Source organism: Natrinema hispanicum, from assembly GCF_900111485.1.
GTDB classification, from domain to species: Archaea; Halobacteriota; Halobacteria; order Halobacteriales; family Natrialbaceae; genus Natrinema; species Natrinema hispanicum_A.
This window is the reverse complement of record NZ_FOIC01000002.1, coordinates 1-54,873: the sequence shown is the minus strand read 5'-3', so window position 1 is coordinate 54,873 and position 54,873 is coordinate 1. Positions and strand designations below refer to the sequence as shown.

General features: G+C 62.0%; 59 protein-coding genes and 1 tRNA gene (1 of these 60 only partly in view). 30 read left to right on the top strand and 30 right to left on the bottom strand.

Annotated features, from left to right (window positions below):
* The 6 genes from BSG09_RS02020 to BSG09_RS01995 form a co-directional block, all read left to right on the top strand.
* Nucleotides 1-441, top strand: partial view of an HTTM domain-containing protein gene (locus BSG09_RS02020; protein WP_092929588.1) — the end only. The gene continues 993 nt to the left of window position 1, outside the view; only the last 441 of its 1,434 coding nucleotides appear in the window; its start codon lies off the left edge, out of view; its stop codon occupies nt 439-441.
* 366 nt (nt 442-807) lie between these two features.
* On the top strand, nt 808-3,714 hold the full coding sequence (locus tag BSG09_RS02015; protein WP_092929586.1) for a YegP family protein: 2,907 nt from the start codon (nt 808-810) through the stop codon (nt 3,712-3,714).
* A 46-nt stretch (nt 3,715-3,760) separates the two neighbouring features.
* Nucleotides 3,761-4,540 (top strand): 4-phosphopantoate--beta-alanine ligase, encoded by a 780-nt coding sequence (locus BSG09_RS02010; protein WP_092929584.1) that lies wholly within the window; start codon nt 3,761-3,763, stop codon nt 4,538-4,540.
* Between the two features lie 148 nt (nt 4,541-4,688).
* Nucleotides 4,689-5,006, top strand: a complete 318-nt coding sequence (locus BSG09_RS02005) for an RPA12/RPB9/RPC11 RNA polymerase family protein (protein ID WP_092929582.1) — start codon at nt 4,689-4,691, stop codon at nt 5,004-5,006.
* Between the two features lie 145 nt (nt 5,007-5,151).
* The gene (locus BSG09_RS02000; RefSeq protein ID WP_092929580.1) at nt 5,152-6,132 is read left to right on the top strand and encodes a tyrosine--tRNA ligase; all 981 of its coding nucleotides are present in this window, start codon (nt 5,152-5,154) and stop codon (nt 6,130-6,132) included.
* 104 nt (nt 6,133-6,236) lie between these two features.
* Nucleotides 6,237-7,175 carry a biotin--[acetyl-CoA-carboxylase] ligase gene (locus tag BSG09_RS01995; RefSeq protein WP_092929578.1) on the top strand — a complete coding sequence of 313 codons (939 nt, stop codon included), beginning with the start codon at nt 6,237-6,239 and terminating at the stop codon, nt 7,173-7,175.
* A gap of 119 nt (nt 7,176-7,294) precedes the next feature.
* Here the strand turns inward: BSG09_RS01995 and BSG09_RS01990 are convergent, their stop codons facing one another.
* Nucleotides 7,295-7,777, bottom strand: a complete 483-nt coding sequence (locus BSG09_RS01990; protein ID WP_092929576.1) for a universal stress protein — start codon at nt 7,775-7,777, stop codon at nt 7,295-7,297.
* A gap of 138 nt (nt 7,778-7,915) precedes the next feature.
* On the opposite strand from BSG09_RS01990, the gene BSG09_RS01985 reads away from it, so the two are divergent.
* Nucleotides 7,916-8,383 carry a DUF5799 family protein gene (locus BSG09_RS01985; RefSeq protein WP_092929574.1) on the top strand — a complete coding sequence of 156 codons (468 nt, stop codon included), beginning with the start codon at nt 7,916-7,918 and terminating at the stop codon, nt 8,381-8,383.
* Nucleotides 8,384-8,395: 12 nt separating this feature from the next.
* Here BSG09_RS01985 and BSG09_RS20600 read toward each other — a convergent pair whose 3' ends face one another.
* Nucleotides 8,396-8,539: a DUF7557 family protein gene (locus BSG09_RS20600; protein WP_175542123.1), complete on the bottom strand. Its 144-nt coding sequence runs from the start codon at nt 8,537-8,539 to the stop codon at nt 8,396-8,398.
* A gap of 121 nt (nt 8,540-8,660) precedes the next feature.
* Here BSG09_RS20600 and BSG09_RS01980 point away from each other — a divergent pair, with 121 nt between their 5' ends.
* Nucleotides 8,661-8,951 (top strand): DUF7545 family protein, encoded by a 291-nt coding sequence (locus BSG09_RS01980; protein WP_008011628.1) that lies wholly within the window; start codon nt 8,661-8,663, stop codon nt 8,949-8,951.
* A gap of 35 nt (nt 8,952-8,986) precedes the next feature.
* Here the strand turns inward: BSG09_RS01980 and BSG09_RS01975 are convergent, their stop codons facing one another.
* Nucleotides 8,987-14,038, bottom strand: a complete 5,052-nt coding sequence (locus BSG09_RS01975; RefSeq protein WP_149782225.1) for a DUF7282 domain-containing protein — start codon at nt 14,036-14,038, stop codon at nt 8,987-8,989.
* A gap of 400 nt (nt 14,039-14,438) precedes the next feature.
* On the opposite strand from BSG09_RS01975, the gene BSG09_RS01970 reads away from it, so the two are divergent.
* From BSG09_RS01970 to BSG09_RS01950, 6 genes are all read left to right on the top strand, one after another.
* Entirely contained in the window at nt 14,439-15,020 is a 582-nt protein-coding gene (locus BSG09_RS01970; protein WP_092929572.1) for a biotin transporter BioY, read from the top strand.
* 25 nt (nt 15,021-15,045) lie between these two features.
* Nucleotides 15,046-15,759, top strand: a complete 714-nt coding sequence (locus tag BSG09_RS01965) for an energy-coupling factor ABC transporter ATP-binding protein (protein ID WP_092929570.1) — start codon at nt 15,046-15,048, stop codon at nt 15,757-15,759.
* The gene (locus BSG09_RS01960; protein WP_092929568.1) at nt 15,753-16,457 is read left to right on the top strand and encodes an energy-coupling factor transporter transmembrane component T family protein; all 705 of its coding nucleotides are present in this window, start codon (nt 15,753-15,755) and stop codon (nt 16,455-16,457) included. The genes BSG09_RS01965 and BSG09_RS01960 overlap by 7 nt, the downstream gene beginning before the upstream one ends.
* Before the next feature lie 74 nt (nt 16,458-16,531).
* Entirely contained in the window at nt 16,532-16,678 is a 147-nt protein-coding gene (locus BSG09_RS20595; RefSeq protein ID WP_175542122.1) for a hypothetical protein, read from the top strand.
* Entirely contained in the window at nt 16,668-18,356 is a 1,689-nt protein-coding gene (locus BSG09_RS01955; protein ID WP_092929566.1) for a sodium/proline symporter, read from the top strand. Before BSG09_RS20595 ends, BSG09_RS01955 begins: the two co-directional genes overlap by 11 nt.
* Nucleotides 18,357-18,869 (top strand): hypothetical protein, encoded by a 513-nt coding sequence (locus tag BSG09_RS01950; protein ID WP_092929564.1) that lies wholly within the window; start codon nt 18,357-18,359, stop codon nt 18,867-18,869.
* Between the two features lie 529 nt (nt 18,870-19,398).
* Here the strand turns inward: BSG09_RS01950 and BSG09_RS01945 are convergent.
* Nucleotides 19,399-19,472 (bottom strand) — tRNA-Thr (locus BSG09_RS01945).
* Nucleotides 19,473-19,564: 92 nt separating this feature from the next.
* Nucleotides 19,565-20,554, bottom strand: coding sequence for a class I SAM-dependent methyltransferase (locus BSG09_RS01940; RefSeq protein WP_092929562.1), 990 nt, complete (start codon nt 20,552-20,554; stop codon nt 19,565-19,567).
* Between the two features lie 224 nt (nt 20,555-20,778).
* Between BSG09_RS01940 and dph5 the strand changes: the two genes are divergently transcribed.
* The gene (gene dph5, locus BSG09_RS01935) at nt 20,779-21,552 is read left to right on the top strand and encodes a diphthine synthase (RefSeq protein WP_092929559.1); all 774 of its coding nucleotides are present in this window, start codon (nt 20,779-20,781) and stop codon (nt 21,550-21,552) included.
* A 1-nt stretch (nt 21,553) separates the two neighbouring features.
* Here dph5 and BSG09_RS01930 read toward each other — a convergent pair whose 3' ends face one another.
* The 10 genes from BSG09_RS01930 to BSG09_RS01885 form a co-directional block, all read right to left on the bottom strand.
* A complete protein-coding gene (locus tag BSG09_RS01930) occupies nt 21,554-22,642 on the bottom strand; it encodes an alpha/beta hydrolase (protein WP_092929557.1) in 1,089 nt (362 codons plus the stop codon).
* Between the two features lie 105 nt (nt 22,643-22,747).
* On the bottom strand, nt 22,748-23,731 hold the full coding sequence (gene leuB / locus BSG09_RS01925) for a 3-isopropylmalate dehydrogenase (protein ID WP_092929555.1): 984 nt from the start codon (nt 23,729-23,731) through the stop codon (nt 22,748-22,750).
* 57 nt (nt 23,732-23,788) lie between these two features.
* On the bottom strand, nt 23,789-24,703 hold the full coding sequence (locus BSG09_RS01920; protein WP_092929552.1) for a DMT family transporter: 915 nt from the start codon (nt 24,701-24,703) through the stop codon (nt 23,789-23,791).
* 155 nt (nt 24,704-24,858) lie between these two features.
* Complete coding sequence (gene leuD, locus BSG09_RS01915; RefSeq protein ID WP_092929550.1) at nt 24,859-25,500, bottom strand: 3-isopropylmalate dehydratase small subunit; 642 nt, start codon at nt 25,498-25,500, stop codon at nt 24,859-24,861.
* On the bottom strand, nt 25,497-26,918 hold the full coding sequence (leuC, locus tag BSG09_RS01910; protein WP_092929548.1) for a 3-isopropylmalate dehydratase large subunit: 1,422 nt from the start codon (nt 26,916-26,918) through the stop codon (nt 25,497-25,499). The genes leuD and leuC overlap by 4 nt, the downstream gene beginning before the upstream one ends.
* Entirely contained in the window at nt 26,915-27,205 is a 291-nt protein-coding gene (locus tag BSG09_RS01905; protein ID WP_092929545.1) for a hypothetical protein, read from the bottom strand. The genes leuC and BSG09_RS01905 overlap by 4 nt, the downstream gene beginning before the upstream one ends.
* A gap of 23 nt (nt 27,206-27,228) precedes the next feature.
* Complete coding sequence (gene ilvC, locus BSG09_RS01900) at nt 27,229-28,278, bottom strand: ketol-acid reductoisomerase (protein WP_092929543.1); 1,050 nt, start codon at nt 28,276-28,278, stop codon at nt 27,229-27,231.
* Nucleotides 28,271-28,933, bottom strand: coding sequence for an acetolactate synthase small subunit (ilvN, locus tag BSG09_RS01895; protein ID WP_092929541.1), 663 nt, complete (start codon nt 28,931-28,933; stop codon nt 28,271-28,273). Before ilvN ends, ilvC begins: the two co-directional genes overlap by 8 nt.
* The gene (gene ilvB, locus BSG09_RS01890; protein ID WP_092929538.1) at nt 28,930-30,753 is read right to left on the bottom strand and encodes a biosynthetic-type acetolactate synthase large subunit; all 1,824 of its coding nucleotides are present in this window, start codon (nt 30,751-30,753) and stop codon (nt 28,930-28,932) included. The genes ilvN and ilvB overlap by 4 nt, the downstream gene beginning before the upstream one ends.
* 323 nt (nt 30,754-31,076) lie before the next feature.
* Nucleotides 31,077-32,285, bottom strand: a complete 1,209-nt coding sequence (locus BSG09_RS01885; RefSeq protein WP_223174672.1) for a LeuA family protein — start codon at nt 32,283-32,285, stop codon at nt 31,077-31,079.
* Between the two features lie 466 nt (nt 32,286-32,751).
* Between BSG09_RS01885 and BSG09_RS01880 the strand changes: the two genes are divergently transcribed.
* On the top strand, nt 32,752-33,207 hold the full coding sequence (locus BSG09_RS01880) for a ferritin-like domain-containing protein (protein WP_092929534.1): 456 nt from the start codon (nt 32,752-32,754) through the stop codon (nt 33,205-33,207).
* 127 nt (nt 33,208-33,334) lie between these two features.
* Nucleotides 33,335-33,625: a DUF5779 family protein gene (locus BSG09_RS01875; RefSeq protein WP_092930120.1), complete on the top strand. Its 291-nt coding sequence runs from the start codon at nt 33,335-33,337 to the stop codon at nt 33,623-33,625.
* 10 nt (nt 33,626-33,635) lie between these two features.
* Here BSG09_RS01875 and BSG09_RS01870 read toward each other — a convergent pair whose 3' ends face one another.
* From BSG09_RS01870 to BSG09_RS01860, 3 genes are read right to left on the bottom strand one after another with little or no spacing between them, the layout of a single operon-like run.
* Nucleotides 33,636-34,082, bottom strand: a complete 447-nt coding sequence (locus tag BSG09_RS01870; protein WP_092929532.1) for an arsenate-mycothiol transferase ArsC — start codon at nt 34,080-34,082, stop codon at nt 33,636-33,638.
* A 6-nt stretch (nt 34,083-34,088) separates the two neighbouring features.
* Nucleotides 34,089-35,255 carry an ACR3 family arsenite efflux transporter gene (arsB, locus tag BSG09_RS01865; protein ID WP_092929529.1) on the bottom strand — a complete coding sequence of 389 codons (1,167 nt, stop codon included), beginning with the start codon at nt 35,253-35,255 and terminating at the stop codon, nt 34,089-34,091.
* Nucleotides 35,248-35,646 (bottom strand): ArsR/SmtB family transcription factor, encoded by a 399-nt coding sequence (locus tag BSG09_RS01860; protein WP_092929527.1) that lies wholly within the window; start codon nt 35,644-35,646, stop codon nt 35,248-35,250. The genes arsB and BSG09_RS01860 overlap by 8 nt, the downstream gene beginning before the upstream one ends.
* A gap of 142 nt (nt 35,647-35,788) precedes the next feature.
* Here BSG09_RS01860 and BSG09_RS01855 point away from each other — a divergent pair, with 142 nt between their 5' ends.
* From BSG09_RS01855 to BSG09_RS01840, 4 genes are all read left to right on the top strand, one after another.
* Nucleotides 35,789-36,211: a RidA family protein gene (locus BSG09_RS01855; protein ID WP_092929525.1), complete on the top strand. Its 423-nt coding sequence runs from the start codon at nt 35,789-35,791 to the stop codon at nt 36,209-36,211.
* Between the two features lie 455 nt (nt 36,212-36,666).
* Nucleotides 36,667-36,909: a thioredoxin family protein gene (locus BSG09_RS01850; RefSeq protein ID WP_092929523.1), complete on the top strand. Its 243-nt coding sequence runs from the start codon at nt 36,667-36,669 to the stop codon at nt 36,907-36,909.
* Nucleotides 36,910-36,915: 6 nt separating this feature from the next.
* The gene (locus tag BSG09_RS01845; protein WP_092929521.1) at nt 36,916-37,845 is read left to right on the top strand and encodes a permease; all 930 of its coding nucleotides are present in this window, start codon (nt 36,916-36,918) and stop codon (nt 37,843-37,845) included.
* 325 nt (nt 37,846-38,170) lie between these two features.
* Nucleotides 38,171-38,548 carry an ArsR/SmtB family transcription factor gene (locus BSG09_RS01840; protein WP_092929519.1) on the top strand — a complete coding sequence of 126 codons (378 nt, stop codon included), beginning with the start codon at nt 38,171-38,173 and terminating at the stop codon, nt 38,546-38,548.
* 74 nt (nt 38,549-38,622) lie between these two features.
* On the opposite strand, the gene BSG09_RS01835 is transcribed toward BSG09_RS01840, so the two are convergent.
* Together BSG09_RS01835 and BSG09_RS01830 are read right to left on the bottom strand one after the other, a co-directional pair.
* Nucleotides 38,623-39,996, bottom strand: a complete 1,374-nt coding sequence (locus tag BSG09_RS01835) for an arylsulfotransferase family protein (RefSeq protein ID WP_092929517.1) — start codon at nt 39,994-39,996, stop codon at nt 38,623-38,625.
* A gap of 57 nt (nt 39,997-40,053) precedes the next feature.
* On the bottom strand, nt 40,054-40,740 hold the full coding sequence (locus BSG09_RS01830) for a VOC family protein (RefSeq protein WP_092929515.1): 687 nt from the start codon (nt 40,738-40,740) through the stop codon (nt 40,054-40,056).
* Between the two features lie 146 nt (nt 40,741-40,886).
* On the opposite strand from BSG09_RS01830, the gene BSG09_RS01825 reads away from it, so the two are divergent.
* From BSG09_RS01825 to BSG09_RS01810, 4 genes are read left to right on the top strand one after another with little or no spacing between them, the layout of a single operon-like run.
* Nucleotides 40,887-41,171, top strand: a complete 285-nt coding sequence (locus BSG09_RS01825) for a hypothetical protein (RefSeq protein WP_092929513.1) — start codon at nt 40,887-40,889, stop codon at nt 41,169-41,171.
* Nucleotides 41,172-41,173: 2 nt separating this feature from the next.
* Complete coding sequence (locus BSG09_RS01820; RefSeq protein WP_092929511.1) at nt 41,174-42,043, top strand: FAD:protein FMN transferase; 870 nt, start codon at nt 41,174-41,176, stop codon at nt 42,041-42,043.
* On the top strand, nt 42,027-42,314 hold the full coding sequence (locus tag BSG09_RS01815; protein ID WP_092929509.1) for a thrombospondin type 3 repeat-containing protein: 288 nt from the start codon (nt 42,027-42,029) through the stop codon (nt 42,312-42,314). The genes BSG09_RS01820 and BSG09_RS01815 overlap by 17 nt, the downstream gene beginning before the upstream one ends.
* The gene (locus BSG09_RS01810; RefSeq protein WP_092929507.1) at nt 42,314-42,859 is read left to right on the top strand and encodes a hypothetical protein; all 546 of its coding nucleotides are present in this window, start codon (nt 42,314-42,316) and stop codon (nt 42,857-42,859) included. The genes BSG09_RS01815 and BSG09_RS01810 overlap by 1 nt, the downstream gene beginning before the upstream one ends.
* Nucleotide 42,860: 1 nt before the next feature.
* Here BSG09_RS01810 and BSG09_RS01805 read toward each other — a convergent pair whose 3' ends face one another.
* Together BSG09_RS01805 and BSG09_RS01800 are read right to left on the bottom strand one after the other, a co-directional pair.
* Nucleotides 42,861-43,400 (bottom strand): winged helix-turn-helix transcriptional regulator, encoded by a 540-nt coding sequence (locus BSG09_RS01805; RefSeq protein ID WP_092929505.1) that lies wholly within the window; start codon nt 43,398-43,400, stop codon nt 42,861-42,863.
* 2 nt (nt 43,401-43,402) lie between these two features.
* Nucleotides 43,403-43,732: a hypothetical protein gene (locus tag BSG09_RS01800; protein WP_092929503.1), complete on the bottom strand. Its 330-nt coding sequence runs from the start codon at nt 43,730-43,732 to the stop codon at nt 43,403-43,405.
* Nucleotides 43,733-43,898: 166 nt separating this feature from the next.
* On the opposite strand from BSG09_RS01800, the gene BSG09_RS01795 reads away from it, so the two are divergent.
* Together BSG09_RS01795 and BSG09_RS01790 are read left to right on the top strand one after the other, a co-directional pair.
* On the top strand, nt 43,899-44,582 hold the full coding sequence (locus BSG09_RS01795; RefSeq protein ID WP_092929501.1) for a hypothetical protein: 684 nt from the start codon (nt 43,899-43,901) through the stop codon (nt 44,580-44,582).
* A gap of 69 nt (nt 44,583-44,651) precedes the next feature.
* Nucleotides 44,652-45,074 (top strand): MPN domain-containing protein, encoded by a 423-nt coding sequence (locus BSG09_RS01790; RefSeq protein ID WP_092929499.1) that lies wholly within the window; start codon nt 44,652-44,654, stop codon nt 45,072-45,074.
* Between the two features lie 371 nt (nt 45,075-45,445).
* Here the strand turns inward: BSG09_RS01790 and BSG09_RS01785 are convergent, their stop codons facing one another.
* Nucleotides 45,446-45,655 (bottom strand): ribbon-helix-helix domain-containing protein, encoded by a 210-nt coding sequence (locus BSG09_RS01785; protein ID WP_092929497.1) that lies wholly within the window; start codon nt 45,653-45,655, stop codon nt 45,446-45,448.
* A 174-nt stretch (nt 45,656-45,829) separates the two neighbouring features.
* Here BSG09_RS01785 and BSG09_RS01780 point away from each other — a divergent pair, with 174 nt between their 5' ends.
* Nucleotides 45,830-46,159, top strand: coding sequence for a DUF5789 family protein (locus BSG09_RS01780; RefSeq protein ID WP_092929495.1), 330 nt, complete (start codon nt 45,830-45,832; stop codon nt 46,157-46,159).
* Nucleotides 46,160-46,233: 74 nt separating this feature from the next.
* Here BSG09_RS01780 and aglJ read toward each other — a convergent pair whose 3' ends face one another.
* The 6 genes from aglJ to aglF form a co-directional block, all read right to left on the bottom strand.
* A complete protein-coding gene (aglJ, locus tag BSG09_RS01775; protein WP_092929493.1) occupies nt 46,234-47,241 on the bottom strand; it encodes an S-layer glycoprotein N-glycosyltransferase AglJ in 1,008 nt (335 codons plus the stop codon).
* A gap of 102 nt (nt 47,242-47,343) precedes the next feature.
* Nucleotides 47,344-47,793, bottom strand: a complete 450-nt coding sequence (locus BSG09_RS21235) for a polysaccharide biosynthesis C-terminal domain-containing protein (RefSeq protein ID WP_223174670.1) — start codon at nt 47,791-47,793, stop codon at nt 47,344-47,346.
* Nucleotides 47,771-48,799, bottom strand: a complete 1,029-nt coding sequence (locus tag BSG09_RS01770; protein WP_223174671.1) for an oligosaccharide flippase family protein — start codon at nt 48,797-48,799, stop codon at nt 47,771-47,773. Before BSG09_RS01770 ends, BSG09_RS21235 begins: the two co-directional genes overlap by 23 nt.
* A 209-nt stretch (nt 48,800-49,008) precedes the next feature.
* On the bottom strand, nt 49,009-50,298 hold the full coding sequence (gene aglM, locus BSG09_RS01765; RefSeq protein ID WP_092929491.1) for a UDP-glucose 6-dehydrogenase AglM: 1,290 nt from the start codon (nt 50,296-50,298) through the stop codon (nt 49,009-49,011).
* A gap of 65 nt (nt 50,299-50,363) precedes the next feature.
* A complete protein-coding gene (locus BSG09_RS21230) occupies nt 50,364-50,549 on the bottom strand; it encodes an HVO_A0556 family zinc finger protein (protein WP_092929489.1) in 186 nt (61 codons plus the stop codon).
* A gap of 46 nt (nt 50,550-50,595) precedes the next feature.
* Nucleotides 50,596-51,327: a UTP--glucose-1-phosphate uridylyltransferase AglF gene (gene aglF, locus BSG09_RS01755; RefSeq protein ID WP_092929487.1), complete on the bottom strand. Its 732-nt coding sequence runs from the start codon at nt 51,325-51,327 to the stop codon at nt 50,596-50,598.
* 319 nt (nt 51,328-51,646) lie between these two features.
* On the opposite strand from aglF, the gene BSG09_RS01750 reads away from it, so the two are divergent.
* Entirely contained in the window at nt 51,647-53,101 is a 1,455-nt protein-coding gene (locus BSG09_RS01750) for a lipopolysaccharide biosynthesis protein (protein ID WP_092929486.1), read from the top strand.
* On the opposite strand, the gene BSG09_RS01745 is transcribed toward BSG09_RS01750, so the two are convergent.
* Nucleotides 53,092-54,234 carry a glycosyltransferase family 4 protein gene (locus BSG09_RS01745; protein WP_092929484.1) on the bottom strand — a complete coding sequence of 381 codons (1,143 nt, stop codon included), beginning with the start codon at nt 54,232-54,234 and terminating at the stop codon, nt 53,092-53,094. The genes BSG09_RS01750 and BSG09_RS01745 overlap by 10 nt on opposite strands.
* Nucleotides 54,235-54,596: 362 nt before the next feature.
* On the opposite strand from BSG09_RS01745, the gene BSG09_RS01740 reads away from it, so the two are divergent.
* The coding region (locus BSG09_RS01740; RefSeq protein WP_139246178.1) for a helix-turn-helix domain-containing protein at nt 54,597-54,873 on the top strand (277 nt) is incomplete at its 3' end.

Sequence of the window (54,873 nt, the reverse complement as noted above, 5' to 3'; positions counted from 1 at the left end):
GTCTGTCTGTTCGTCGTGCTGGTTGGCTGGCAACTCGTCGCGGCGGGCCTCGTCGAGACGCCCTCGTCGGGGGCCGGTAGCACGCTCGAGAGCGCGAGTTGGGCGTTTTTCGCGCCGAACCCGCCGGATTCGTACAGCTGGTACGTCGTGGAAGCCGAGTACGAGTCCGGGAAAGCAATCGATCTCGTCGACGGGGAGACAGTGGATTTCGATCGCCCACCCAACGCCATGGAACGGTATCCGACGACGCTCTGGAAACGATACGGGACGAAATCGCAGGGCATCGACGGCGTTGCCCAGCCAGTCGCGGCGAACGTCTGTGAACGGACGGCCGCCGACGTCGAGTCGGTGACGATCTATCGTGTCGAACAACCTGTCGATGCGGACGGACCGGTCGGCGAACCGATTGCATATACGCGGACTGATGCCACCTGTGGCTGACGAATGTGGGTGGCTCCAATCCATATCCACACTCCGACAATTAAATAACCGCTAGATATATCACTTCCCATACTATTAATTGAGTAGAATCGCAAGCAAGGGGTACAATGTAGTTGTATTCGGCACTTACTTCCTGAATTCATCATCATCTAATTGTTCATCAATGCCAACCGGTAATCCCGAATTTGCTCTTTTTTCGCGTGAGATCGGTTCTACCGTGCTATCGTGTGTGTCCCCTCTGATCCCGAGGTGACTACTTCACGCGAGCAAAACGCGCTATAATTATAGATGAGACACATGACATACAGAGTACTAGTAGCCAGAAACTTATTATGATTCGTTCGAGTTATCCGGTCAAGTTTCGAGATGGCTTCCTGGACTGACATTCACCAAAATTTGTTTCAACTGTACGAACATTACGTCGGCGAACCCGACTCGGCCAAGGACGTTTATGGGTACTGGCTGTTCATCGTCGGCTACATCATCGGGGCTGCGGGCGTCGCTGCGTTCGTCGTTGGGTATGCAGGCGAAGGCAACTCGTATACGCTGATCAAGTTTTCCGGCGTCACGGCGGCAACGGGGCTCGCTTTCTGCCTCTTCGGTATCGTCCTTATGTTGCCGGTACGAACGCGGGGGATTCAGGCCAGTGTCGTCGGCTTACTCGTTTCTCTGGGCGGCATCGGCTTTTTCGGCTGGGCATATCCGTACAATTGGCGAGAGCTGGGCACGGACTACAGTGTAGAGGTTATTACGGTCTATACGCTCGGAATCGGCATCATCGCGGGCGTGACTGCGCTCGTTCCCGTGCTTACGGGACGGAAAGGTATGTTCGTCGAGGAGGAAGGACAGACCGAGGACCCGGACATTCTCACGGGCGACGCGATGGAAAGTGCCCAGTTCGCCGTCTTCCGCGACGAAAACGGTGACTGGAAGTGGCACGTCCTCCACCTCGAGGCGCTGGCTCAGAGCACCGACAGCGCCGTGACGCGGCCGGAGGCGACGGCGGGCATCGAGCGTGTTAAGTCACAGATCAGTTCTGCGGGGCTGATGGAGCTGACGACCTCGGCGTTTCGCCTCTACGAGGACCGCGACGGCACCTGGCAGTGGACGCTTGCGCGCGACGATGGTTCCGTCGTCGGTGCCTGTGCTGGCGAGTTCGACGAACGCGATGGGGCTGAGAAGTCGGTGAGTTTCCTGAAAGACGAAGGGCCCGACGCTGACGTTATCGAAATCGAGGACGCGGCGTTTACCTACGAGCAACGGCGCGACCAGTGGTACTGGCAATTGGTCGACGACAGCCGCACGCCGCTGGCCTCAAGTGAGACCGGCCACACGACCCAGGAACGCGCCGAGGAGGCCGCCCACAAATTCGCCGAGCGATTCGATCAGGCACGGGTGCTCGACATCGAGGGCATCGGCGTGGAACTCTGTGAACGCGCCGACGGCTGGCGCTGGCGGTTCGTCGACGCCGACGACGAGGTCGTTGCCACCAGCACCGACACGTTCGACTCCCGACGCGATGCCGAGCGGGCTGCCGAAGCGTTGCTCCCCGAACTCGAGTCGGCGTCAGTCACCGTCGCCGGCGAACCTGCCTACGAACTCTACGAGTCCGGCGACGAGTGGCGCTACCGGCTGGTCGACGAGACCGAACATGTCGTCGCGCGCAGTCCTAAGCGGACGACTGACCGCGATGACGCTACGGAGTGGACTAAGCAGTTCGGTGACAACGCCGCCGATGCGGAGATCGTCGAGATCGACGACGCGGCATACGAGGTGTATCCGGCCACAGACACGACGGGTGACGAGTATACGTTCGACGAAGCCGAGACGCTTCCGGTGGCGGCCGAGGATCCCGAACCGGCCCCGGACGGTGGGACAGTCACGGATGCCGCGCCGAGAGCGGACAGCGCCGACTCGTGGCACTGGCGACTCGTCACGGACGACCGCGAGGTCATCGCGGCGAGTACGGTGTCCCACGCTGATGCCGAGACGGCGACGGCCGCGATCGAGCGCGTCCGACAGCAGGCGGCCGAGGCCGACCTCATCGAGTTCGAAAACGCTGCGTTCCAAGTCTACGAGGCCGACTCCGGCGAATGGCGCTGGCGACTCATCGACGAGGACGGCAACGTGCTGGCCGACTCCGGCGAGGAACACACCTCCCGCGGCGAGGCCGCCGAGACGATGATGACGCTCAAAGAGCAGGCACCCGATGCCGAACTACTCGAGATCGAGACCGCGGCGTTCGAACTCTTTGTCAACGAAGACGGCGAGTGGGGCTGGCGGCTCATCGACGAGGCCGGCAAGCTCGTCGCCGAGGATCCAGCGACTCATCCGACCCGCAGCGCTGCACGCGAGGCGATGGACCGTCTGCTCGAGCATCTCGAGTCGGACGTGCGGACGATGGACCGGGCGATCTTCCAGCCGTACGCGACCGGTGACTGGCACTGGCGGTTCGTCATGCCGACCGGTGAGACGGTCGCCGTCGACGGTGAAGCGTCTCCCACCCGTGACGAACTCATCGACGGGCTCGAGGCAATTCGCGAGGCCGCTACGTCGGCCCGCCGCCACACGATCGGTGACGTCTCCGTCCAGCTATACGGAACCGACGAGTGGCAGTTCCGACTGCTCGACCGTAATCGCGAGGAAATCGCCGATTCAGCCGTCTCCTATGCCGACCGTGCCGCAGCGGACGACATCGTCGCCCTCCTCAAATCACACGCGCTCGACGCGCCGATCTTCGCGATCGAGGATGCCGTGATCCGTCTCGACGGCGACGACGGCTGGTCGTGGGACCTCGTCGACCGCGATCGCGAGGTAATTGCGGAGGCGGTCGACCCTGTCACCACCAAAGACGGCCTGCTCGAGACGATTGACACGATTCGCCAGCTCGCGCCGCTGGCCGGCCGAGTTGACTTCGACGTGGCCTCGTTCGAACTTGTCGCCGACGACGACGACCGCTGGCGCTGGCGGCTCATTGATGAGGACGGCCGCACCGTCGCATCGGGCACCGAAACCCACGAGACAGCCGACGCTGCCCGCGAGGCCCTCGCGGACGTTCGCGACCTGATCGAGTCGGCGAGTATCCTCGAGATCGACAGCGTCTCGTTCGAACTCCACACAGCCGAAGACGGCTGGGTCTGGCACCTGATCGACGAGTACGGCGCGACAATGGCCGAGAGCACGCAGACCTATGAGACTCGGACGGCTGCCCGCGAGGCGATGAACGACGTGAAAGCGCAGGTACCCGACGGCTGGATCACGTTCACCGAGTAACGCCCCAATCAGTCGACTTTTTATCAATCGGTGCGAGTCCTCGTTCGTGAGCGACTACGACAGCGTCTCCGCCGACGTCGAACACGAGGAGGAGATTCCGGAGGACCACCCCAGATATCAAGATCTACTCACCCGCCACCGAATCGAGGCGGGTGTCGAGAAGGGGATCACACACCTCCAGGGGATGCACGCCGAGGGACGAGGCAGCGCGTTCGACTACCTGCTGGGCGAGGAGACGATTCCGAGCGCTGACGACGCCGAACGGGCGGCTGCGGCCCACCTGCTGTTGGCCGACCACCCGGTCCTTTCGATCAACGGTAACGTCGCGGCGCTGGTCCCCGGCGAGATGGTCGCCCTCGCGGAGGCCGTCGACGCCGATCTCGAGGTTAATCTCTTCAATCGCACGCCGGAACGGATCGACGCCATCGCCGACCACCTGCGCGAACACGGTGCGGAAGACGTGAAGGGGCTCGAGGCTGACGCCCGCATTCCGAATCTCGAGCACAAGCGAGCGAAAGTCGATGCTGACGGCATCTACGACGCGGACGTGGTGCTCGTCCCGCTCGAGGACGGCGACCGCGCCGAGGCCTTAGATGAGATGGGCAAGACTGAGATCGTGATCGACCTCAACCCACTCTCGCGCTCGCCACAGGTGGCCGACGTCCCGGTCGTCGACAACATCATCCGCGCGGTGCCGAACATGACCGAACACGCGCAGGCGTTGGCGGATGCCGACGAGGCCGAACTGCGGTCGGTTATCGAGGAGTTCGATCGGGAGCGGGCGCTCGAGAACGCGGAAGAGCGCATCCGATCGGGCGATCTCTAAGGCCCCGTGGCCAGTTGATAGATGTCAGGCAATCAAATGTTGCTTGTTGCCTCTTCGACAATTCAGTACAGTCAGCATGAGCAGTTGCCTGAAATCCACAACGGATCGGAAGTTAATACATATATCCGGCAACAGTATCCCATCTTATATGCAATTCTGTGACGAGTGTGGTTCGATGATGCACACAGAAGGCGACACGTGGGTGTGTCGCTCCTGTGAGAACGAGGAGTCGCGGGACTCGCAAGCAGAAGCGGCGATGGCGACCCAGGATGAACAGCGGGACGACGGGGTACCCGCCGTGGCCGACGCGACCCAGGGCTCCACCGAGACGATGCAGGAGCCCTGTCCGGCCGAGGACTGCGACAGCGACCGGGCCTACTCCGAGTTGATGCCGAAGCCGGGCGGCTCCTACGAGGTTCGGCTGTTCACCTGCGTCGAGTGCGGCCACAAGTGGCGCGAGTCCTGATACGGTTTATTGTCACTGTTTACCGGTGCACCCGCAGGACGGTCGCGGGTGCACCGGCACTGACTGACAGGAGACCGTATGAGACGGTCTCCTACCAGTCGTCCGTATCAGGAGGTATAAATTCCTCCTCCGGTTCCTGTCACACATGGACACCTACGAGTTAGTCACGCGCAACGCCGAGGAGGTCGTCACCGACGAAGAGGTCCGCGACCTCGCCGACGACCCGGCGGGGAAACGCGCCTACGTCGGCTACGAGCCCTCCGGCGTGCTCCACCTCGGCCATCTCCTGACTGCGACCAAACTCATCGATCTGCAGGAGGCGGGGATGGAGGTCGTCGTCCTGCTGGCGGACGTCCACGCGTACCTCAACGAGAAGGGCACGCTCGAGGAAATCCGCGAGACGGCCGAGCAGATGAAAGCCCAGTTCCTCGCCTACGGGCTCGACGAGGACAAGACCGAGTTCGTCTACGGCTCTGAGTTCCAGCTCGACGACGACTACGCGCTCGATCTCCACTACCTCGAGCAGGCGACGACGATGAACCGCGCTCAACGTGCGATGGCCGAACTGCAGGGTGACGAGACGGCCAAGGTGAGCCACCTCGTCTACCCGCTGATGCAGACCCTGGACATCGAATACCTCGACCTCGATCTCGCGGTCGGTGGACTCGATCAGCGCAAGGTCCACATGCTCGCCCGCGAGAAACTGCCCGAACTCGACTACGAGGTCCGACCTGCACTCCACACGCCGATCGTCGCCGATCTCACCAGCGGCGAAGGGAAGATGTCCTCGAGCGAGGGACTCACCATCTCGATGGAAGACTCGACCGAGGAACTCGAGGAGAAGGTCAACTCGGCGTTCTGTCCACCGACGCGCGATCCAGAGGGCGATCTCGAGAACCCCGTGCTCGAACTCTTCGAGTACCACGTTTTCCCTCGCTTCGACGAAGTCGTCGTCGAGCGCCCCGAGAAGTACGGCGGCGATCTGACCTACGACGAGTACGAGCGGCTGGCCGCCGATCTCGAGTCGGGCGAACTCCACCCCGCCGACGCGAAAGGGACGCTTGCGACCTATCTCGACGAACTGATCGCGCCGGGCCGCGAGAAGCTGCGCGAACTGCGAGCGTAAGCACGCGACGGCGGACGGCGCTGTCTCTTCTCACTGCTGTCCGCGTCGACCGATGACCGGACGAATCCAGCCGATTCAAGTACGAGCGGCCCCCTTGCGAGTCCATGAACGAGACGCGACGAGCGGTCCTCGAGGCGCTCGCCGACGGGCCGGTATCGGGACCGGAACTGGCCGAGTCGCTCGACATCTCACGGGCGGCGGTCTGGAAACACATCGAGGCGTTACGCGACGCCGACTTCGACATCGAGAGCGGATCGAACGGCTACGAACTCGGCGAGGTGACGGCGTACAACGGGCCGGCAGTCGAGTTCGGACTCGAGGCCCCGTTTTCCATCGAGTATCACGACGCCGTGGGGAGCACGAACGATCGGGCCCGCGAACTCGCCGCCGACGGCGCAGCGGATGTGGCCGTCCTCGCAGACGAACAGGTCGGCAGCCGCGGCCGCCTCGAGCGAGAGTGGACCGCACCGTCGGGTGGTGTCTGGGTAAGCGTCATCTCCCGACCCGAGATCACGCCCGCACAGGCACCGCTCTATACGCTCGCGTCGGCGGTTGCGGCGGCGACGGCGGCTCGAGAGGCAGGCGTCGACGCCCAGATCAAGTGGCCGAACGACGTGGTCGTCCCGGTTGGCGACGAGGGCGACTACCGGAAGCTCACGGGGATTCTCACGGAGATGGAAGGCGAGATGGATCGCGTCGAGTGGATCATCGTCGGCGTCGGCGTCAACGCGAATATCGACGCCGACACGCTCCCGGAAGGTGCAACCAGCATCCGTGACGAGGCCGGCGACGTCGATCGGCGTCGCTTCGTCCAGCGGTTCTTAGAGGAGTTCGACCACTACCGCAACGACCTCGAGGCCATCGTCCCGGCGTGGCGCGACCTATCGCATACGCTCGGACAGCACGTCCGGGTCGATCGCCCGTCGGGTGAAGTAGTCGGGGACGCAGTCGACGTGACGGAATCGGGTGCGCTCGTGGTCGAGACCGACGAGGGCCGGGAGACGGTCTCAGCAGGTGACTGTGAGCATCTGCGTCCTGTCTGACCGGCGACGAACTGTCTCCTGTCGGGTAGCCCAGTACTGAGCGTTGTCCCGCTTCGAGTAGCCGATCCGCATCGGCGTTCCCGCCGTAAGTGAGTTGGTGGCCACGAGTCGTGCTCACGTTACTTGAGCGCGATCCGCGACCGTTCGGAGGAGTCCTCGGCATCGTCCTGTTCGACCTGCACAGTCAGGACAGGGACCGGCGACCGACGGACGACCCGTTCGGTGACGCTGCCGAGCAGCAGTCGATCGATCCCGCCGCGGCCGTGTGTCCCCATTACCACCAGATCACACGCCACTGTGTCAGCCTCATCGACGATGACCTGACTCGGTGCCCCCTTGCGGACTGTTGTTTCGACCGTGACGTTCGCCGGCGCGAGTTGCTCGACGCGATTAACTGCAGCCTCACCTTCGCCGTGTAAGGCGGTGGCAATCCCCTCGAGAGCGGCTTCCATCTGCAGTCCGCCATAGCCGGCAGCATTGATGACGTACAACGCGTGGATCGTCGCATTGTGCGTGGCTGCAAGGTCGAACGCATGCTCGAGGGCTTGCTCCACCTCTCGAGAGCCATCTGTCGGAACGAGAATGCTGTCGTATAGTGCCATATGATATCATACAACAGTCGCATATATTAACGTTATTCTGACATGAACGACGGTCAGTTCGGATGACGGCTTTTCGGCGTCTCGATAGCCACATGCGGGAGGGAAACGCTGATACAGCCACCAGTCCAATCGAGGGCCATGAGCGACACCCCGTGGACGGATCGGATCGTCGGCGAGCGGATGGCCGTCGATCAGACGTTTACCGAGCGGATCCAGCAGTCGCAGTTCTCCAACCAGCAGTGGAGTCTGATCATGACCGCCACGGAGTTCGAAATCGAACAGCCCGACGATCCCGAACAGGCGCAGATCGTCGCCAACACGGACAAACTCGAGGGGATTCTCCCCGAACTCGAGAACATTCAGTCAGGAATGGGCGCGATGGGCGGCCCAGGTGCCGATCAGGGCGGCTCGAACGCCTCGGGCGGCGGACTCCTCGACTCGATCATGGGTGCCCTCGGGATGGGTGACGACGGGAGCGACGACCACCGAGAACAACGGGAAGCGGCCGAACGGCTCACACAGGAGTACGCCGCAGAACTGCAGTCTCACCTCGAGTCGAAGGGCCGATGGGAGACGGTTCGGGACGCTGCCGCCGCCGACCAATAACGGCTTCGCCGGTCAGTCGCCAGCGTGGAACATCGTGTACTCGCTCGATTCGTAGATGTTGATGAGCTCCATGACGAGCTCGTCGTAGGACTCGTCCTCGATGCGCAGCCCATCAAGGCGCTCGATCGTCTCCTCGTCGAGTTCGACGGATGGCATACTCTATCGTTCGTCGCCGATCAGCAAAAACACCACGGCGGTATGAGTCACACCGTTTGGACGCAGGCAGTTCCCGATGCAAGCCACAGCACCTTTAGGCACGCTTCCCGACCGTATGGGTATGACAGACGAAGTTCAGACGACGACCTTCTCGATCAGTTCCGACGACGGCGAAACCGACGAGGTCACGGTTCCATCCGGCCTCGTCGACCTCGTCGCCGAGGGCGACCAGACCGACGCCGAAACGGTCGGCGACCTCGTCCTCCTCTCGTTTGCCAGCCGCGCCCACCACATCGTCCACCACGGCCACGAGGCAGACGAGGACCTCGAGGCCCAGGAGGCCGAAGTGATGGATCTGTTCGAGGAACGCTTCGGCGTTACGTTCGGCGAAGCGACCGGCCACCAGCACTGATCGGCTGCCGACTATCGATCGCGTGCTGGCATTGACTAGCCAGCACCGCTCGTCTCGTTTTCGCTGCCAGTCGTCCCGTCAGCGGCGGCTCCGGCCGTATCGCCGTCGGCTGCCCCGGTCCCTTGGCCAGCAGTCGTGTCACCTGCCCCACCGTCGGTGGCCTCAGCTGTGCCGCCATCACCCGGCCCGGCTGGCACCGTCTCTGGCTGTGGCTCCGCGGGTGGTTGCGGTGGTTCTGGCGGTTCGGGTGGTTGCTCAGGTGGCTGCGGCGGTTCGGGCTCTGGTGGTTGAGGCGCTTCGGGCTGCTGCGGCGGCACCGGTTCGGTCGGGGGTTCGGGTGGTGTCTCGGGTCCACCGTCCGGCCCCGTCTCACCGTTTCCGTCCGCACCCCCGCCATCTGCCGGAACCGCCTCGATCGTCACTGATGCCTGATCGTCGTCGGTCGCGATCGTATGCGTCGACGTTCCCGGCGGCAACTGGGTCGTGAACGAAACCGTCGTTGTATCTCCGCCTGCAAGCGTCACGGACGACTCATCGACGACCTGTTCGTCGATCGCGTAGATCACCGTCTGGGTACCCTCGCGGTCACCGGTGTTTTCGATCGTCGCGCTTACCGTCACCTCATCGCCGGGCTGGCCGGTTTCGGGCGCTGTCACGTCGGCGATGGTGAACGTCGCCGGCTCTTCGACGGTCACCGTCGTCTCCGCCGTCTCGTTTTCGGTCGACACGGTAAGCGGATACTCACCTGGTTCGAGATCCGCCGTCTCATAATTCAGCGTGATCGTCCGCGACTCGCCCGGGCCGAGCGTCACTGCCGTCGTCTCACCGGCGGTACCGCCGACGGCAATCTCGACGTCCTGTGTCCCCGCGCGGTCGCCGACGTTCTCGAGGGTGGCTTCGACTGCGAGCGGTTCACCCGGGATGACTGGGCTGTTCGTCCCGTCGATCGAGACGCCGAAGGTTGCGGGCTCACCGGGCTCCGTAACGGTGATCGTGGCCTCTGCCGTCTGGTTTTCGGTCGCCACCGTGATCGGGTACTCGCCGGGCTCGAGCGCATCAGTTGGGACGGTAAACGGCACGGATTGCGTCTCGCCGGGCGCAAGCGTGACTGATTGCTCGTCGACGGGTGTTTCGCCGATCGCGAGCGAGACGTTTTGCGTCCCGTTCTCACCGCCGACGTTCTCGATTTCGGTATCGACCTCGAGCGGTTCGCTTTGCTCGACTGGGCTGTTGGTGCCGGTGATCGAAACGCCGAACGCCGCTGGTTCCGCTGGTTCTTCGATAGTCACTACCGTCTCTGCCGTCTCGTTTGCAGTCGATACCGACAGCGGGTACTCGCCGGGCTCGAGATTATCGGTTGCTGCAGTGAACGAAACCGTCTGATTGTCGCCGGGGGCAAGCGAGACCGACGTTTCGTTGACGGTGGTCCCGTCGATCGCCAGCGAGACGGTCTGGGTCCCGTTTTCACCGCCGACGTTTCCGATTTCGGCATCGACCTCGAGTGGCTCACCCTGCACGACCGGACTGTTGGAGTCTGTAATCGAAACGCCGAACGTTGCAGGCTCGGACGGCTCGAGCTCGCCGGCGGGCGGTGTCGCGGCGGTGAGTGGCTCCTCGTACCCGAACGTCGAGAAGTCGGCCTCCCAGACGAGCCGTTCGTCGTCGCTCTCGGGCGTCCACTCGACGGTGAACGTGTGCTGGCCCGGCTCGAACTCGGATGGCGGCTCGGCTGTCGTGGTGCCCTCGACGAATCGGCTGGACGAGCCCAACGGGGCGTCGTTCGGGTTCTCGTAGCTGAACGTCACGTCGATGCCATCCTCGGTAGGCGTCGTCTCTTCGACCGCGATCGACGGCCGTTCGGGTCGTATCTCTTCGTCACACCCCTCCAACAAGTTCGGATAGTCGATGCTGCCGATCGGTGCCGCTTCGGGCGAACTGATCCCCGAGATGTACGTCCCGAAGGAGCCATAATCTGGCACTTCGACGAGCACCTGCTCGCCCTCTGTCGTGACACGGCGCTCGTCGCCGATTTCGAAGACGATCGTTCCATTGTACGGTGCCGGAATCTCGTCACCGGCGGTGACGATGTCTTCCACGATGGTGTTGCCGACGCCGCCGGGTGCGTAGAATATTGTACTGGCGGCGACCGAGTCACCTTCCGCAAGCGACGCAGTGACTTCTGCGCGCTGACAGCTCGTAAACTCCACGTCGAATCCCGGCGGCGGGCCGTCGACCGTGTACTCGACGCTCGCCGTCTCGATGGGCGTCCCATCATCGGCCGTGACGACCGCCACCTCGAGCGTCGCATTCGCCTCGAGCGGCGGCTCGAGCGTGAACTCCTCGGGACCGATCGTCTCGTTTGCAGTGAAGACCTCACTCGCTGCGAGCTGGGTCCCGTCCTCGTCGGTGATGGTGATGGCGTACGCGACGGACGCATTCGCCTGTGTGACGGTCAGTGTCTCGCCGTCACCGACCTGATCGGCCACCGTGAGATTCGCCGTCGGCTCCCCGGGTTCCGGCTCCTCGACCGCGTACTCGATGGAGTCGTTTGCCAGCACCGCGTCGTCGGCCGCGGCGCGTACGGAGACGTCGACGGTGGTGTTTTCCTCGATCGGCGGCTCGAGCGCGAGGGGTTCGGCTGCGACCGTCGCGTTCGCCTCGATCGTGTCGCTTGTGACACGCTCTCCGTTATACTCAGCCGCGAGAACGTACGGAACCGACGCACTCGCCGCGTCGATCGTCAGCGTTTCGCCGTCACCGGTCTGGTTGTCGACCGACAGCGACACTTCGGGGCTGTCGTCGGTGGTATCGTTCACGACGGTATACCCGACGGTCTCGGTCGCGAGCGTGGCACCGTCTTCGCCGACTACGGAGACGTTGACGGAGGTGTTCTCTTCGATCGGTGGCTCTAGCTCGAGCGAGAGATCTGTCATTGCCTCGCCAGCAGCGAACGTGTCGCTTGTGACCGTCTCACCGTCGTACGACGCGGTGACGGTGTAGGGGACGGACGCGTTCGCTTCGTCGACAGTGAGCGTCTCGCCGCTGCCTTCCTGGTCCGAGACCGACAGCGTCGCGTCGGTCTCGTCAGCATCGGTGTCGTCTGTGAGCGTCACGACCGCGCTGTCGCTCACCGGCGCGCCAGCACCGGTGACGTATGGCACGTCCACCTCGCCGTCTGCGTCGACGTACTGGAACGTTTCGTCGTCGTTCGTGTCGTGATGTGGGACCGCCACGAGCGTGCCGCTGGCCGCGAGCGGCTCGTCGAGGTCGATCGTGACGTTCTGGTGGTCTCCCGGCTCGAGATAGTCGGAGACGCCGACGACGCCGTCCGGGTCGGTGTCTGCGCTGTCGTAGACCGCGACGAACCCGCCCTCCGAGAGCGACACGTTCGCGATAGTGACTTGCTCACCGGTCGACTCCTGGTCAGGGAAGTCGATCGATGCTGTCCCCTCGAGCCGGTCGATCGTTTCGATCCGCTGTTCAATGATGACCGTGACGCGCTGGGTGATTTGGGTCACGTCGTTGGTGTCTTCGTCCACCGCGTAGGCGGTCGCCTCGGCTGCGGCCTCTTGGGTCAACGTCTGCAGTTGCGTGATGCTGATTCGTTGGGATTGGACGAGTTGGGCCGTCTCCTGCGTGGCGACCTGGGCTGCCGTCTGGATCTGCGTGACTGTCGCCGACTGTGCCTGAACGAGCGAACCGCTTGCACCACCGGCTGCGAGGCGCTGGACTTGCGTCACCTCGACGAGTTGCGTCTGGGTTACTGCACCCTCGCCAGCACCGAACGCCGCCGCCTGAATCTGCTCAATCGTCACTGCTTGACGTTGGATCGCGGACGTGACTGCACCCTCAGCGGCACCGACTGCGGCGTACTGGATCTGCGAAACCGAGATCGACTGGCGCTGGACGAGCACGCCGCCCGCGCTCCCGGCAGCGGCGGCCTGAATCTGTTCGACGGTCGCCTCCTGACTCTGCGAAATCGCGCCCTTCGCCGCGCCGAAGGCGGCTTCCTGCACCTGCGTGATCGAAATCCGCTGGCGCTGCTCGATACTGATGCGCTGGACCCGTGTCAGCGCGCCGCGTCCGGCCCCGCGAGCGGCGGCTTGCGTCTGCTCGACCGAGACTGACTGCTCCTGGACGAGCGCGCCTTTTGCCGCCCCTGCTGCGACCTTCTGGACCTGCTTGATCGTTACCCGCTGGCGCTGCTCGACGTCAACGCGCTGTTCCTGTGTGAGGACTGCGCGTGTACTCCCTGCGAGCGCGCCGGCTGCACCCCCGGCGGCCGCGTGCTGGACATGCTCGAGGGTGACTCGCTGGCGCTGCTCGGCCGTGACTGACTGGTATTGCGTCAGCGCACCGTAGGCCGCGCCCTGGGCGGCTTCCTGTACGTGTGGTGCCTTGCCGATATCGTTCACCCCTGCTTCTCGCGTGGCACCTGCAGCCGCGCCCCGACTCGCGACCTGAATCTGCTCGGCGCTGACGCGCTGGCTCTGGGCGAGCGCCCCGTGTGCCGCGCCCCACGTCGCGCTCTGGAGTTGGGTCACGTTCGCCGACTGGGACTGTGAGAGCGCGCCGTCGGTCGCCCCGCTGACTGCGGACTGAATCTGGGTCACGTTGACCGACTGTGACTGGATCAGCGAGCCGTGGACGGCCCCTGCCGTCGCCGCCTGCACCTGCTCGGCCTCGACGGTTTGATACTGCTGCACTGCCGACTGAGCGGCCTCGAGCGCCGCCGTTCGCTGTTCCTGTGTCACTTCGATACCTTGGGCTTGAGCGAGGTCGACACCTTCCGCGACGCCGGCCTCGACGGCTGCAGTGGTTTCCTGGCCCGTCACTTGCTCGGTTCCACCGTCAGCCGTCGCCTCCTGATCGAAGGTCACTAGTTCGGACTCGGCAGTGGGCTGCGAGTCGTTTTGGACGACGGCCTGCTCGAGTGTGGCCGGTGCCCCGGCGGCCGCTTCGGTGGCCGCCTCGTCGCTGACGACTCGCCCGCCGGTTCCGCCCAGCAGCGGCAGCGCCATCGCGCTGCCGACCAGCGCGGCCGAAAGCAGTACAACGACAGCCGCGTTCGTCTCAATCCGTCTCATCTGTCGGCACCTCCCAATCTGCGAACGCCTGCTCACTCTCCTTCGGACAGTCCCCGATTTCGCCCCGTCTCGGCTCTGAACGCAGACGACTCATTTTCCCACCACCGGACCGAACGATCGCATAAGGCCGCCGGTCGTTTCGGTTAGCGAACCGAGACAACCAGCTATTACTATGGCCCGTTGTGCGTTCGACGGTCGTAGACAGCCGATTGACGCTCGAACCTGCCGTCGCTGACGTGTCGTGGGTCGATCGAAACTGCCAGTGACGCTGAGAGGAAGCATCCTGTTTCGCGCCGATTCTAGGTACTGAGCCGGTGATCGCTTGCAAGGACATGTCGGTCCGCTCATACCTCGTCTCGGAAACCGAAGTTTTCATCCTGGTTTACGAGAGAGCGGAGGTATGGCAACGGATCAGCATTCAGTCGAACTCGTTGACGACGATGTCGTCAAGCCTTTCGCACGGGCAGCCGTCCTCGCAGCGCTGATGGGGGCGGCCGTCTTCGTCGGGTCAATCCCGATCCCGTTCTCGCCGATACCGATATCGCTTGGGGTGATCGTCGTCTATCTCGCGGGACTCTACCTCGGCCCGTACTGGGGAGCGTTCTCGCTCTTGCTGTACCTAACTGCCGGCGCGGTCGGACTCCCCATCTTCGCCGAACGTGCCTCCGGACTCGGGGTCCTCGTCGGCAACAGCGCCGGCTATCTCTGGTCGTATCCGACCGCGGCGCTGTTGATTGGAGCCGTTGTCCACCGGCTGAGCGAAGACGGTGATCCCGCCGACCTGTCGCGGCCGGTCCTCGTCGTGACGCTACTCGCGGCGCTGACCGTTATCTACCTGCTCGGGGCCGCTTGGCTCGGGTACGTTCTCGAACTCAGCACAGTCAAAGCGATCGAAATCGGCGTCGTGCCGTTTATTCCGGGCGATCTCATCAAGATCGCGGCCGTGGTTGCCATCGTCGAGGCCGAACGTATCGCCACATGACCGGTCCCCAGCTTACACAGCAGCGATGATCGAGTTTCGATCTGTCTCCCACGCGTTCGACGATGTCCCCGTCCTCGAGGACGTCTCGCTGTCGATCGACGCCGGCGAGTTCGTCCTGTTGGCGGGAGCAAACGGCAGCGGGAAGACGACACTGTTGCGCCATTCCAACGGCCTCCTCGAGCCCGACTCCGGCGAGGTGCTCGTCGACGGAACGCCGGTCGCCGAGGACCTGATCGCCGCCCGCTCGAGCGTCGGCATGGTCTTCCAGCACCCGCGCGACCAGTTCGTCGCCGCAACCGTCGGCGAGGACATCGCTTTCGGCCCCGAAAACCTCGGGCTCGACCGCGCGGAGATCGACCGCCGCGTCACGGCCGCACTCGAGACCGTGAACATGGCCGGCCGCGAAGACGAGCGTATCGACGCGCTCTCAGGCGGTGAGCAGTCCCGCGTGGCGATCGCCGGCGCGCTCGCCATGGAGCCGACCCACCTCGTCCTCGACGAACCATTTACTGGCCTGGACGCTCCCGCGCGCCGCTCGGTTCTCGAGCGCCTCGCGTCGCTGTCAGCCGACGGCACCGGCGTCCTGCTTGCCACCCACGATCTTCGGGACGTTTGCGAACTTGCCGACCGGGTGATCGCCATGCACGACGGCCGCGTCGCCGTCGATGGCCCGCCTGCGGACGCACTGGCCGAACTCGACGGACTCGAGGTACGCGTACCGGATACCACACGATGCTGACCTACGAACCAGACGAAAGCCTCGCACACCGGCTCGATCCGCGAGCCAAGCTGGCGGTCCAGATCGGATTCGCCGCCACCGCGCTGGCGCATACGACGCCGCGTGCGCTCATCGCCTTCTCGGCTTTGACGGCGGTCGCGATGGCCACAGCGCGGCTGTCGCTCCGACGGACCCTCGTCTCCTACCGGCTCGCGCTGGTCGTCCTCGCGCTCGCGCCGCTGCTCGCGGGTGTCACCGTCGGCCCACCCTGGTTCGACCGATCGGCCGCCGTTGCGTCGGGGCTGGCGAGCTATCGGGTGCTGCTTATCCTGCTCGTCAGCGCCGCCTATGTCCGATCGACGCCGGTACGTGACTCTCGAGCGGCGATCCAGCGGACGATCCCCGGCAAGCCGGGACAGCTCCTCGGCGTTGGCGTCGGGCTCGTCTTCCGGTTTCTCCCCGTCCTCCGTGGCGATCTGCGGACGATCCGGGAAGCGATGGCCGCCCGGCTGGGAACTGAACGCGGCGTGGTCGACCGCGCCAGCACGATCGGCATGCTCGGCGTCGCGCGCGCGTTCGATCGGGCTGACCGACTCTCGCTCGCGCTGCGGGCGCGGTGTTTCGCGTGGAACCCCACGCTCCCGGCGCTTGCGTTCTCGCGAGTCGACTATCCCGTCCTCGGTCTCGCTGTCATCCTCGCGGTGTCCGCGTTCTATTAGCGCTCGAGAGGCTGACAGGTCGGCGGCGCTCTCCCTCGACGCGCTTATATCCGGGTGGTGTCGACACGACGGTAATGCCTGCGAATAGTTCGGTCGATCTCGTGTGGCTGTTCGGTCCCTTCGTCGTGTATCTGGTGATGCTCGGCGTGTACTACGTCTGGGAAGGACGGCGCGAAAAACGACTGCGAGCACAATACGAGGAGAGCGAGTATGCCCAGTAGCGGACTCGCCGGCTCAGCCGGCGCGTGGGTCCTCGGAACGTTCGCGGCGTATCTCCTCATCCTGCTCGGGATCGGGCTCTACTCCTCTCGGCTCATGGACACCGTCGACGACTACGTCATCGGCGGTCGAAGCGTCGGCCCAGTCGTCACGGGCTTTTCCGAACGGGCCTCCGAGATGAGCGGCTGGCTCACGCTCGGTGTCCCAAGCGACGCCTTCGGGACGGGCGTGATGGCCTTCTACAACGGGCTCGGCATGATTCCGGCCGACCTGTTCGCCTGGGCCGGGCTCGCGAAACGCCTCCGGAAATACACCGAGATCGTGAAAGCGGTCACGCTACCGACCTTCTTCGAGACGCGTCTGCAGGACGACACCGGACTCGTCAAGGGCGTCTCGGCAGTCGTGCTGATGATCTTCGAAGGTGGATACGTGGGTGCACAGATCGTCGCCGCCGGGACGCTACTCGAGGTGCTCACCGGCGTCGAGCCGCTGGTCGGCATCCTCGGTGGCGGCGTCATCGTCGTCGGCTACACGATGCTCGGCGGCTACTTCGCCGTCGCGTGGTCCGACTACTTCCAGGGCGCGATCATCCTGCTCGCGTTCATCATCCTGCCGATCCTGGCGTTTACCAACTACGGGCTTCCGTTCAACGACCTCGCGTCTGTCGGGAGTTCGTACACAAGTATCACGGCCGGAATGACCGGTTGGGCGGCGATCTTCGGCATCATTAGCTACGCTGCCATCGGACTCGGTATCCCAGGGAACCCCCACGTGATGGTGCGTTTCATGGGGATCGATGAGGTCAAAAACATCCGGCTGGCGGCGCTGGTCGCCCAACTGTTCATGTTCGTCGCCTACATCGGCGCTGGCTTCGTCGGACTGTACGCGCTGGTCGCCTTCGGTCAGGGTGGCATCGATGACCCGAATAACGTCATGCCGATGCTCACGCTCGAGTTCTTCCCCGGCGCGATCGCGGGGATCATCCTGGCGGCGGCCCTCGCCGCGATGATGTCGAGCGCCGACTCGCAGCTGCTCGTCGCGACCAGCGCCATCGTCGAGGACGTTTACCACGGCTATGTCAATCCGAACGCGAGCCAGGCGAAACTCGTCCGCTACTCTCAGCTCGTCACGCTCGCGCTCGGTGCGGCGAGTATCGCCTTCGCCTACATCGCGAAAGACACCCCGATCTACACGCTCGTCCTCGACTACGCCTGGGGCGGTCTCGGTGCGGCCATCGGCCCGACACTGATCGCGTCGCTGTGGTGGAAACGCGTCACAGCCAAGGGCTCGGTCGCGAGCATGATCGTCGGCACGGCGACGATGTTCCTGTGGACGCAGCTGTCGGCACTCCTCGGCGTGCTCGGACTTCAGAGTGCAGTCGACGCGTCGCCGTTCCTCTCGGGACTGGTGGGCGTCTACGGGCTCTTCCCTGCCTTTATCCTCTCGACGACGACGTTGGTCGTCGTTTCGCTGCTCACGCGTCCGCCCGAGGGCGTCAACGACCACTTCAACGTGTTCGACAAACCGCTTTCGGCGCTCTCGAGCACTGAGAGTCCGACTGGAACGCCCGACTACGTCACTGACGGCGGTCGCGACGTCTCCCCGAAGGCTGTCACAGAGACCGACACCATCCGCGCTCACGTCGACGCGACCGACTACTGGGACGAGGGTGACGAGTAAATGAGCACGCCACGTCGCCCGCCGGAACCACCGGCCGATGCCACAGGCGGTCGCCACGAGCGTACCGAACTGCCGGTCATCACACCGACGGTCGCGCGTGAGGACGTCGACTCGAGCGGCCGCGTCGGTGCCGTCGCGTATCCCTACCGCGTCTACGACGCAGTCGCGACGATCGAGCGGCCAGTGATCACGGACCGCGACATCGACTACATCGTCACCGTCGATCGCGCGCGTCGGCTGGCTGTGCGGGCCGACACGTTCCCGGAAACGCAGACGCGAACGGTCGACGACGTGCTCGTGATCCCATCGGAACTCTCCGACGAACAGACCTGCCGAAAGGCCGAGGACGCCGTGTTCAAATGGACGCTCAGAAAAGTCGCAGTCGGCTCCGAGCCGGACGTGACCTTCGCTCGGTCGGTCGACGCCTACAAGCTCTTCTGGATCGCCTGCCGGCCCGACGGTGATGTCATCGTCGACAGCGTCCGCGGGACCGAGTCGCCGCTGGCGGACTAACCGACCGCTTCGCTGCAACACCTGTTTCGCGATTGTTCTCCTCGAGTCCGGGCGAACGTAAACAAGCGACTGCAGTCCGTGATTCGCGGGTTCCCATGACCGCTGTCGGATCACTGCAGCGGGTCTCGCGAGCGCTCCCGATCCCGCTTTCGATTGGCTCTATGGCCACACTGGGACCAGCCGACGAATTCTATATCGTCATATAAGATTTATTTCATCGTCTCGATGTGGTTCCAGGCCAGTCTGTTCGTCTAAAACACTGTCGTAGCAGATTTGAAACGGACGAATCGGGACTCACTCTCGTAGTCAGTCAATAGGTACCGCTCGAAGTGCAATCAAACACGGAACACCGCGAAACACCGGACGACGGATACGACGTCAATTGTTCACGGCCGAACGTAGACACTGTGGTACTCGATAATACATTTCACCTGAATCGCGCACCGAGCGGGTCGCCAACGGAGCTTCGCTTCAGCCGAATGAGGCCAGTAAGAACTAGTTCAAATATTGTATCGATCGTCTAGAAGGAAGCCGGTGGAGGGATTTGAACCCTCGACCTAATCCTTACGAAGGATTCGCTCTGCCAGTCTGAGCTACACCGGCGCGATTGCATTCATTCGTAGGGCCGATACCAGCCATAAGGGTTGCGAATCGATCCAGTCGTGTGAACGAGTTCCGAGCCACTGGCTAACAGATTATCGCTCGAGGCGCACGTCCAGACACACGTTCAGCTCGTGGGGGGCGTACGACCGGACGGTGTGGCGCGTCTCGACGGTCACGTCGTACTCTGGCTCGGCGGCCGCACGGATCGCGCGTTCGCCCGGCCCGAATGGGTCGTCTTCGTGCTGGATATCGTAGTAGTGGAGGACACAATCGTCGCCGGCGAGCGTCACGGCCGCCTCGAGGAATTCGTCGGCGCTGTGGGGGAGATTCATCATGATGCGGTCAGCCCAGCCCTCGTAGTCGGTTGCGACGTCGCGAACGTCGTCGTTGATCGCCGTCACACGGTCTTCGACCCCGTTGCGGCGGGCGTTCTCGCGCAGGTAGTCGATCGCGTCGGCGTTGATATCCACCCCGACACACTCCGCGCCGCGGTTCGCAAACGGGACGACGAAAGGGCCAACGCCGGCGAACATGTCGAAGGCATGTTCACCCGCTCGGACTTGCTCGGCGACACGGTTGCGCTCGGTCGCAAGTCGTGGCGAGAAGTACACCTCGGCGAGATCGAGTGCGAACTCACAGCCGTACTCGCGGTGGACGACTTCGGTGTCCTCGCCTGCGAGCAGCTCCCAGTCACGGACACGCGTCTCGCCTTTGACCTTCGAGGCCTTGTTGAGCACTGTCTCGACAGGAAGATCGGACTCGAGGATGGCGTCTGCGATCTCACGTGCGCGCTCGGAATCGTCTTCGTCGATGAGCGCGGCCCTGCCGAGCCGTTCGTAGGAGGGCTCGAACGAGAGGAGATCGGCCGGTGTCGTCTGCGTGTCGCGTTCGTCGACCGTCCGGGAGACGATTTCGCCGTCCTCGAGCACTGCCTGAACGGCGTCGGGGTCGGTAATCGGAATATAGAGCCAGCCGTCTTCGACGGCGATTTCGTAGTCGTCGTCGATCAGATCCGCGTCGGCGAGCGTCGTACGCGTCGCTTCGCCGGCTTCACGCGCGACGCGGACGCACGGAACTTCCATACTCGGACTGGCCGGCGAGGCGCTGTAACGCTGACGTTTTGGCCGACTGCTCCCCTGCAGCACGGTAGATAAACCAATAATCGCTATATAGAATGTCCGGCGCTGTGAAAGTACCTTCATCGATGACTGTCTCGATCACTTGTCCGCTCGAGACGATACGCCAACAGGGTTCGCAGGGGCAGCATCTCGAAAGCGTATTCCGGCCGCTACGACTACGAGCGGCTATGCTCACCTTCATCGGCCTCGGCCTCTACGACGAACGCTCGATCACCGTCGAGGGGCGAGACGCCCTGCAGGCGGCCGACCGCGTCTACGCCGAGTTCTACACCAGCCAGCTAATCGGGACGACGATCGATGACCTCGAGTCCTCCCATGATCTCGAGATCGACGTCCGAGACCGCGCCGGCGTCGAACAACACCCCGAAGACATGCTCGAGGCGGCCGAAGACGAGGACGTCGCGTTCCTGACGGCGGGCGACACGATGATCTCGACGACCCACGTCGACCTGCGCCTGCGAGCCCACGAGCGCGGGATCGAGACGCGGGTCATCCACGGTGTCACGGCCCAGACGGCGACCAGCTCGCTGACCGGCCTCCAGAACTACCGGTTCGGCAAGGCGACGACGCTTCCCTTCCCCTACGCCCACGGTGCTGAAGGGCTTCCCGCAAGCGTAACCGAAACGATCGACGAGAACCGCGCTGACGGCCTTCACACGGTCGTCTATCTGGATATCAAAGCCGAACGTGAGGAGTACATGACTGCCGACGTCGGCGCAGAGCTACTCGCTGAGGAATATCCTGATCTCGTCGGCGTCGTCGTCGCCCGTGCGGGCAGCCCGGAGCCGCTCGTCGAGGCCGGGACGATGACCGAACTCGCACAACAAGAGTTCGGCGACCCGCTGCATCTGCTCGTGGTTCCCGGCGAGTGTCACCTGCTCGAGGCCGACGCGCTGGTCGAACTGGCAGGTGCTGATCGGGACACGCTCGATATCGTCTGAGCTACTCGAGGACTCCAGTGATCTGTTCTAGGAAGTCGTTCGGAACCTCGACGTGGGGCGTGTGTCCGACGTTGCTGAAGACGACTTCTTCGTATGCGCCGCCGCGGTCGGCATAACGCTCGAGGACGGCGCGGGTCTGGTCGACCATGGGCTGCGGTGGGAAGACGTCCTCGCCGGGCCAGTCCGGGAGTTCGCCCATTCGGCCGAGCGTGCCGAGGTCGAACAGGGAGGCGTTCGAGACGATCTGGTCTGAGTCACCGCGGAGCCACAGCACCGGCGGCTTGTCGTCGGGATCAATCTCGGTGATCGCCTCGAGGTCGCAGTACTTCGGCGAGATGGCGTTATTCACGCCCAGCTCGCCCGGCGCGACGCCCGGCCAGTTGTCGCTCGGTGTCGACGAACCCGGATAGTTCTCGTCGCCGGTCGCCGTATCGAGCATTCCAGTCAGATAGGACTCCTCGCGGTTGGGGTCGAACTCGTGGGTCGGATCGACGTAGTAGGTTCGCAGGACCTTTCGCGGCGAGGCTTGGTCTTCCTCACTCCGGTCGCGATCCGCGAGGCCCGCAACGAACGCATCGTTACCCATTCCGCCACCGGAACCGGCATAGTCGTCGAAGCAGGGCGTTCCGTCGACGTCTTTCGTCCCGCCGAATCCGTACGGCGAGAGCGGATTGACGAGTACGAGGGCGGCGACGTCTTCGGGGTGATCGATCGCGTACCGCATCGCGACCCCGCCGCCGTTCGACCAGCCCACGAGGACGAACGGCGTCTCGAGTTCGAGCTCGGCTACGAGCGCGTGTATATCGTCTCCGTAGTCGTCGAGTCCGGTTGTCGCGTCGACCGGCCCCGTCTCCGAATCACCGTATCCGCGCAGATCGGGTGCAATCGCCCGATGACGTGCAGGCAAAGCGGCCATCACGTCTTCGAAGAACCGCGAGGAAGAGACGTTTCCGTGAAGGAAAATAACAGTCTGGCCCTCCTCCCCGGTTCCGCTTTGATCGGTGTTACCTGACTCGAGATAGTGCGTTGTGAGGCGGTCGGTATCGGCGATCCGTGAATCGACACCTGCGAGAGTGTCGTCTCGAAACATGGCACTCGATACCACACCATCCCTGATAATTCTCCGGCCGGAGTGAATTGGCCGCGGCGCTGCCAGTTCGGACCCGTTGAAAACGAGACGGCCAGTGTGGCGGCGCTACAGTCGGTCGATGACCGCGGCAGTCACGTCCTCGGTCGACGCGTCTCCGCCCAGGTCGGGCGTGCGCGGCCCTTCGGCGAGCGTGGCTTCGACGGCCGCGTTGACGGCCTCGCTCTCTTCTTCGTAGCCGAGGTACTCGAGCATCATCGCGGCAGAGATGATCTTTGCGGCTGGGTTCGCGACGCTCTCGCCGGCGATGTCGGGTGCGGTCCCGTGGACCGGCTCGAACAGGGCGCGCTCGGGGCCGATGTTGGCCGAGGGGAGCAGGCCGAGCCCACCGACGAGGCCAGCAGCCAGATCGGAGAGCACGTCGCCCGCGAGGTTCGGGCAGACAACGACGTCGAACTGGTCGGGATCGAGACAGACCCGCGTCGCGAAGGCGTCCATCAGCACCTCGTCGGTGTCGACGCCCTGCTCGTCGGCGACCGACTTGACGGTATCACGGAAGAGTCCGTCCGTCTCACGCATGACGTTGGCCTTGTGGACGATCGTGAAGCTGTCGTGCTTGTCGCTGTTGGCGACGTAGTCACAGGCGAACTCGGCGAGCCGTTCGGAGGCCGACTCCGTGACGACGCGGGTGAGCGTCGAGACGTCGTCGGTCAGTCGATCCTCGTGGCCCGAATAGACACCCTCGGTGTTCTCCCGGAGGAAGACCAGATCAGTTTCGGGGCGAACAGCGTCGATCCCCGGATACGCCTTCGCGGGCCGGACGTTGACGAATGAATCGACTGCCTCACGGAGCGGCAGGATGACGTCCGCGGCCGTCTCACCAGCCGCACCGAACAGCGTCGCGTCGGCCGACGCCGCCAGGTCATAGGTTTCCTGTGGGAGCGCCTCGCCGGTCTCTTCTTTGACCGCGTCGCCGGCTTCCGCTTCGATGAATTCGAAGTCGATGTCGAGCGTCTCGAGGACTTCGACTGCAGCGGGTGTTACTTCCTGTCCGATCCCGTCGCCCGGAATCACGGCGATTTCGTGAGTCATGGCCAACCATCGTCGCGGGGCCGAAAAGAGGGTATCGATTGCCGGACTGGTCGTCGCTTAGGGACTTCCGACACCAGTGCTGATTCCGATTGCGTTGGCGATCGCACGTCGTTTGAGCAACGCGAACCCGACGACGACCAGCCCGAACCCGGCAACCGTCACCGTACTGATCGACTCCTCGAGAAACACGACGCCCGCAACCGTCGCGACGATCGGGACCACGTAGCCGACCAGCGCCGCCTCGAACGCGCCGTGTTCCTCGAGGATCCGGAAGTAGATCAGGAAGGCAATAGCAGTCGCGAAGACGCCGAGATAGACGAGCGCGCCGACTGCGGTGGGGACGACGAGCGACGGCGATGGAACCTCTCCAGCGGCGAGACTGGCGGCGTGTAAAACGATGCTGCCGATGCCCATCGACCAGCCGACCAGCGCCCCACGCTCGATAGTCGGGCCGGCGCGCTGAATCAGAACTCCACCGAGCGCGATGCTGCACACCTGTCCGACGACGAGCAGCCGGCCGAGTGTGTCGCCCGCAAGCAGATTGCTCGGATCGGGCTGGACGACGAGCGCGACGCCGAAAAAGCCGATCGCGGCCCCGACGGCACCGAGCGGCGAGAGCCGCTCACCGAGCAGCACGACCGCCCACAACGCGGTGATGATGGGAACCAGTCCCTGGATGATCGCGGCGACGCCGCTCGGGACGGTCTGCTGGGCCAGAAAGAGCAAGCCGTTGCCACCGATCAGAAAGATACCGCCGCCCGTAACAGCTGCTAGGTCGTTCCGGCGAGTCGGCACCCAGCCATCGACTCGAGCGCCAGCGTAGGCTAGGAGCAAGATTGCCGCGATGTCGTATCGAACGGCTGCAAACAGCAGCGGCGGGAGATGCTCGAGGCCGATCGAAATCGCCGGAAACGACAGTCCCCAGAGAACGGCGAGGAACACGAAAAGGGGCACGTCGAGGGAGCGAGCCATACAGGATCGTCCGGGCTATCGTCCGAAGTATCTCGCGATTCCGTGGCCTCTAATCGCGTTCGTGATCGCAAGCGGAGAGTGGCGACTCGAGGTGTCGGCAGTTCGACTCGATTCGAGTCAGGAGAAAAACGGAGCGACCGGTTGAAACCGACTCCTTACTCCGCTTCGGGGATCGCTTCGTCGTCGACGTAGGGGAGTTCCTTAGCCTTCTCGCGGACTGCGTCGGCGTTGGACTTCATCAGCGCCGTCGTGTCCCAGACACCATCGACGAGGGCCTTGCGCTGGGCCTCATCGACGGTGACGTCGATCGTGGTATCGCCGTAGGTGACTTCCTCGGCTTCGACGTCGATCTCGATTTCCTCGTCGGGGTGTTCGTCGACCCAGTCCTGCAGTTCCTGGATCGTCTCGCTGTCTGCCGTGACGGTCGGAATCCCGAGCGCCAGGCAGTTACCCGCGAAAATCTCGGCGAAGCTCTCGCCGATGATCGCGTCGATGCCCCAGCGCATTAGCGCCTGGGGAGCGTGCTCGCGCGAGGAGCCACAGCCGAAGTTACTGTTGACGACCATCACCGACGAATTCTGGAACCGATCCTCGTTCATCGGGTGGTCTTTGGGGTTGTCGTCGTCGTCGAAGCGCAGGTCGAAGAAGGCGAACTCGCCCAGCCCGTCGAAGGTGACGACCTTCATAAAGCGCGCAGGGATGATCTGGTCGGTGTCGATGTCGTTGCCCCGGACCGGGATGCCCGATCCCGAGACGTAATCGACTTCCGGAATCTCGACCTCGTCGCTTCCGCTCATGCGACGGTCACCTCCTGTAAGTCGCGCACGTCAGTCACTTCCCCAGTGACTGCCGCCGCAGCGACCATCTGTGGGTTCATCAGCACGGTTCGGCCCTCTTTCGAGCCCTGTCGGCCAACGAAGTTCCGGTTCGAGGAGGAGGCGCTTGCCTCGTCGCCCTCGAGTTGGTCTTCGTTCATGCCGAGACACATCGAACAGCCGGCGTTGCGCCACTCGAAGCCGGCTTCCTCAAACGTGTCTTTGAGGCCTTCTTCCTCGGCAGCGTGCTGAACGCGCTGGCTGCCAGGAACGACCATTGCACGGACGTCGTCGTCGACCTGTCGGCCCTCAATGATCTCGGCAGCGCGTCGCAGGTCCGGCAGGCGGGCGTTCGTACAGGAGCCGAGGAAGGCGACGTCGATGTCGTAGCCTTCCATCGTCTCGCCGGGCTCGACGCGCATGTGTTCCTGAGCGCGTCGTGCCGTATCCTGTTTCTCCGCGGGTAGCTCCTCGGGTGCCGGAATCGGCTCGGTGACACCGACGCCCTGGCCGGGCGTGGTGCCCCAGGTGACGACCGGCTCGAGCTCGCTTGCGTCGATGTGGACGACATCGTCGTACTCGGCGTCCTCGTCCGACGCGATCGACTCCCAGTAGGGTTTGAGCTCGTCGAACTTCTCGGGGTTCTCCTGGAAGTAGTCGGTTGCTTTGAGCCACTCGTAGGTGGTCTCGTCGGGGTTGACGTAGCCCGCGCGAGCGCCGCCCTCGATGGACATGTTACAGATCGACATCCGCCCTTCCATGTTGAGGTTCTCGATGGCCTCGCCGGCGTACTCGTAGACGTAGCCGACGCCGCCTTCCGTTCCGAGTCGGCGGATGATCTCGAGGATGATGTCTTTGGCTTCGACACCCTCGCCGAGTTCGCCGTCGACCTGGATCTTGCGGACCTTCTGTTTCTCCATGGCGACGGTGCCCGTCGCAAGCACGTCGCGGATCTGGGAGGTCCCGATCCCGAACGCGAGCGCACCGAACGCACCGTGCGTGCTGGTGTGGGAGTCTCCACAGACGATCGTCTTGCCGGGCTGCGTTAGGCCCTGCTCTGGTCCGATAACGTGGACGATCCCCTGATCGCCCGTCGTCGGGTCCGAGAACTCGATGCCGGCCTCGCGGACGTTCTCCTCGAGTTCGGACATCATCTCTTCGGCCGCGTCCTCCTCGTAGGGACGAGACTGGTCGGCCGTCGGGACGATGTGGTCGACTGTCGCGTGGGTTAGCTTCGGATAGGCGACCTCTAAGTCGCGCTCGCGGAGCATCCCGAACGCCTGCGGACTCGTGACCTCGTGGATGAGGTGGAGGCCGATGAACAGCTGATCCTGTCCGGTCGGCAGCGTGGTGACTTTGTGTCGATCCCAGACCTTGTCGTACAGTGTTCCCTCGCTCATTCCTCTTCCTCTTCTTCTACTACCGTCTCACGGTCAGAACGCCGCTCGTGTTCGGTCCCGCGCTCGAAGACGCGGTTTGCGTCGGCTGCCTGTTTCGGTGGCGTGTGATCGACGTCACGCATTTTCTGTTTCTTGTCGGTACGCCCGTTTCCGTTGGCCTCCGCCTCGCCCCCGTCGGCGGCGACGATCGGCCCCCGGTTGAACAGCCGGCCGGCTGTCTCCCCGGTGTAGGGATTCGTATGGCTGATGTCAGCCATCGTGTCTGTTGTGGTGTCGGTTTCGTTCATGATTGGTCGCTTTCCGTTTTCGGTTAGTCGTCGGCTTGCACCTGGACGGACTCCTCTTCGGTTTCGTCGTCCTCGGCCCAGGCGAACAGGTCGCGCAGTCGCTCGCCAACGTCTTCGATCTCGTGGTTCTGTTCTGCGTTGCGGAGCTGGCCGTAGCTCGGGCGGCCAGCCTGGTTCTCGACGATCCATTCGCGTGTGAACTCGCCGTTCTGGATTTCCTCGAGGACCTCGTCCATGTTCTCACGGACGGACTCGTCGACAACGCGGTCGCCACGGGTGAGACCGCCGTACTCGGCGGTGTCGGAGACGGAGTTCCACATCTCCATGTTGCCACCTTCGTACATCAGATCGACGATCAGCTTGAGTTCGTTGAGACACTCGAAGTAGGCGATCTCGGGCGAGTAGCCCGCGTCGACCAGCGTCTCGTAGCCGTGTTTGACCAGCGAGGTGACGCCGCCACAGAGGACGGCCTGCTCGCCGAAGAGGTCCGATTCGACCTCTTCCTGGAACGTCGTCTCGATGACGCCAGCGCGGGTACAGCCGATTCCCTTCGCGTACGCGAGGGCACGCTCGGCTGCGTCTCCAGTCGTGTCCTGGTAGACTGCCAGCAGGCCGGGGGTCCCTTCGTCGTTCTCGTAGTTGCGGCGGACGAGGTGGCCCGGGCTCTTGGGCGCGACCATCGTAACGTCGACGTCTTCCGGCGGCTCGATCTGATTGTAGTGGATGTTCAGCCCGTGGGCGAACTGGAGCGTGTCACCCGCCTCGAGGTTGGGCGCGATGGCGTTCTCGTAGACCGACGCCTGAACGGTGTCGGGCACGAGCACGGACACGTAGGAAGCCTGTGCGACCGCGTCGGCGGGCGCTTCGACGGTGAGCCCGTCGGCTTCGGCGGCCGAGCGCGAGGAGGAGTCCTCACGCAGGCCGACGACTACGTCGACCCCGCTCTCGTGGAGGTTCAGCGCGTGGGCGTGACCCTGGCTGCCGTAGCCCAGTACGGCCACGGTCTCGTCGTCAAGCGTCGATACGTCTGCGTCGTCGTCGTAATAAATATCGGTGGTGAATTCGTCAGTCATCGTCTGCTGGTTGGGTAGCGTCGCTATAGTTCGCCTCGTCGGCGGGCTGTGCTGTCAGGTCGGCTCCAGCGGTCTGGTCGGTGCCACGAGCCATCGCCGTCAGTCCCGTCCGGGACACCTCTCGGATTCCGAACTGGCTGAAGGTGTCGACGGCGGCTTCGATCTTCTGGCGCGAGCCAGTGATCTCGAAGGTCGCCGTCTCCGGACTCGAGTCGACGGCCGTCGCGTCGTACATGTCCGCGACGGCGCTGACCGCCGCCGGGTCCTCGGCGTCGACTTTCACGAGCGCCAGCTCGCGGCGCATCGCGTCGGGCTCGAGTTCGCGCACGGAGATGACCGGCACGAGCTTTCGCAGCTGTTTTTCGACCTGGTCGATTCCGGGGTCGGGCTCCTCGACGACGATCGTGATTCGCGCGCGATCCTCATCTTCGGTGGGCCCGACGGTCAGGCTCTCGATGTTGAACTGCCGTCTCGAGAACAGTCCCGAGACGTCCGAGAGCACGCCGGGCTCGTGTGCGACCAGTGCCGAGATGACGGTGCGCCGGGGCTCGTGGGTCGCCTCGACTTCGGGGTCGATGCGAATGCCCTGTTTGTTGCGCCGTCCCGCTGGCGTGGGTCGTTCTTCCGGTGGTGGGCCTTCGAGTCCTCGTTTCATAATTGATCCTCCGTCAGTGCGAACTGACCGTTGTCGCCGCCGCTTGGCACCATTGGGTAGACGTTGGCGTCGGGATCGATGTGAACGTCGATCACCGAGGGGCCGTCGTAGGCGAGTGCCTCCTCGATGGTCTCGGCGACGTCGTCGTAGTCGTCGATTCGGAAGCCACAAGCGCCGAAGGCTTCGGCGAGCTTGTCGAACTCGGGCATCCAGTTGTAGTCCGAAGCGGCGTGGCGGCCCTCGAAGAAGGCGTCCTGCCACTGGCGGACCATGCCGATGTACTCGTTGTTGAGCACGGCGACCGTGATATCCAAGTTCTCGCGGACGGCCACGGAGAGTCCCTGCAGCGTCATCAGGAACGAGCCGTCGCCATCGACACAGACGACCTCTTGGTCGTCGTCAGCTGCCAGCCGCGCACCGATTGCCGCGGGCAGACCGTAGCCCATCGTTCCGAGGCCGTGACTCGAGACCCAGGTTCGCGGTTCGGTGTAGGTCCAGTACTGAGCGGCCCACATCTGGTGTTGGCCGACGCCGGTGGTGACGATCGCCCGATCGCTCGTGGCCTCGTCTAAGGCTTCGACGACGAACTCCGGCTGGACCGGTTTGTCCTCGGGTGCCTCGTAGGCCATCGAGTAGTCGGATTTCCACTGCTGGCACTGGGCACGCCACTTCGTGGCTGCCGGCGACTCGTCGACCGCGTCGGCGAGTTGTTCGACGACGATTTCGGCGTCGCCAACCAGCGGGTAGTCCGCGTGGATGTTCTTCGAGATTTCGGCGGGGTCGATATCGACGTGGATGACCTCCGCATCGGGTGCGAAGGTCTCGATGCCGCCGGTCAGGCGGTCGTCGAATCGGGTGCCGATCCCGATCAGTGTATCACAGTGGGTGATCGCCATGTTGGCGTAGCCGGTGCCGTGCATGCCAGCCATCTCGAGGGACAGCTCGTGGTCCTCGGGGAACGCGCCGAGACCGGGCATCGTGGTGATGACCGGAATCTCGTGTTCGATGGCGAACTCGCGACAGGCCTCGCTGGCCTCGCCTTTGATAACGCCGCCGCCAAGCAGCATGACGGGACGATCGGCGTTCTCGATCCGCTCGGCCGCGGCCGCGACGATTTCTGAGTCGGCCCGCTCTTGCACGTGGTAGGTGTCGGGCGTTTTCGGGTCGTCGGGCTCGCGGTCGGTCTCGCCGTTGGTGACGTCTTTGGGGAGGTCGACCAGGGTCGGCCCCGGTCGGCCCTCGCGGGCCAGCGCGAACGCCTCGGTGACGTCGCTGCCGACGTGGTCGGCGTCGCTCGCGAACGTATTGTCCTTCGTGACCGGCGTCGTGACGCCGGTGGTGTCGGTCTCCTGGAAGGCGTCGTTGCCAACGAACTCCGTCGGGACCTGTCCCGTCAGCGCGAGCAGTGGATCCGAGTCCATGTCGGCGTCGGCGATGCCGGTGACCAGGTTGGTCGCGCCCGGCCCCGACGTCGCAAGACAGACGCCCGGTTCGCCCGAGACGATACCGTAGGCGTCGGCCGCGTGGGCTGCGCCCTGTTCGTGGGCCATCGTCACGTGCCGGATGTCCGAATCGTAGAGGACGTCGTAGACGGGCATGATCGCCCCGCCCTGAACGCCGAAGGCGTACTCGACGCCTGCGTTCTCGAGTGCGCGAACGACGGCCTCGGCACCCGTGGTGACGGGTTCGGGCGTCGTCTCGGACTCGGTCTCGGCTGCCGAGTCGGGCTCGGTCGCCGCGTCGGGCGCGGCACTGTCGGTGATCTGCTCGTCGGTCTGTTCGTCGTCTGTTGGCGTGACCTTTGCTGCGCGTTCGCTCATCGATTACCTCCCGCCAGTGTGTGGCGATCGGGTGGTGTACGGTAGTGTGTCATCTGGTGGATTGCTGATCGCTCGGAGAACGATGCGGATTCCGGTCCGGAGCTGCGAGGTACTGAAGATGGGGCTAGGATGCCCCTACAATACGAATCGGAGCGAGCGCGCTGGTGTCGACTGTGCGGACACGAGCCGACAGGGAAGCGCGAACCGTCATTACTGATTACGTAGCTCTCTCGAGGGTGATAATCCTTACGAGTCGCGCCAGTTCGCTGGAGCGAACGCGATAGCTGGGGCTCGCGGCCGGTAGCAAACAGGGAAGACATCCCTTAGACGCGCACCTCCTCTTCCTCGGACTGGCGTTCGACGCCAGCCTCCTCGGCGAAGCGCTCCAAGACGTCGACCGTGACGCGGCGCTTCTCGGCCCCGTAATCTTTGACGCGGCGGGTGACGGCGCGCACCTGCTCGTCGGTGGGATCGAAGCCACACTCGACGAGTCGTTCCCGAACTGAGTGGGTACCGGTGTGTTTCCCCATGACGAGCTTGCGCTCGGCACCGATCATTTCGGGGGTCATCACGCCGGGCTCGAAGGTGTCGGAGTTTTCGATGACGCCGGCGGCGTGGATGCCGCTCTCGTGAGAGAAAGCGTTGTCGCCGACGACGGGCTTGTTGCCCGGTGTCGGCATCCCGCTTTTCTCCTCGACGATCTCCGAGAGCTCGGTGATCCGCGTCGTGTCGATCCCCGTGTCGGTCTGGTAGAGCGACTCGACGGCCATCACGAACTCCTCGTAGGCGGCGTTGCCGGCCCGCTCACCGATGGAGTTGACCGAGACCTGCGCCTGGGATGCGCCCGCTTCGATGCCGGCTAAGGCGTTGGCGGTGGCCAGCCCGAAGTCGTCGTGTGCGTGGACGTCGACCCGAGCGTCAGTGTGGGCCAGGACCTTCTCGATCATCGCCTTGAACCGGGTCGGTGTGGCGACGCCGGTGGTGTCGGGAATGTTGATCCAGTCGGTTCCAGCCTCGGTGACCGCCTCGATGACCTCGATCAGGAACTGTTCGTCGGTTCGCGTCGCATCCATCGGCGAGAACATGCAGGTTGCGCCTGCCTCGGTGATGCGTTCGACCGACTCGACTGCGCGTTCTACGACCTCCTCACGGGTGGCGTGCATCGAATCCTCGATCTGAACGTCGCTGGTGGACACGAACGTGTGCACCATCTCGACGCCGGAATCGAGTGCCGCTTCGATGTCTTTGTCGACGACGCGGGCTAAGCCACAGGTCGTCGAACTGGTTGCCGAAGCGATATCACGAACGGCCTCGAACTCCGCGTCCGAGTTGACGGGGAACCCGGACTCGATGACGTGGGTTCCCATCTCGTCCAAGATGGACGCGATCTGCCGTTTATCGTCGTAAGAGAACGAAGTGCCGGGCGACTGCTCGCCGTCCCGGAGGGTCGTATCAAAGACACGTGCTGACTCTATTTCGTCAGTGGAATCTAACGTGCCCTGGAAGAACTCGACCCCCCTGACTGTTGTCAGAGGATGGGCTGTCTTGTGAAGACATTGTATCTGAATCCCAGGTGCGACGATATATATAAAACTACCGCTGTCCCTGACAGTGATCGACGATCGAGATCATCACAATCGTTTATTGAGATCCGAAAATCGCATGACAGCGCCTACCTATTATCCGACCATATCTCCTAATACTGTATAGCACGAGCCCGCCGATCGACGTGTTTCTCGAGCAGTGGCCACGAATTCCTCCCTGCTTGCCCCACTCAACCTCGCTCGAGCGCTCGCGCGCGGTCGCTGATCGACAAACGGTCACTCTATCTGCTCGTAGGCCGCTCGAAACGTGAACTGTGCTACTTTCGCTCTCGTTTCTGGATAAGTGGCCAGTCCGTAACGGCGCGCACACGAGGTTTACGAGTGAGCGGTGACGGGACGGACGAGCGCGAACACATGTCAATACTTTATATCCGGCTGTCGTAGAGCGACAGGCATGACGACCGACGAAATCATCGACCTGCTGACGGAGGCGTATATCGACGAGCTCGAGACTGTAATGAACTACCGGACGAACGCCATTGTTCTCGACGGCATTCACGCCGAGGAAGTCAAAGAGAGTCTCGAGGAAGATATCCCGGAGGAACTCGACCACGCGCGGATTCTCGGCGAGCGGCTGAAGCAACTCGACGAGTCTCCGCCGGGTTCGGAGTCGTTCGAGGCCAACCAGCACAGCCTCCAGCCGCCCGAAGACACCACCGACGTCCAGTCAGTCATCGACGGCGTCCTCGAGGCGGAGGAAGCAGCCATCGAGACCTATCGGTCGCTGGTGGAGGCAGCCGACGATGCGAACGATCCCGTTACCGAAGACGTGGCGGTGACGATCCTCGCCGACGAGGAGGCCCACCGCACCGAGTTCCGCGGCTTCCAGAAAGAGTTCCCGATGGACTGACGCGATATCTCCTCCCGTCACATGAGCGTACAGCCACAGCGGAGGGCGTGAAACGCCGCATGTGATCGTCCACGGGACCGTCCGGCCGAGGCGAACGTTTTTCTCGCCGCAGTTCGACCCACCCGGTATGAGCGATTTCGACCTCGACCTTCGGACCGTCGAGGAACACATCGACGACGAACTCGAGATCGAAGGCAGCATCGTCCTCGGCGTCCTCGACGGGGAGACGCCGGCCGAGGAGTGGCTCGAGGCGGTTTCAAAGGGGAACGTACTGGTCCTCAACGTCGAGGGGAACGTAAACGAACTGGCCTCCGGGTTCGCACGCGACGTCAAGGAATCAGGCGGGAATCTCATTCACTTCCGTGGCTTTCTGCTCGTGATGCCGCCGGGCGTAGACGTGAGTACGGACCGGCTCTGATCGCGCTAGCTTACCGGGTCGTCTCGAGTTCGTCGAACAGCGAGCCCACGCGGTGTTCGATCTCGTCACGAATCGTCGCGACTGCCGCCGGTGATTTTCCGTCCGGGTCCTCGAGATCCCAGTCACGGTTCTCGCCAGCCCAGTTGGCCGGGCAGACGTCGGCAGCCGAACAGCCCATCGTGATGACGTAGTCGCTCGCCTGAAGGTCCTCGAAGGTAACCTCTCGTGGCGTCCGATCGGCGATGTCGATTCCCGTGTCGGCCATCGCGTCGACGACCTCGTCGTGGACGTGGTCGGCGGGTCGCGTGCCGCCGGTGATGAGGTCGATTTCGGCGGCGAGCGCTCGCGTTTCCAGTTCTTGCTTTGCGAACGCGTAGGCCATCTGTGACCGGCCTGCGTTCTGGACACAGACGAAGGCGATACGAGTCGGATCGGTGGAATCGGTGTGTGAAGTCATTGGGTATCAGTCGTCGTCGGGGGTCGATTTTGGGGCTGATGGCTCGAGGCGGCCGGTCGTGGCACCACTCCAGTCGAAGCGCCGCTGGAAGTACAGCGCGACGTTGACCAGCGCGAGCAGAACGGGGACTTCGATCAGTGGGCCGACGACGGTCGTGAAGGCGACGCCGGAGCCCACGCCGAAGACGGCGACCGCGACCGCGATCGCGAGTTCGAAGTTGTTCGAGGCGGCGGTGAAACCGATCGCCGTCGTCGTCGAGTAATCCGCGCCGATCCCTCTGCCCATCCCGAAGCTCACGAGGAACATGACGACGAAATAGATCGTCAGCGGGACGGCGATCAAGAGCACGTCACCGGGCGATGCGACGATGGCCTCGCCCTGGGTCGCGAACATCACGATGACGGTAAACAGGAGCGCGACCAGCGTCACGGGATCGATCTTCGGGACGAACTCCTCGTCGTACCACGCTTCGCCTTTGGTTCGCGTTCCGATATATCGGGTAAGGAAGCCGCCGGCGAAGGGAATGCCGAGGAAGATGACGATCGCCCTGAACACCTGTGCTGGCGTCACGTTGAACGTCTCGATGCCGGCGACGAGCGTCTCCATGCCAAGGAGCGGCGGGAGAAACAGGCCGAAGAACCAGACGTACACGCCGTAGGTAACGATCTGGAAGAGACTGTTGAAGGCGACCAGCCCGGTGACGTACTCGGTCGAGCCGTCGGCGAGTTCGTTCCAGACGAGCACCATCGCGATACACCGGGCCATGCCGATGAAGACGAGTCCGAGGAAGTACTCCGGGCGCGCGGGAAGTCCGGGAACGAGTCCGCTGAAGAAGACGACCGCGAGCCCGAACATCAGCGTCGGACCGATGAGCCAATTCTGGATCAGACTCAACCCGAGGACGCGCCAGTTACGAAAGACGGTCGGGAGTCGCGAGTAGTCAGCTTTCGCCAGTGGCGGATACATCATCGCGATCAGCCCGATCTGAACGAGATGGAGCTCCTGAATCGGCTGGGTGACTGACGGCGCAACGAAGCCGAGACCGACGCCGAGAGCCATCGCCCCGAAGATCCAGACGGTGAGATACTTGTCGAGAAAATCCATCGACCGCGGGTCGCCACAGCTCTCACAGCCACAGTTCGGGCCGTGTTCGTGCCCGTCGGTATCACTCATTCGCGAACACTCCATCCAACAGCGTCAGGATCGCAATCGCGCCGTTCGAGGCACGATACTTCCGCCAGCGCCCGTCCTTTCGGCACGTAATGAGTTCAGCGTCGGTCAGATCCGAGAGCGCGTGGCTGATCGCACTCTCGCTTGCATCGATCATCGCGTTTAGTTCACAGACACAGAGCTCGCCATCGGCGGCCACGAGGAGCCGTACGAGTTTGTATCGCGTCTCGTTTGCAAGCGCCGTCAGTACATCGAGGTCTCCCTCGATCCGATCCGTCGAGAGCACCGCTTCGAGCGTGTCCAGTTCGTCGAGCCGCTGGTCGACGTCCTCGGGACGACAGTCCTCGAGTTCGTCCTCGAGGTAGCGCTGGAGACGTTGTGTCGCTGTTGCCATCACCTCTTTGATTGAAGGACTCTTCAATTAATACTTCCGACTGGTATTCCGTTCTATCTCTCATATCATTGATTTCTGATCCGAGACAGACTTGTGCAGTTCACCCAACACTCCTATAAGTGAGCAGCCCCTCAATCGTACTGTGCAACAGTCGAAAACCGATCAGCACCAGTTGTCGTCTCGTGCAAGTACCACTGGCCGCAAACAGCGTGCCGGAACGGCATTTACCGGCGGCTATGGCACGAAGACCGGGAGTTCTGACCTCCTCTTTTTGGAGGGCCAACTGCCGACCGAAGACGGGACCGTCCCATCAGCACAGTCCGCGGCAGAACAGATGCAACACGCGCTCTCGAACCTCGAGACGGCACTCGAGGAACAGGGCCGAACGCTCGACGACGTGCTCAAAGTGACGGTGTATCTCACCGACCTCGAGCAGTACGACTCGGTCAACGAAGTCTATCGCGAGGCATTCGGCGAACAGCTTCCAGCGCGCAGTATCGTCGGTGTGTCTGAGTTACTTGGCGGTGCACGCGTTCAGCTCGACGCGGTTGCGGCGATCGAGTAAGGTGTTCGTTCTTGTGGGATAGCTGAACGCTATCCGAGAAACAGCGTATCGGAGTGTGTCCTCCATGTAAACTGCAGTGGCCACTACATCGTGATTTCTCAATTTAATTGGTACTCGATTCGAGTTCAGTCGCACTCGATCTGTACCCGATCGATTCATATTCGCACTTGCGTTTCCCGGAGCATCTTCCCTTAGCCCTACGAATAGGGGCCATTTGTCCCCGAATCTGTCTTTTCCGAACCCGGAATCCATGCCCCTCTCGAGGGCAGCTTTGAGTGAGCTCTGCGCAAACAAATTGGCTTTTATCGAAACGTACTAATACCGAACCGAGCTTTGTCGATATGTATGGCAGATCCAGTGGTCGACAAGACCGTGGACGCACGGGCGAGAACAGGTTTGACGGCAGATGACTCCCGGCGTTGGACCGGCGAAATCGAAAAAATCGGAGGCGACCGATGAAAATCATCGTTTATGGACCGGGCGATTGCAGCAACTGCTCGCGGCTCAAGGAGAAAGCGCAGAACGTCGTCGAGGAGAACGGATTCGACGCGGACGTAGAGAAGGAAGGAGACATGGCGAAACTGGCGGAGAAAGGCATTATGTCCACACCAGGTTTCGAAATCGACGGTGAAATGGTCTTCAGCGGGTCGAATCCGCCAGAAGACCAGTTACAGGAGCTCATCGAGGAACGGTTGTAAGAAACCATGGTTTTTCAACAGATTGCCACGTACGTAGTCGAGGCTCTCGGGCTCACGGGGTCGCTGAGAGCGGCGGCTCATTTCTGGATCTACGACACGCTGAAGATCCTCTCGATACTCGTCGTCGTGATTTTCGGTGTGACGTATCTTCGAACGTATTTTCCACCGGAGAAGATCAGAGACTATCTCGAGGGGAAGCGAGCAATAACCGGATACGCACTCGCTGCGTTGCTCGGAATCGTCTCCCCGTTTTGCTCCTGTTCGACGATTCCGATATTCCTCGGAATGGTCGGTGCGGGAATCCCGTTCGGGATCACGATCACGTTTCTCGCCGTCTCGCCAATGATCAACGAGGCTGCGCTCGTCGTGCTGCCGGGTGTCGTCGGGTTCAAACTGACAGCTCTGTATGCGGTGAGTGGGATCGTAATCGGGATGTCCAGCGGCTACACCCTCAATAAACTGGGCTTCGACAGATACATCGAGGAGTTCAATTTCGGCGACTCGGATGTCGAAATCGATGAGCCCACCCGGAAAGAACGTGCCAGAGAGGCCTACGTCGAGGCAAAAGACATCATCGTCGAAATCGTTCCATACGTTATCGTCGGCGTCGGTGCGGGTGCAGTTATCCACGGATACCTGCCCGGCGAACTGGTGACACAGTACTTGTCGGGACCGCTCGGCGTCTTCGGCGCGGTCGCCGTCGGTGTCCCAATGTATACCGACATCCTCGGCGTCATACCGGTCGTCGAATCGCTGATCGGGAAAGGGCTGCCAGTTGGAACGGGTCTGGCGTTCATGATGTCGGTCGCCGCACTCTCGTTCCCGCAGTTCATGATCCTGAATAAAGTGATGAAAAAGGAACTGATCGCGGCATATGCGACCACACTAGCGGCAGGTATCTTGACTATTGGATTGCTCTTCAATCTACTACTCTAGATTCGCAGTCGGCTGTTCACAGTGAACCGCTCGGGGTCAAGCCCCGAGGCACTCAGCCTGCCCGCCTGTAGAATAAAGCGATTCATCCGAGATTGCATCCGGTAGTTCGTTCCGAGATCGCCATCTCGTATCGGGAATTACTGAATTGAAAAGACAACGTTCAATACTGGAATGAGAAACATTCGGCCCGTATACCCCTATCTGATCGAAACCTTTAGTATTAAAACGGCCTTTATCGATATGTATGGCTAATTCGTTGTTCGGCAAGATTGCGGCTGCATTCGCCGGCGCAGGATCGACTAACGATGGAGAGCAATAAGCAACGATGAGTGACTCAGTGCCCGAATCGACACGGCAGACGCTGGACCGACTCTACGAGGACCCCGAAAACCGACTGACGTCGCTGTTCGAACTCGCACCGGACGACGAACAGGTGGACGCACAGCTTGGCGTGTTCAAAGCGCTGGCGAACGAACACCGGATCCGAATCCTCGAGGCGCTCAAAGAAGGCGAACTGTGTGCATGTGAGTTACAGGTTGTCCTCGACGCGCCCCAGTCGACGGTGGCGAGTCATCTGCGAGAGCTCAAAGACGCGGGACTGGTCAAGACGCGACGCCAAGGCAAGTGGACCTACTATCGGATCGGTGACACTGCTGCACTCCAGTTGCTCGAGATCGCACACGCACTCGCAGCGGGTACATAACGCTCCCATCCGGACTCGAGGCACCAGTCGTCGGCTCGGCGGACCGCTTCTTGCAACTGGTGAAAGACGGACGGCTATTTCTCTTTGTACACGGGCCAGCGAATCCGGATTCCCCGTGCGCGAAGCGCCCATCTGAGTTCGACACACCCCCAGAGGAGCGCCGTCGCGAGGCCGACGGTCACCGGTCCGAGAGCGGACAGCCCCAGCCACGACGGGCTGGCGTAGACGACGAACGTGACGACGTGAGACGGAACGACCGACCGAACCCGATCGACGATCGGATCGAAGACGCCGAGATCGACGTTTTGCCGACCTCCGTCGTCAGCGCCGCTCGTCCGCGACTCGAGGCCGAGCGCCGCTGCGCTCTGTCCGCCGGTGCTCTCGTCGCCGGTCTCGAGTCGTTCGGCGTCGTAAGGATGTGGTGTCTCGAGTTGCCAGACGATGTCGCCACTTTGGTTGACCTCGAGGACGCGCTCGCCACCAGTATCGGTGATGAGCGTGTTCCCGGTTGGCAGCCGGTCGGCGTCGCGGGGCCACTGCAGCCGGTCGTCGGACCAGACCCAGCTCCGGTTCCAGGCTCCGTTTTCGCGCTGGAACTCCTGGACGCGGCCGTTTTCGGAGTCCGCGACGACGACGGCGGGACCGCCGCGTGCTTCGGGAATGTAGTCCGGGTTGTGTTGCTCGTTTAGAATCGAATACTCGTTTTCTGCTCCAAGCGTCCAGTCCGCTGCCAGTCCGGTCTCGGGATCGATGAAGACGACCTGATCTTGGTTGCGGAGGCTGGCCATCACGCGCCCGTCTGCGAGGACCTCGACGTCGTTGAGGTGGACCCAGTTGCCGGGGTAGGAGCCACCGCCCTCGACGGGGTAGTCGTGCTGGGCATCCCAGGTCCACTCGATCATCTCGGATTGGGTGTCGACCATGAACACCTGATCGGCGGCGATGTCGGCGACGACGATGTGTTGGTCGTCGATCCGGTCGGCGTCGTGCCACTCGCCGGCGGTCTCTCGATAAACGTACTGGGCGTAGACCTCGGTCACCTCGCCCGTCGAGAGGTTCGCCCGTTCGATGACGTTGCGCGCACAGGGCGGGTCCTGACAGCGGGGACTGTCGGCATACAGCGTGTCCGTCGCGGCGTACTCGACGGTCATCGACTCGTTTTCGACGGGATCGACGTCGTAGTACTTCGTGTGGGTATCGTTCGCGTAGATGCGACTTCCGTTGGGCGCGTACGCGAGGATATTACCGGCCCGTCCCGACTGCGTGATGACGGTGTGGGTATCGGCTGGGGGCGCATCGGCGGGTGCAGCCGTCCGTTCGCTCGCGGACTCGCCAGCTGCGTTGAAGATAATTCCCGCAGCGCACGCGATGAGTATCGTGAGGAAAACGATCCGAACGTGGTTTCGAGTGAGTCGGTCAGTTGCTGCCGCGACTGTCGATCGAACCATTCGTGTTTCGCCGTCTATCGCCCTTCCACGAGGACGGTAATAGGGCTGCGGGCACGTTCACGGTGCGAGGAACGTCAGGACGTGACCGTCCGGATCGCGAGCGACGATCTCGTCGTCGGTCTCCCGATCGACTGTCTGGACGCGATCACGAACTGCCTCGAGTGCCGCCCTCGGTTGGTCCGTCTCGAAACCGAGGTCGACGTGGACGCCGCCGCGGGCGTCGGCAAGTCCCAAGTGGGGTTCCCAGAGTTCCAGCGCCATCGGCCCGTGGAGTCGTATCCGGGTTCGGTCGTCGCCCTCGTCGACGGTTTCGAAGCCCAGTTCCTCGTAGAAGTCTCGCGCGCGGTCGATATATTCGACTTCGAGGACGACCTCGAAGATGCCGTCGATCCCCGGGCCGGCGACGTCCTGCTGGCCGAGTTCGACGCAGTTGCCGTCCGGGTCGTACAGGTACAGCGACCGCGCGGGACCGAACTGTGCCTCCTCGAGATCGTGGGTCTCGGAGAGGCGGTCCCACCACTCGTCGTACTCGTCGTCGGGGATCGCGAACGCGTAGTGAGTGTGGAGGCCACCTCGAGGGAGTCCACTCGGCCGGCGGAGCACGAGATCGGTCTCGCCGGCCGTCGCAACTATTTCATCGTCCCCGCGCTTGCGGACGGACAGTCCCAGCCGTTCTTCGTAAAACGCCCGCGCCGGCTCGAGATATTTGACCTCGAGTGCCAGCCAGGAAAGCCCTGTTAGCATGACGCAGGTTACTCGAAGGAGGGATAAAGAACCGTCGGCGGTCTGCGACCGGTGTCGGCGCTGCCGGACGATTCGACGGTTGGACGAACATTCGACCGATGGACGCGAAACGATAGATAAGGCCGTGAGCTAGCTGCACCTGTCCAATGAGAATCCCAGTTCCGACGAACAGACTCGTTTCGCTCACGCTCGCCGGCGCGGTGCTAACTAGCGTCGTCGCGCTCGCGCTGGCAGCCCCCGGACTCGGCGTCGACTCGCTGACCGATAGTGAGAACCCGGCGGTCGCAAGCGACGCGCCAGCACCGAACGAAGACTTCACGCCGGCGGTCGGGACGCAAGGCGGTGGTGAACACGAGGACGACGAGTACGAAGAACATGAAGAGGAGTATGAGGAGCACGAAGAATACGAAGAGGAATACGAGGAAGACTGACGATGAGTCTGGCAGACACTCTCAGCGCCGCCCGGGCGCGACTCGGTGGCGCCAGACTCGAGTTTCGGTGCTGTGACACCGACTTCTCGATCCAAACGAGCGGCTACCGTGCCGAGAGCGTTGCCGAACGCGCGCGAAACACCGCGCTATCGCTCGAGGCCGAACTCGACGCGTTCGATCCAGACAGCGCGGTCGCGCGTCTCAACCGGACAGGACGCGTCGAGAACGAACACGTCGCCCGACTGGTTCGACGCGGCCTTGAGTACGGGGAGCGCACCGACGGCGTCTTCGACATTCGGTATGGAGCGGTCGAACACGATCTGAAGGCGTACCTCCGCGGCGACCGCGAGACGGTGTCGGCGACGTTCGAGACTGGGTCGGTACGCGTCGACGGCGACCGCGTCGTCACCGAAACGGAACTCGACCTCAATGGTCTCGCGAAAGGCTACATCGTCGACCGCGCAGCCGTTGCGGTGTCGGGACCGGGCCGGCGTGGTTTCGTCAGCGGCGGTGGCGATATGTCGCCGCCGACCGGGCCGATTGCCGTCGAAAGTCCTTACGGGGATTCGCGGCCGCTCAAAGTCCTCGAGACTGACTGGAACGTCGCCACCTCCGGTGGCTATCGCCGGGAGCGCGACGGCGTCGATCACGTCTACGATCCGACGAGCGAGCGACTCGGCGCGCGCCACGAGTCGGTCACCGTAGTCGCCAACCGCGACTGCATGGAAGCCGACGCGCTCGCGACGACGCTCGCTGCACTACCGCTTTCGGGTGCGCTCGAGAGTGCGGAGGCGTGGCCGGGCCTCGAGGCGTTCGTGGTCCACGACGGCGTCTTTCGGACGACGGAGGGATTCGATGAGCACGTCGCATAGCGGGACGATCACAGTCGTCGCTGTTGTGTTACTTATCGCAACGGTGCCGGTGCTGTGGGGGATCGCAGACGTTCGCGAGGCGCAGGCGGTCGACCGCAAGCAGGCGGATCTCGTCGACTCAACGGTGCCGACGCGACAGGCACCGAACGATTACGACGGTGACGGGGTTCGTGACAACGCAGATCAGTGCCCGACGCGACCGGAGACAACGAACGGCTTTCAGGACGGCGACGGCTGTCCGGACGTCGTCGAGACCACGGGGGCCTCGTGATGGAGCTCATCTGGTATCTCGACCGTGGTGCGGCGCTGGTCGCTTATCCCGCGCTGTATCTGGCGGTCCTGACGGGGATTCTCTACACCGCGCGGTCGTTCGGCCCGCTCTACCGACTCGCCCGGCGGACCCACATCGAGGTGTCAGTGTTCGCGATGCTCGTGACGCTCCTCCACGGCGTCCTCGGCGTTCTCGACACTTGGTTCATCGTCACCGGATCGGTCCCCCAGCCCGCCTACTCGACGACGTACCTGATCGCCGGCGTCGTGGTCGGCGCCGGGGCGCTGCAGGTACTCATCGTCGCAGTCCTCACCTTTCTCGACGCACAGCGGTTCGACCGTCCCTGGGGACCGCGCGTCGTCCACGCGTTCGCCTACGGCGGCTTTGTGTTTGCGACCATCCATGCTGCTGCTATCGGGACCGATGTCGCAGGGCTGATCCGCCCGGTCTTCGGCCCGGCGATCGCGTTCCTCGGCTACGTCCTGCTGTTGCGCCTGCTGGTGGCCAGCGGGCGGCTGTCGACACCTGCGACCGCGAAGCAATAGGTCAGTAGCTATCCCAGAGGTCGAACAGCCGGTCGACGACCCGATCGGTGAACGTCCGTCGATGGACGGTATAGAGATACTGCACGCGCTCCGGGTCGCGCAATTCGTATTCGACGCTCCGGCCCTGTCGCTCCTTGGTCACAAGATCCGCCTCCTCGAGTTTCGAGAGGTGCCACGACACTGTCGATGGCGAGCGCTCGAGGCGATCACTCAACGCGGCGGTCGAGAGCGCACCCTCGACGACGAGGTGGGCGATGATTCGACGGGCGTACTCGCGTCGGAGCGCGTTCATGACCGCCTGATCGATTTCGTCGAATTCCTCTGCCGGATAGTATCGCGTGTACTTGCCGTCGTCCGACTCCTCGAGTAGTCCCTGATCTTCCAGCCAGCGGAGATGATACTGCAGCGTCCCCTGTGCGTACTCGAGGCCGTCGAGGAGAGCGCGAAAATGAGTCCCTGGACTGTCGCGGACGTGCTGATAGATCGTTCGCCGCGATTGGAGTTCCAGTTCTGGTTCATCGCCCGGGTCGGAGTCCGTCATGGTCACTCCCGGGTCAGCGCGACGAAGAACGCGAGCAGTCCCACGAGAATGAGCGCTGCCACGCTGTGTTCCAACAACTCGACGGTCCGAACAGTGAGATACGGCAGGAGATAGTACTCAAGGAAGACGACGAATCCGTAGATCGCGAACATGAGATAGCCGACGGCGACGACGGCCATGCGCCGGTCGCGTTCTCGTCGCCACGCCAGCGCGCTGAGTACCGCTAGCGCCCCACCGAGAACGAAGATCCCGAAACTGATCGTCTGCTCGAGTTGTTGGGCGAGCGTCAGCGCAACGACTGTTGCGACGATGTCCGGAATCAGTGCTGGCATTCGATATAGCTCGACCGAGGTGTCGGCAGAGAAAAAGGATTGTCGTCCAACCGTCGAATCCCGTCGTCGAGACGTTCAGCGTCGCATCGGCGGCTTGTGGTATCGCTGCCGGCCGGCTGCCACTCTGCGACGTGATTTTATGAGTGCTGCGTCCATACACAGGGGTATGTCCTTTCGCGTTGACGAGCGTGCGACCGATTTCCGTGAGATCGATCGGTTCGAGGGTGGTGTCGGCTGGCTCGCCCATCCCGACGAACGAATGCAACGCGCCAGCCACGCCCTCGCAGTCGACGGCGAGGTATGGGTGATCGATCCGGTCGACGCTGCGGGGATCGACGAGTTGTTCGCCGAGTTCGGCGACGTGGCTGGCGTCGTCGTCACGCTCGATCGGCACAAACGCGACGCCGCCACCATCGCGAAGCGGCATCGCGTGCCGGTCTACCTCCCCGAGTTCTTCGATGGCGTGACTGGCGATATTGACACTGCGGTCGCCCGCTTCAGTGACGAACTTTCGGACACTGGAATCCGTGCACACACCGTCGTCGATAGCCGCTTCTGGCAGGAAGTCGCCCTCTACAATCCAGCCGACGGCACACTCGTCGTCCCTGAAACGGTCGGGACCGTCGACTACTTTCTGGCTGGTGATGAGCGACTCGGCGTGCATCCGATGTTGCGACTGAACCCGCCACGAGCGGCGTTTCGCGGCATCAGGCCCGAACGCGTCCTCGTCGGTCACGGTGCCGGCGTGCTCGAGGGTGCTGCGCGTGCGCTCGAGGACGCGTTCGCCAGTTCCCGTCGGCGAGCGCCCCGGCTGTACGTCGAGACGGCTTGGGACATGCTGCCGATGTGAAACGTACTGGCGAAGCGCTCTACCTGCTGGAGGGCATACCTCTAACTACTTCCCACCCAAAGGTGGCCTGTGGTCTACGTCACTCGTGCGCTCATTGACGTCTTGCTGGACCTGGCCAGCGATGCCGATCCCGACGACGTGACGACGGGCGTCTCGGTTACCCTAGCCGGCGAACTCGAGGGTGCGGACCGCCTCGATCCCGAGACACCGGTCTTTACGGATTTCTTCCTCCCCGATCCCGGCAACTCCGTCAACGCCGTCTTCGGTGTCGATCTCTCGACACCCGCTCGGCAGGCCCAAGGCCGGTTCGTCTCCCATCCGGTCGGCGAACTCGAGGTAACGCGACAGGACGACCTTGCCGAGGTCGTCTTCGTCGCCGTCCCACCCTGGCAAACCGACGACCGGTCGTTCGCCGCGTTCGACCGCAGCGGCGAGCGCCACCCCCTCGAGATCATCGACGCCTCGCCGCCGAACCAGTCGCTGACGGACTAGCGTAGCGCTGCTGGTTCCGTGGAGTGCTACACACTGATTCGCGCTCGAAAAAAGCGGCCCTGTGATACGGACTCCTGTCAGTCAGTGCCGGTGGGATCGCGACCCGCACTGCGGTCCCACCGGGACATCGGGACAGCAGACCGTATGAGTCACCCGGTCGGAACTGGAAACTCGTCGTCCCCAATGATCCGATCGATGATGCCGCCGGGGCTCCGGTCACGTCCATCGTCGTCATCGCCGTCGGATGGAAAGTCCGGAATGTGGGGCATGTCTCTCCCCCGTCTGTGGATACGATCTCGAGGCCGAAAAGGGCTGTTCCCCCTTTCGTGGCTGTTCGGCAGCGACCGGCTAAAGGGGCGTTCGAGCCGGTTTCACTCGAGATACCCAAGGCCACGGAGCTGTTCGGTAATCTCTTCGAACTGGGCTTCGGTGAGCTCGCCTTCCTTCTGGTGCTGGATGACGATACTGCGCAGCAGGAATCGAACGAGGTCGCTCGTGCTCTGAAAACTCGTCCCTTCGATGGTCTCCTCGACGCGATCGGCGAGATCCTTCGGGATCGACACCGTGGTGTAGTCGGTCATACACTAGAGTCCGTCGCAGGGCCCAAATGCGTGTCGACAGCGGTGGATAATACGTTGCCGTCGCCGGGATCGTCTCCCCTGTCGGCGGCGGTCGGACACAGTCAGCGGTCAGTGACGGTCGTCGACTGTCTCCACAGACATTTTTGTATTCGGCTCCGTAGCAAGAGGTAAGGCATGGGAGTCCGGCCACCATCGAGCGGAGACGACGAGAACCCCGACAGTATCGAGTTCGGCATCGCTGCCGTCGACGCTCACCTCAAGGACGCGGCGCTGTCCTTTCCGGCCACGAAAGACGACATCAGAGCCGAACTCGGCCACGAACACATCCCCTATGACGTCCACGGGAACGACGTTGCACTCGGTGAGATACTCGACGACGTCCCGACAGACCGCTTCGACTCCCGTCAGGAGCTGCTGAACGAGCTTCACGAGCCGTTCGAGGAGTACCGACGGAACCGCTCGGGCAGCGTCGTCTCGCAGTTTCGGTCGCTGCTACCGTTTTGATCGCGCAGTCGCCTCGAGTTTGCTGTTTCCAGCCGTAGTAGCGGCCCAGCCGATCGCGGAGCCGAAGAATGGTTTTACTTGTCGCGCTCGTCTCGAGCGATCCGCTCCAAGCGACGGCGCTGCTCGCGATGAAGCGTGACGAGCATATCCGAGAGGACGCCAAACATGAGTAACTGGACGCCGAGGATGATCGCGGCCGCCGAGACCACTGCCAGAACCTCGTGGCTTCGTGTGTACTGAATCCACTCCCAGAGGACGTACACTGCAATGAGGGCACCGGAGGCAATGCCGCCGACGCCGAGGCTGCCGAAGTAGAACAGGGGATTGTTCGTCTTGGCCAGCGAGTACAGCGCGAGCAAGATCGTCCCGCCGTCTTTGACCGGATGCAGGTTGGTCTCTGATTCGTCGGGTCGAGCGTGGTAACTCACCGGGACGACCGTCGTGTTAATCCCGTGTTTGACGCATTCGACGGCGAGTTCGGTTTCGATCGTAAAGCCGTCCGAATCGAGTGACAGCTGTCGGAACGAGTCGACAGTAAATGCTCGGTACCCCGAGAGGATGTCCTGGTAGTTGGCCCCGTGGACGAACGCGAACGCGCGGTTGATCATCCGGTTCCCGAAGCCGTTCAACGCCCGCATCGCGTCGTCGTCCATGTCGGCAAACCGGTTGCCGATTACATGGTCGTACCCGTGCGCGAGCGGCTCGATCATCTTGTCGGCGTCGGCCGGATCGTAGGTCCCATCGCCGTCGAGCATCAATACGTAGGGGACCGTCACGTACTCGAGTGCCTCACGGACCGCCTGGCCCTTGCCGCTGCCCGACTGGACCAGTACCTCCGCGCCGTGATCGCGGGCGATCTCGCGGGTGTCGTCCTCGGAGTCGCCGTCGATCACGACGACGTTCGTATACCCTTCCGCATAGAAGCCCTCGATCACGTCGCCGATCGTGGCCGCCTCCTCGAGCGTCGGAATGAGTACGCAGACCTCCTCCGGCGAGATTTCGCGCGTCTGCTCGGTCACGGCGACGACGTCGCCACCGTCCGAGCGGGGACTCGAGGCCGCGCGAACCGCGTCGTCTTCCATTGGGCATTACTCCCCCACCGAACCGCAAAAGGCTACTGATTGATCAGTGGCCGGTCGTTCTCGAAGATAGTTGGCACTGAGTGACGATCACGATATCCCGAATTATTCCGCAGTGAACGTATCCAGTACGCTCGGAAGCTGATCCGGAGTGTTGGCGATCACTGTCGTGCGGAACTGTTGGGAAATCGTGAATAAAATGAGGAAATACATCGCTGCGCCGAACGCAGTGAGTGAGACGACAATGAAGGCGTTGTGGGTTACATCAAGGCTCTCGAGAAGGTATCGACCACCGCCGACGAGCCCAGCTATCGACAGTGCAGCGATAATCTGGCGGGAGAGTTCTCCAGTTGGGACCGCAAAGGTGACCAATTGCCGAAGCGAGTAGTACGAGAGTCCCAACCCGACACACGCGGACGTGACGGTTGCAATCGCTGCACCGATCCAGCCGATCCAGAAAACGAGGACGACGTTCAGAACAGCGTTCGTGACGATGAACACGATGTTAACGCGGAATGCGACATCAGGGCGATCAAGCGCGTTCAACGCGTTCATCAGCTGTTTCTGATACCCAATACACGAGCGACGCAAGGATCAAGAGTCCGAGGACAGCAGCACCCTGTGTGAATTCGTCGCCATAGATGCGGAGCAGTCGATCGGCGAGCACGATGCCGCCGAAAAGCCCCGGAATGACGATGAGGCCACCATAGGTGAGCGAATCGGTGATCAACCCTGCGACCCGGTCGTGCTCCGCTGACGCGTCCGCGTGACTCAGTTCGGGGAATAGCGTGGAACTCACCGCACTGTCGAATAGCGTCAGGAACGTGGCGAGACTCCACGCGACAGAATAGACACCCACGAGCGCAGAGGGGACGAGCGCACCAAGGACGACGATGTCGACATCGTTGAACGAGCGGGATTTGAGTCCGCTGAGCCACGAGAACTTCGCGAAGTCGAACAGACTCCGGAAGTGGCGTCGACTCGGCCGTATCATGTCGATCGAAAGGAAGGCTGCTCCCACGAAGACGGCGAGTATGGCACCGATCGCGTGCCCGAGGAGCATCCCGCTCAGTCCGAATCCAGTTAGTACAAGTCCGATCTGGAACGCGCTCCGAAAGCCGGTTTGGACCGGCATGAGAAACCCAGAGATATGGACGTGCCGCTCGCCTTTCAGCCCCGCGTTGACGACCGACGAGGCGAGGCGAATCAGCAACAGGAGTGCCACGAATAGCGCGACCTGTGTCCCGACATAGGCGTTCACGACACCTCTGAGCGCAAGTACCCCACTCGAGAGCACGAGTCCGAGCGCCGCGACGACGATCATGCCAGCGGTGAAATGTGCCGCCGGTTCTTCGCCCTCGCTGATCCGTTTGACGATCGCCGAGGAAATACCCAATTGGCCGCCGAGCGCAAGCCATCCGACGATCGCGAGAACAAGTGCGTAGTGCCCAAGGACCGCGGCTCCGAGCGTCCGCGCGAAATACAGCGTCGCGACGAACCCGAGCGCTGAACCGACGAGTTTGGAGGCGAAGACGACGAACGACGTTTGACCGATTCTCATGAGGTACGTGTTCGAGTAGGGCGACTGGCGAGTCGATCTCGTGCCGAGCCTGTTCGCTGAACAGCGAAATACCTCGTAATGGATATGTTTTGTGAATGTGTGTCGTTCTATCGGGTGAAAAATTAGATATTGAAAGAAAGTAAGGGGAATTTGACTATTGGGCTATTGGATTTCCCAGAGCGAACCTCATTCGTGGCCCAGCCGTTTCGCTACCAGGTCAGCCCCTCGTAGACCTCGAGGGCGTCTTCGTCGACGTCGATCCGGCGACCGTCGACCAGCACTTTGTGGGCCATGTTCTCAAACGAGAGGTCGTCAAACTCGGGCCAGCCGGTTGCGACAACAGCGCCGTCTGCGTTCTCGAGTGCACGTTCGGCCGACTCGGCGTACTCGAGTTCGGGATAGTTAGGTCGGACGTTCTCGATTGCAACCGGATCGTAGGCAACGACGTCTGCACCACGATTCTGGAGGGTATTGATCACGTCTAGCGCGCGGGATTTCCGTATGTCGTCGGTGCCGGGCTTGAACGACAGCCCGAGGACAGCAATGCGGGCTCCCTCGAGAGCGACGTGGTCTTCGAGCAGGTCGACGAGCCGTCGTGGCTGTTCGTCGTTGACCGCGACGGTCGCATCGAGCAGTTCCGGTTCGTATCCCTGTTCGCGTGCGCCGGCCCGCAGGGCGTTGACGTCCTTCGGGAAACAGGAGCCACCCCAGCCCAGTCCCGAACGCATGAACCGTTCGGAGATTCGGTCGTCGAGGCCGACCGCCTCGAGCACCTCGTAGGCGTCCGCGCCGTACTCTTTGGCGATATTACCCAGTTCGTTGACCAACGAGACTTTCGACGCGAGGAAGGCGTTGTTCGCGTACTTGATGAGTTCGGCCTCGCGGATGCCCGTCTCGACGAGGGCCGTCTCTGCTCGATCGAGGATCGGTGCATAGAGATCGCGGAGGGTAGCGGCTGCATCGTCACTCGCCGTACCGAGAACGACCTTATCGGGCTCAAGGAAATCCTGAACTGCGGTTCCCATCCGGAGGAATTCGGGGTTCATGGCGACCTCGAGGCCATCACCAATCGGCGTGTCGGATTCGGTCTCGAGGATGGGTGCGACGACCTCTTCAGTCGTGCCGGGGAGGACCGTGCTCTTGACGACTACGAGGTGATCGTCATCTTTGTCTGCAAGAGCACGGCCGAGCGATTCCGCACCGGCTTGCATAATCGCGAGGTCGAGACTGCCGTCGTCCGCCTGGGGTGTGGGGAGACAGAGGAACGTGACGTCGGTTTCGCAGACCGCATCGTACTCCGTCGTCGCGCGCAGGTTCGTGCCCGCATGGGTTGCGATCCGTTCCTCGAGGCCCGACTCGTGGATCGGTGCCTCGCCGGCGTTGATGGCGTCGACGATGTCCTCGTCGATCTCGATGTTCGTCACGTCGTGGCCCAGATCCGCGAGACAGGCGGCGACGGTCGTCCCGACGTAGCCGCTGCCGACGATAGAGACGTTCATGTGTCTCAAATGGTGAGAGGGTTGATTAGTCGTTTATGGATCGAGTAAGCAAGACCATTGCTGGATTATAACCCCAGAGTGTCGTTCCACACCTGTGCGTTAGGAGTTCCACAAGACACACAGACAACCGCCTCGTTACCTTTGTACTGGTCTCGAACCAGATTGCCGTCATCACAAAAAGAACAAGCAGTTTCTTCGAGTATCTCCAAAAGTTTCACCGACTGGTCAATTTGGGAATGCGAAGATTGCATCGGTCAAATTAATGTAATCATTGTATGATGAATCAGTTATATATTTCTATTCTGGTTGAACTGGAGCGAGTTCTGCTAAGCGCTCTTCAGCGCGGTCTCGGTCTTCGGGATACCCAACGTCGATCCGCCAGCCGTCCATGCGGATCGCGTCGATCGTCCGCCCGGACTGGATGAGCAGATCGATCGCATCCGGCAGCTCGTACTCGCCGCGGTCGGAGGGCTGGACGAGATGGCACGCGTGGAAAATCTCGGGCGTGAACGTATAGAAGCCGGTCATGACGAGATTAGACGGTGGATCGTCCGGCTTCTCGGTTACTTCGACGATCTCGCCGTACTCGTTCGTGTCAAGAACGCCGTATCTCGAGGCTTCCTCGTAGGGGACTTCCTCGACGAGGAACGCGGCGTCGGCCCGTTCTTCCTGCTGGCGGTTGATCACGTCCCCGAGATTTGCTCGGAAGACGTTGTCCCCCAGCATGAGCATGAAGTCGTCATCGATATGCGGTTCCGCCTGGAGGATCGCGTGGGCGAGCCCGAGCTGTTCGCGCTGGTGGGCGTAGGTAATCGGGACGCCCTCGTATTCGTCGCCGTAGCGTTCGATGATCTTCTCTTTCATGTAGCCGACGACGAGGACGAACTCGGTCGCACCGACCTCGATTAGGTTATCCATGACGTCCTCGAGGAGTGGTTTGTCGTCGACCTCCACGAGGACCTTGGGTTTGTCTTCGGTGAGCGGCCGGAGGCGGGTTCCTTTGCCCGCGGCCAGTACGACTGCTTGCATACTATTGTTCGCTCTATTCAAAAAGTATATGTCTTTGGGAATAGCTTACAACTTTAGTGAGTAGCTCCGAACGTTAGAGGTGGTTATTCCAACAAATGATACACTGCTTGCCACGCCAGATGTGTTTGCGGCCAGACTGGCTGCTTTTCGTTGAATCCCAGACTTTCACTCAAACAGCAAACCGTTAGCAGGAGTTCTTCTCTCAGCGAATGATATCGACATGTAGAATCAGTATCTGCCTGTCTGTATGATTGTCAATAACCCTAGTTCACATGAAGTGTTTCTCATACGGATGAAATAAATTTGTGAATATAGTAATATGAAATCTCCAGCCAATGTAGACTTTATCCGCGAGTCAATCATTACCTTCTTGTCCGACTCATTGGACAAGATTGCTGCCTTTATCGCCTTTGTATACTTTGCAAACTACTTCACCACTGATGCATTTGGCACCGCCTACACGGTCATTGGAATCAGCATGATGGCTGGCAGCGCACCGAAGGCAATCGCTGATGCGATTTCGAAACGCATCAGTGAAGATACACGCACCTACGATCCGTATTTCACTCTCGGGGTTGCGTCAATCATCGCCTTCGTGCTGTTCGCAGCGGCCGTGGTTACTGTGGTGATAAAACTTGTCGAAAGCCGATTCGAGGTCCTCGCACTTGCGGGACTCGTCCACCTTGGTACGCGACCATTTCTGTTCCACGTTGAGCGGGTATACGACGGCGTCGGAATGACCGGCGCGGCCGCCAGTCTTGATTTCGTCGACGGCGTACTGACTGCTCTCCTCCGTTTTGTCCTCATTCTTGGACTCGGGTTTGGCCCATCTGGACTCCTCTATAGCGGTGCGCTATCGGCAGCTATGGTCGGGACTGTCGCTTACTACCTCCAATTCGGGATGCCGACAGCGTTACCGACACGCGACACGGTTGCCGATATCAAAACGTTCGCTGGGTGGTCGTTGGTTGGCCGCGTGAGCATCGAAGCCTTTCACAACTGGCCGACTGTTCTCGCAGGTGTATTTGTTTCCCCAACACTGGCGTCATGGATACGGTCGGCACAAACGCTGTCGATGCCTGGCGATCTCCCCGGCCGAAGTGTTGTCAAATCGATCTTCGTCCAGGTGAGTGGCGACCTCGAGCGCGGGGCAGTCGACGTGACACCGATCCAGACTGGGATCGATATTGCAAGTATCTTCGGCATTCCGCTGATTGCCGGTGCGGTTATCCTCGGCGATTCGTTGATGCCGTTGGTATTCGGTGCCGGCTACGAAAACGCCGGCTATGTCCTTGTGGCCGTTGCAGCAGCACGCGTCTTCGACCAACAGGCACGCATCCTTATCAGCACGCTCAACGGAGCCGATCACCCCGACGCAACGGCCAAGACCAACATCGCACATGCAATCGGAGCGGGGATTGTTTTTATGATCGTGATGATTCTCGGCGGCCGACTCGCATTCCTATTAGTACTCATCGCTGCATACGCCAGCTGGATGGCCACTGCCTACTGGTTCGTTGATCAACGCGTTGTGGATGTGGATCGTCTCTCGTGGCGGTTTGTCCTTGAGCAAGCACTGGCCGCTATGGTGATGACGGGCGCCGTTGCCGGTGTATCTGCTTACGTCGGCGCTTCGTCCTGGTTGATCACAGCTTTCCTCATTGGTATTGGTGGAATTGTCTACGCAGCTGTGCTATTGACTGCAAGCCGCCGGGGTCGCCGAATCGCAAAAACAGTCTACGGTCGATTTCGCCCGACTCAGACTCAGGCGTGATTGAGGCCCGTTTGCTCCTTCCAATATTGATCTGCAATGATCTGGTCCCAGCGTGTGATGACCGTTTTCCAGTCGTGTTCGCACGCCCACTCGACAGCATTGACCTTGAGTTCCGACTTCAATTCACGGTCTGAAAGCAGTTCCCTAATCGATTCACTGACTGACTCTGGCGTAGGCTCACAGAGGTGTCCCGTTTCTCCATCGTTGATCGCAGTCGGAATACCGCCGATATTCGACCCGATAACCGGCGTTCCGGCCGCATTTGCTTCGAGGTAGACAAGTCCAAATGACTCAACATCACCTTCGATAAATTCCGCTGGCATGACAAAGAGGTCAGCGAGCGCATAATAGGCACGAAGCTGATCTTCTGGAACCTTCCCGAGGAAATGGACCTGATCTGCGACGCCCTCGCGCCGGGCGATTGCCTCGAAATCGGATGCGTCCCCCGGTCCAACGACAAGATACTCGACATCGTCCTCAAGTCGCGTAAGCGCCCGGATCACGTGCTGTTGGCCTTTGCGTGGGGTAAGCCGACTCACGGTAAGGATCACAGGCTTGTCCTCGTCGTATGGCCATTCAACACAGCCGGTATCCGGATCGTGGAATGACTCGAAATCAACACCATTCGGAATGAGTGTAATGTCTGCCTTGGCGACACCAAGGTCGACGAGCCGATTTTCCGTCCACTCACTGATCGCCACGAAGTGTGTGATCGTCAAAAAACTCAATCTAAGATATAATGCATGGAGCTGTCTGCCGTTTATATATAACTCGCTGCCGTGCGCGTGCGAAATAACAGGCCGACCAAAGAGACGGGCTGGCGCTGCAAGGAAAGCGTATTCTGGTCGTGCATAGTAAACGACATCGACCTTGAGCGAGAGCCAACAGACGAGTATCAATTGCGTCAGTAACCCACGAATGCCAGTCAGTGGGTGTCGATAGACTACCCCATCATACTGGTCGTCCCAACTGGTGTCGTCAGCCGGCGGAGCGAGCACAGTCACGTTGTGTGAACTGTCGGCTGCCAGATGTGCAGCAACTCGCTGAACACCGCCGGTTTCTGGCGGGAACAGATGGCTTACCAACAGGATTCGAAGTCTCTCACTGTCAGTTGATGGTGACTTTTCATGCATGAGTATGTACTCGGGCCACCAACATATCTATATTTCTGAAACAGGAACCGGGAGAACTGTTGCCGTAGCGACCGACCCCTTCTCTTAGCACGACAGCGTAGCCATTCCCGAAGCCTGTTCCCTGCCACGTTCGCGGGCTCGCGGTTTTTGACAATGGTTACGTTACTTCGTCGGTCTTGTCGATCTCAAGTTGTGCTTCGGTCGCTCGGAGGACAGCGTCTTGTTCATCCCCTCAAGCAGGACTGTGATCGACTAACTCGTCAATTGCATCTTTTGGCACCGTCAAACTGAATCGGATCTTCTTAGTGTAGCTTCAAGCGTGAGCGTATAACGATATATTCTCTGAACGCGTATCTCACAGAATGGGAGCGAAGAAGTATATCGTTGATCTCAGCGACGAAGACCGCAAGACGCTCGAACAGTTCACGTCCACTGGTGAACAGAGAGCACAAGAGAACACACGCGCACGCATCCTTCTGAAAGCTGACGACGGGCTCACTGATGCGACAATCAGTGAGCACGTCGGCTGTCATCCCCAAACTGTCCACAACACGCGCAAAGACTACACTGAACGAGGGCTCGCGGCGATTCATCGCCGCAAGCCCGATCGGGAGTACGAACGCAAACTTGATGGCAACG

What these genes read in the sequence shown, in the direction of transcription:
- aglM (WP_092929491.1), bottom strand. Translation starts at nt 50,298, where the DNA reads ATGAACGTCTCTATCGTCGGCAGCGGCTACGTCGGGACGACCGTCGCC.
- BSG09_RS20595 (WP_175542122.1), top strand. Translation starts at nt 16,532, where the DNA reads ATGCCTGCGAATAGTTCGGTCGATCTCGTGTGGCTGTTCGGTCCCTTC.
- aglF (WP_092929487.1), bottom strand. Translation starts at nt 51,327, where the DNA reads ATGCAAGCAGTCGTACTGGCCGCGGGCAAAGGAACCCGCCTCCGGCCG.
- BSG09_RS01750 (WP_092929486.1), top strand. Translation starts at nt 51,647, where the DNA reads ATGAAATCTCCAGCCAATGTAGACTTTATCCGCGAGTCAATCATTACC.
- BSG09_RS01780 (WP_092929495.1), top strand. Translation starts at nt 45,830, where the DNA reads ATGGGAGTCCGGCCACCATCGAGCGGAGACGACGAGAACCCCGACAGT.
- BSG09_RS01845 (WP_092929521.1), top strand. Translation starts at nt 36,916, where the DNA reads ATGGTTTTTCAACAGATTGCCACGTACGTAGTCGAGGCTCTCGGGCTC.
- BSG09_RS01965 (WP_092929570.1), top strand. Translation starts at nt 15,046, where the DNA reads ATGATCGAGTTTCGATCTGTCTCCCACGCGTTCGACGATGTCCCCGTC.
- BSG09_RS01930 (WP_092929557.1), bottom strand. Translation starts at nt 22,642, where the DNA reads ATGTTTCGAGACGACACTCTCGCAGGTGTCGATTCACGGATCGCCGAT.
- BSG09_RS01795 (WP_092929501.1), top strand. Translation starts at nt 43,899, where the DNA reads ATGTCCTTTCGCGTTGACGAGCGTGCGACCGATTTCCGTGAGATCGAT.
- leuB (WP_092929555.1), bottom strand. Translation starts at nt 23,731, where the DNA reads ATGACTCACGAAATCGCCGTGATTCCGGGCGACGGGATCGGACAGGAA.
- dph5 (WP_092929559.1), top strand. Translation starts at nt 20,779, where the DNA reads ATGCTCACCTTCATCGGCCTCGGCCTCTACGACGAACGCTCGATCACC.
- BSG09_RS02015 (WP_092929586.1), top strand. Translation starts at nt 808, where the DNA reads ATGGCTTCCTGGACTGACATTCACCAAAATTTGTTTCAACTGTACGAA.
- ilvC (WP_092929543.1), bottom strand. Translation starts at nt 28,278, where the DNA reads ATGACTGACGAATTCACCACCGATATTTATTACGACGACGACGCAGAC.
- BSG09_RS01745 (WP_092929484.1), bottom strand. Translation starts at nt 54,234, where the DNA reads ATGCATGAAAAGTCACCATCAACTGACAGTGAGAGACTTCGAATCCTG.
- BSG09_RS01800 (WP_092929503.1), bottom strand. Translation starts at nt 43,732, where the DNA reads ATGCCAGCACTGATTCCGGACATCGTCGCAACAGTCGTTGCGCTGACG.
- BSG09_RS01955 (WP_092929566.1), top strand. Translation starts at nt 16,668, where the DNA reads ATGCCCAGTAGCGGACTCGCCGGCTCAGCCGGCGCGTGGGTCCTCGGA.
- BSG09_RS01875 (WP_092930120.1), top strand. Translation starts at nt 33,335, where the DNA reads ATGAGCGATTTCGACCTCGACCTTCGGACCGTCGAGGAACACATCGAC.
- BSG09_RS01920 (WP_092929552.1), bottom strand. Translation starts at nt 24,703, where the DNA reads ATGGCTCGCTCCCTCGACGTGCCCCTTTTCGTGTTCCTCGCCGTTCTC.
- BSG09_RS01825 (WP_092929513.1), top strand. Translation starts at nt 40,887, where the DNA reads ATGAGAATCCCAGTTCCGACGAACAGACTCGTTTCGCTCACGCTCGCC.
- BSG09_RS01830 (WP_092929515.1), bottom strand. Translation starts at nt 40,740, where the DNA reads ATGCTAACAGGGCTTTCCTGGCTGGCACTCGAGGTCAAATATCTCGAG.
- BSG09_RS01980 (WP_008011628.1), top strand. Translation starts at nt 8,661, where the DNA reads ATGACAGACGAAGTTCAGACGACGACCTTCTCGATCAGTTCCGACGAC.
- BSG09_RS20600 (WP_175542123.1), bottom strand. Translation starts at nt 8,539, where the DNA reads ATGCCATCCGTCGAACTCGACGAGGAGACGATCGAGCGCCTTGATGGG.
- BSG09_RS01770 (WP_223174671.1), bottom strand. Translation starts at nt 48,799, where the DNA reads ATGAGAATCGGTCAAACGTCGTTCGTCGTCTTCGCCTCCAAACTCGTC.
- BSG09_RS01835 (WP_092929517.1), bottom strand. Translation starts at nt 39,996, where the DNA reads ATGGTTCGATCGACAGTCGCGGCAGCAACTGACCGACTCACTCGAAAC.
- BSG09_RS01990 (WP_092929576.1), bottom strand. Translation starts at nt 7,777, where the DNA reads ATGGCACTATACGACAGCATTCTCGTTCCGACAGATGGCTCTCGAGAG.
- BSG09_RS01975 (WP_149782225.1), bottom strand. Translation starts at nt 14,038, where the DNA reads ATGAGACGGATTGAGACGAACGCGGCTGTCGTTGTACTGCTTTCGGCC.
- BSG09_RS01905 (WP_092929545.1), bottom strand. Translation starts at nt 27,205, where the DNA reads ATGAACGAAACCGACACCACAACAGACACGATGGCTGACATCAGCCAT.
- BSG09_RS01860 (WP_092929527.1), bottom strand. Translation starts at nt 35,646, where the DNA reads ATGGCAACAGCGACACAACGTCTCCAGCGCTACCTCGAGGACGAACTC.
- BSG09_RS01960 (WP_092929568.1), top strand. Translation starts at nt 15,753, where the DNA reads ATGCTGACCTACGAACCAGACGAAAGCCTCGCACACCGGCTCGATCCG.
- BSG09_RS01785 (WP_092929497.1), bottom strand. Translation starts at nt 45,655, where the DNA reads ATGACCGACTACACCACGGTGTCGATCCCGAAGGATCTCGCCGATCGC.
- BSG09_RS01870 (WP_092929532.1), bottom strand. Translation starts at nt 34,082, where the DNA reads ATGACTTCACACACCGATTCCACCGATCCGACTCGTATCGCCTTCGTC.
- ilvN (WP_092929541.1), bottom strand. Translation starts at nt 28,933, where the DNA reads ATGAAACGAGGACTCGAAGGCCCACCACCGGAAGAACGACCCACGCCA.
- arsB (WP_092929529.1), bottom strand. Translation starts at nt 35,255, where the DNA reads ATGAGTGATACCGACGGGCACGAACACGGCCCGAACTGTGGCTGTGAG.
- BSG09_RS01950 (WP_092929564.1), top strand. Translation starts at nt 18,357, where the DNA reads ATGAGCACGCCACGTCGCCCGCCGGAACCACCGGCCGATGCCACAGGC.
- ilvB (WP_092929538.1), bottom strand. Translation starts at nt 30,753, where the DNA reads ATGAGCGAACGCGCAGCAAAGGTCACGCCAACAGACGACGAACAGACC.
- leuC (WP_092929548.1), bottom strand. Translation starts at nt 26,918, where the DNA reads ATGAGCGAGGGAACACTGTACGACAAGGTCTGGGATCGACACAAAGTC.
- BSG09_RS01805 (WP_092929505.1), bottom strand. Translation starts at nt 43,400, where the DNA reads ATGACGGACTCCGACCCGGGCGATGAACCAGAACTGGAACTCCAATCG.
- BSG09_RS21230 (WP_092929489.1), bottom strand. Translation starts at nt 50,549, where the DNA reads ATGCAATCTTCGCATTCCCAAATTGACCAGTCGGTGAAACTTTTGGAG.
- BSG09_RS01995 (WP_092929578.1), top strand. Translation starts at nt 6,237, where the DNA reads ATGAACGAGACGCGACGAGCGGTCCTCGAGGCGCTCGCCGACGGGCCG.
- BSG09_RS01970 (WP_092929572.1), top strand. Translation starts at nt 14,439, where the DNA reads ATGGCAACGGATCAGCATTCAGTCGAACTCGTTGACGACGATGTCGTC.
- BSG09_RS01840 (WP_092929519.1), top strand. Translation starts at nt 38,171, where the DNA reads ATGAGTGACTCAGTGCCCGAATCGACACGGCAGACGCTGGACCGACTC.
- BSG09_RS01815 (WP_092929509.1), top strand. Translation starts at nt 42,027, where the DNA reads ATGAGCACGTCGCATAGCGGGACGATCACAGTCGTCGCTGTTGTGTTA.
- BSG09_RS01810 (WP_092929507.1), top strand. Translation starts at nt 42,314, where the DNA reads ATGGAGCTCATCTGGTATCTCGACCGTGGTGCGGCGCTGGTCGCTTAT.
- aglJ (WP_092929493.1), bottom strand. Translation starts at nt 47,241, where the DNA reads ATGGAAGACGACGCGGTTCGCGCGGCCTCGAGTCCCCGCTCGGACGGT.
- BSG09_RS02005 (WP_092929582.1), top strand. Translation starts at nt 4,689, where the DNA reads ATGCAATTCTGTGACGAGTGTGGTTCGATGATGCACACAGAAGGCGAC.
- BSG09_RS01880 (WP_092929534.1), top strand. Translation starts at nt 32,752, where the DNA reads ATGACGACCGACGAAATCATCGACCTGCTGACGGAGGCGTATATCGAC.
- BSG09_RS01985 (WP_092929574.1), top strand. Translation starts at nt 7,916, where the DNA reads ATGAGCGACACCCCGTGGACGGATCGGATCGTCGGCGAGCGGATGGCC.
- BSG09_RS01850 (WP_092929523.1), top strand. Translation starts at nt 36,667, where the DNA reads ATGAAAATCATCGTTTATGGACCGGGCGATTGCAGCAACTGCTCGCGG.
- BSG09_RS01820 (WP_092929511.1), top strand. Translation starts at nt 41,174, where the DNA reads ATGAGTCTGGCAGACACTCTCAGCGCCGCCCGGGCGCGACTCGGTGGC.
- BSG09_RS21235 (WP_223174670.1), bottom strand. Translation starts at nt 47,793, where the DNA reads ATGAACGCGTTGAACGCGCTTGATCGCCCTGATGTCGCATTCCGCGTT.
- BSG09_RS01940 (WP_092929562.1), bottom strand. Translation starts at nt 20,554, where the DNA reads ATGGAAGTTCCGTGCGTCCGCGTCGCGCGTGAAGCCGGCGAAGCGACG.
- BSG09_RS02000 (WP_092929580.1), top strand. Translation starts at nt 5,152, where the DNA reads ATGGACACCTACGAGTTAGTCACGCGCAACGCCGAGGAGGTCGTCACC.
- leuD (WP_092929550.1), bottom strand. Translation starts at nt 25,500, where the DNA reads ATGAGCGGAAGCGACGAGGTCGAGATTCCGGAAGTCGATTACGTCTCG.